Origin of the sequence: Streptomyces sp. NPDC059373, from assembly GCF_042751495.1 — a bacterium.
Classification (GTDB): domain Bacteria; phylum Actinomycetota; class Actinomycetes; order Streptomycetales; family Streptomycetaceae; genus Actinacidiphila.
In genome coordinates this window covers 1-42909 of sequence record NZ_JBHYXC010000053.1, presented here as the reverse complement: position 1 = coordinate 42909, position 42909 = coordinate 1, and the positions used below count along the sequence as shown (strand labels likewise).

Genomic DNA, 42909 nt, shown 5'->3' with positions numbered 1-42909 from the left:
GGCCTCCCCCGTGGAGGCCGGGCCGGCGGTGTCATGGGCGCTGCTGAATATCCGACGTCAACGAGCCTCCGCCCGGCCGTTGTTGAACCGTGACGCCCGGTCCTTGTGACACATCTTGACCGCTGATTTGTGAGCGCTAACAATGTCGTGCGCATCACAACCCTGTTAATCGGTGACCGGCACGAGGGAGACACGGCCATGGCACAGCCGCTTCACCGGGCCCCCACCATGGCCGATGTCGCCCGCCTCGCCGGCGTGTCCCACCAGACCGTCTCCCGCGTCCTGGGGGACCACCCCAACGTCCGCGACGAGACACGGGTCGGCGTCCTTCGCGCGATCGAGAAGCTGGGTTACCGCCGCAACTCCTCCGCCCGCGCACTGGCCACCCGTCGCACCCGCACCCTCGGGGTGATCGCCTGCGACACCACCCTCTTCGGACCGGCCAGCACCGTGTTCGCGCTCGAGGAGGCGGCGCGCGCCGAGGGGTACCTGGTCTCCACCGTCAGCCTGCGCGAACTGACCCCGGGAAACCTGTCCGAGGCCCTGGAACTGCTCAGCGAAGGCGGAGTCGAGGGGGTGGTCGTGATCGCCCCGCGCCGTTCGGCGGTCGGGGCCCTGGCCGAACTCCGCCATCCCTTCCCGGTGGTGACCGTGGCCGGCAGCCGCGATCCGGACTTTCCCTGCGTCGGCGTCGACCAGTACGCCGGCTCCCGGCTGGCGACCGAACATCTACTGGCCGCGGGCCACCGTACGGTCTGGCACGTCGCCGGTCCGGAGGACTGGCTGGAGGCCGAGGCGCGTACCGCCGGATGGCGGGCGGCACTCGAGACCGCGGGGGCGGAGATCCCTCCCCTGCTGTCCGGGGACTGGAGCCCGTTGTCGGGCTACCGGGCCGGCCAGGAGCTGGCCGGCTGGGCCGGCCGCGGTCTGACCGCGGTCTTCGTGGCCAACGACCAGATGGCGCTGGGGGTGTTGCGTGCCTTCCGCGAGGCGGGTCTGCGCACTCCCGACGACGTCGCGATGGTCGGCTTCGACGACATCCCGGAGTCGGAGTTCTTCGCTCCCCCGCTGACCACGGTCCGCCAGGACTTCCCGGCGGTGGGCAGACGCAGCATCGGCCTGCTGCTCGACCGGATCGAGGGCCGTGGCCCGGTGGGCGCGACCCGGCTCGTGATCGAACCCCAGCTCATCGTCCGCGGCAGCACCTCACCGCCGCACCCCTGAGTGCTAGCGCCTGCCTGTTAGCGCTAACAACCGATACGGGAACCTACTTGCGCCCTGGAGAACCGGCTCCCGTATAGCCGAAATCTCGAACAACAACCGACCGATTGAACAGCGCGTCCGTACCAGCTCAGTTCTTCGAAGGAGAAGACATGCTCAACAGACGTACCTTCCTCGCAGTCAGCGCCGCCACCGCAGCCGCGGGCGGCCTCGCTGCCTGCGCCAAGAAGAGCCCCTCGGCGACCTCCTCCAGCAGCGGCGGGAGCGGCAAGCAGATCACCCTCGGCTTCTCGCAGGTCGGTTCGGAGAGCGGCTGGCGCGCCGCCAACACCCAGTCGGTCAAGGACGCCGCCAAAGCGGCCGGGATCAACCTCAAGTTCTCCGACGCCCAGCAGAAGCAGGAGAACCAGATCTCGGCGATCCGCAGCTACATCGCCCAGAAGGTCGACGTCATCTCCTTCTCCCCGGTGGTCGTCACCGGCTGGGACGCCGTGCTCAAGGAGGCCAAGGCCGCGGGCATCCCGGTGATCCTCACCGACCGCTCCGTCGAGACCTCCGACTCCTCGCTGTACGTCACGCTGGTCGGCTCGGACTTCGAGGCCGAGGGCGAGCGCGCCGCGCACCTGCTGGAGAAGGTACTGGCCGACCACAAGGGTGCCGTCAAGATCGCACAGCTCGAGGGCACCACCGGTGCGGCCCCGGCGATCGAGCGGGCCAAGGGGTTCGCCAAGGTCATGAAGGCCAGTGACCCGTCCTGGAAGATCGTGGTCAGCCAGACCGGGGACTTCACCAGGGCCGGCGGCAAGCAGGTCATGGCTGCCTTCCTGCAGGCCCACTCCGACATCAACGTGCTGTTCGCCCACAACGACGACATGGCAATCGGCGCCATCCAGTCGATCCAGGCGGCGGGCAAGACCCCCGGCACCGACATCAAGATCGTGTCGATCGACGGTGTGCACGACGGCTTCGTCGCGATGTCCAAGGGCCAGATCAACGCGATCGCCGAGTGCAACCCACTGCTCGGCCCGCAGCTGATGGACGTCGTGAAGACGGTCCACGCCGGCAAGGCCTCCACCCTGTCGCGCTGGATCAAGACCAAGGAGGGCGACTTCACCCAGGACCAGGCTGCGGCCGCGCTCCCGACCCGCAAGTACTGACCACCCGGTTTACGGGAGCTCCCAGGCGCTGGGCGCTCCCGTACCGGCCGTGACGATTCCACGATTCCACCAAGGAGCGCTGCCATGGCAGAGCCGCGGCCCGTCCTGGAAATGACGGGCATCAGTAAGCAGTTCCCCGGCGTGCGGGCTCTGTCTGGCGTCGACTTCCGACTCTTCCCCGGCGAGATCCACGCCCTACTCGGCGAGAACGGCGCCGGGAAGTCCACCCTCATCAAGGTCCTGACGGGGGTTCACACCCTCGACGCCGGCACGGTCACCCTCGACGGCCGTCCGGTGCACATCGACAGCCCGCTGCAGGCCCAGCAGGCCGGCATCAGCACCGTCTACCAGGAGGTCAACCTCTGCCAGAACCTCTCGGTGGCGGAGAACATCCTCATCGGCCGCGAACCGCTGCGGGCCGGCCGGATCCAGTGGAAGCAGCTGCGCGCCAGGGCCGCCGAGCTGGTCACCCGGCTCGGGCTCGACCTTGACGTCTCCGCGCCGCTGGGCTCGTATCCGCTGGCGGTGCAGCAGTTGGTGGCGATCGTACGGGCCATCAGCATCGGCGACACCAAGGTGCTGATCCTGGACGAGCCGACCTCCAGCCTGGACCGCGACGAGGTCGCCGAGCTGTTCGCGCTGATGCGGCGGCTGAAGGAGGAGGGCGTGGCGATCCTGTTCGTCTCGCACTTCCTCGACCAGATCTACGAGGTCTGCGACCGGATGACCGTGCTGCGCAACGGCGCCCTGGTCGGCGAGCATCTCGTCGGCGACCTCGACCAGGTCGGGCTGGTCAAGCTGATGATCGGCAAGGACCTCGACCAGCTGGAGGAGCTGACCGAGCATCATCTGCGCCCCGCCGTCGGCGATCCGCTGCTGCGGGCCGAGAACCTGGGCCGGGCCGGCGGCATCGCCCCGTTCGACCTGGAGATCCACGCCGGCGAGGTCGTCGGGCTCGCCGGACTCCTCGGTTCCGGGCGCACCGAACTGGCCCGGCTGCTCTTCGGTGCCGACACCGCCGACGGCGGCACAGTCAGCCTCGGCGGCCGGCCGGCCGCCCTGCGGGCACCGAACGACGCGATCGGCAAGGGCGTCGCCTTCTGCTCGGAGAACCGCAGAACCGAAGGCCTGGTACCGGACCTGACGGTACGGGAGAACATCATCCTGGCCCTCCAGGCGGCCCGGGGCTGGACCCGTCCCATCCCGGCGGCGCAGCGCGACGAGCTGGTCGCCCGGTACATCGGAGTGCTGGACATCCGGCCGGTCGATCCCGAGGCCAAGGTCAGCACCCTCAGCGGCGGCAACCAGCAGAAGGTGCTGCTGGCCCGCTGGCTGATCACCCAGCCGAAGCTGCTGATCCTGGACGAGCCGACCCGCGGCATCGACATCGGGGCCAAGGCGGAGATCCAGAAGCTGGTGGTCTCGCTGTCCGAGGACGGCATGGCCCTGGTCTACATCTCCGCCGAGCTGGAGGAGGTGCTCCGGCTGAGTCACACCATCGGCGTGCTGCGCGACCGCCGGCTCGTCGCGCGGCTGACCAACGGCCCGGAGCTGACCGCCGGGCGGATCATGCAGACCATCGCGAGCGGAGAGCACCAGTGACCACCACATCCGCATGGCGTGCGGCGACCCAGCACCGGCTCTTCTGGCCGGTGGTGGTCCTGGTCGCACTGCTTCTGATCAACGTCCCCTTCACGCCCGGGTTCTTCGCGGTGCATCTGAAGGAGGGTCACCTCTACGGCAGCCTCGTCTCCATCGTGCTGTTCGGTTCCCCGCTCATCCTGGTGTCGATCGGTATGACCCTGGTGATCGCGACGGGCGGCATCGACCTGTCGGTGGGTGCGGTGGTGGCGATCGCCGGCGCGCTCGGCTGCCTGGTCGTCAGCAAGCAGGCCGACCAGAACAGCGTGTCGGGTGTCCTGCTCGGTTTCGCGCTGGCGCTGGCCGTCGCCCTGGTCTGCGGGGCGTGGAACGGGCTGCTGGTCGCCCGGCTGGGCATTCAGCCGATCATCGCCACGCTGATCCTCATGGTCGCCGGGCGCGGCATCGCCCAGCTCATCACGGGCGGCCAGATCATCACCGTCAACAGCGACCCGTACTCGCTGATCGGCGGCGGCTACTGGCTGACGCTGCCCTTCTCCATCTTCGTGGTGGTGCTGGTGGTGGCCCTCAGCATGGCGCTGACCCGCCGTACGGCCCTCGGGCTGCTGGTCGAGGCGGTCGGCGGCAATGCGGAGGCGAGCCGTCTGGTGGGCATCAGGTCCCGCCGTATCAAGATCATGGCGTATACGTTCTGTGCGCTGTGCGCCGGCATCGCGGGCCTGATGATCAGCTCGAACGTGTCGGCGGCGGACGGCAACAACGCCGGCCTGTGGATCGAACTCGACGCGATCCTGGCCGTGGTGATCGGCGGCACCTCGCTGACCGGCGGCCGCTTCCACCTCGGCGGCACCATCATCGGGGCGCTCATCATCCAGACCCTGACCACCACGATCTACACCATCGGCGTGCCGACCCAGACCAACCTGGTGTTCAAGGCGGTCGTCGTCATCATCGTCTGCCTGATGCAGTCCCCCGCCTTCCGGGCCAAGGTCTTCGGCGCGAGAGTCCGCCGGCGCGGCCCGGCACCGCAGGCCCCCGGCACGGCGGCCGACGCAGCGCCCCACGTGGAGGTATCGCAGTGAGCACCATCGACAACGGCCACACCGGCGGTCTCGGCGCCCGCCTGCTGCAGGACCGCCGGCTGCCCGTCCTGGTGACGGCCGGCCTGTTCGTCGCGATGTTCGGCTTCGGCGTCTACCGCTACCAGAGCTACGGATTCATCGACGGCCAGGTGTTCATGAACCTGTTCATCGACAACGGATACCTGCTGGTCGCCGCCGTCGGCGCCACCTTCGTGATCCTCACCGGCGGGATCGACCTCTCGGTCGGCTCGGTCATCGGCTTCACGACCATGCTGACCGCCTGGCTGGTCGAGAAAGAGCACGTGTCGGTGCTCATCGTGATCCCGGTCGCGCTGGGGGTCGGCGCGTTCGGCGGCTATCTGATGGGCTATGTGATCCACCACTTCGAGATCCAGCCGTTCATCGTGACCCTGGCGGGGCTCTTCCTCTTCCGGGGGCTGTGCCTGGTCATCAGCAAGGAGTCGATCTCCATCAACGACTCGCTCGTCGGCACGCTCGCCCAGACCCATGTGTCGCTGCCCGGCGGGTCCTTCCTCTCGATCGCCGCCGTCGTCTCGCTGGTCGTCCTCGCCGTCGCGTTCTACGTACTGCACTACACGCGCTTCGGCCGCCGGGTGTACGCCATCGGGGGGAACGAGCAGTCGGCACTGCTGATGGGTCTTCCGGTCGGCGGCACGAAGATCGCCGTCTACACGGTCAGCGGATTCTGCTCGGCGCTGTCCGGGCTGCTGTTCACCCTGTACATCCAGTCGGGTGACCCGCTGCACGCCGTCGGCCTGGAGCTCGACGCCATCGCGGCGGTGGTGATCGGCGGCACGCTGCTCACCGGCGGCTCCGGGTACGTGATCGGGACACTGTTCGGTGTTCTCGTGCTGGGCCTGATCAAAACGATCATCCAGTTCGAGGGCACGCTCAGCTCCTGGTGGACCAAGATCGCCACCGGGGTGCTGCTGTTCGCCTTCATCCTGATCCAGCGCACCATGACCGCCCGGCGCAAGACCTGAGGCCGGAGCGGTAAACCCCATGTGAAAGGGGTACTCGCTGTTTGTGCTGCGAACGGTAGGGGTGGAAGAAGAGCTGCTGCTGGTGGACGCGGGGAGTTTCACACCGCGCGCCGTGGCCGGAGCTGTGCTGGAAGGGGAGAAGGGCGGCGAGCTGGTAGCCGAGTTGCAACAGCAGCAACTGGAGATCAACACGCATCCCTGCGAGAGCCTCGAGCAGCTGCGCGGTGAGCTGCGCGCCTGGCGCGGGCGCGCGGCGGAGCTGGCCCGGGCACAGGGCGCGGAGGTGGCCGCGCTGGCCACCTCGCCGCTGCCGGTGTCGCCGCAGCTCACTCCGGGCGGCCGATACCGCCGGATGGCCGACCTGTTCGGGCTCACCGCACAGGAGCAGCTGACCTGCGGCTGCCACATCCACGTCGGGGTCACCTCGGACGAGGAGGGGGTGGCCGTCATCGACCGGATCAGGCCATGGCTGGCCCCGCTGCTCGCGCTGAGCACGAACTCGCCCCTCTGGCAGGGGCGGGACACCGGCTACGCCGGTTACCGCTACCAGGTCTTCGGCCGGTGGCCGACCGCCGGACCGCCCGAGCTCTTCGGCTCCGCCGCCGGCTACCGGCACGCGGTCGGCGCGATGCTGGGCACCGGCACGCTGCTCGACCAGGGCATGGTCTACTTCGACGTCCGCCTCTCGGTCACCTTCCCCACCGTCGAGGTGCGGGTCTGCGACGTGTGCCCCGACGCCGAGGACGCGGTACTGCTCGCCGCCCTCGTACGGGGCCTGGTCGAAACCGCCGCCCGCGACTGGTCCGCCGGCCACCCCGCCCCCGACGTCGGCGTCCATGTGCTGCGGCTCGCGGCCTGGCGCGCCTGCCGCTCCGGGCTCCAGGGCTCCCTGGTGCACCCGCTCACCCACCGGCCGGCGACCGCGCGCGAGGTGGTCGAGGCAGTCGTCGCCCACACCGCTGCCGCACTGGAGGAGGCCGGCGACCTCGACACCGTACGGGCCGGGGTCGAGCGGCTGCTCACCCGCGGCACGGGCGCCCGGTGGCAGCGGGAGGTGTACGCGGAGCGGGGCGCGGCGGCGGTCGTACGGGAAGCGGTGGAACGCACCCAGTCCTTCCAGGGCCTGTCCGGCCGATCTCCGTGGGACAGACCCTAGGCCCTGTCGTCAAAATGGCGCCGGCCGCCCGGAGGGCGGGTCCCGCGGCGTCTGGCGCGGTGCATCGCAAGGCGGAGATTCGCCCTCGTAGTGGGCTACTCGGGCGATTCGACAACGCAGCGAGGCGCCGTGCCAGGCGTCGCGGGACAGGCGGGATTTTGACGACAGGGTCTAGGAGCCGTGGCTGGGGGCACCTCCCAGCGTCCGGCTGGGGGAGCGTCGCCAGACCAGCATGATCCGGCCGACAGGGCCTGGGCGCCGGGGCGCCCTGACGCGGCTCTGCGATCATTGCGGCATGGCGTTCAACGAAGAGCTCGCGCGGGGTGTGCTCGCGGCGGCAGGATACCGGGCCGGTACCGCGAAGCTCATCGCCCTCGGCGAGAACGCGGTCTTCGAGCTGGACGGCGAGGTCGTCGCCAAGGTCGGCCGCGACGGGGAGCTGCTGGCGCGGGCCGAGCGCGAGGTGCGTACCGCCGTTTGGCTCGCCGGGCTGGGCATTCCGGCGGTGCGGGTGGCCGAGCCCGAGGCCCGGCTCGTCGCGGGGCACCCGGTGACGTACTGGCAGCGGCTGCCCGAGCCGGTCCGGGCTGCCGGGGCCGCCGACCTCGCCGGGCTCCTGCGGCTCGTCCACGCCCTGCCCGAGCCCGACTTCGCCCTCCCCCGGCGCGATCTGCTCGGCGGTGTCGAGCGGTGGCTCCGGCTGGCCGGCGACGCCATCGACCCGGCCGACGCGGCTTTCCTCCGCGACCGGCGCGACGGCTTCACCGCGGACGCGTCCGCGCTGACCCCGCACCTGCCCTCCGGGCCCATCCACGGTGACGCGCTGCCGCGCAACGTCCACGTCGGCCCGGACGGCCCCGTCCTGGTCGACCTCGAGACCTTCTCCGCGGACCTGCGGGAGCACGACCTCGTCGTCATGGCCCTCAGCCGCGACCGCTACGGCCTCGACCCGGCGGCCTACGACACCTTCACGGAGGCCTACGGCTGGGACGTGCGGGCCTGGGACGGCTGCGCGGTCCTGCGCGGCGCCCGCGAGACCGCCAGCTGCGCGTGGGTCGCCCAACACGCCCCCGCCAACCCCGCCGCCCTTGCCGAATTCCGCCGCCGCGTCACATCCCTGCGCGACGGTGACCCCACGGTGCGCTGGTACCCCTTCTGACGCCACGGGGCGGGTTTACTCCCCCCACCATGGGGCCAGCCCCCTGGACCCCCGAACGCCCTTATGGGGGTGCCCCCTCTGGGGGAATGTCCTCAAACGCCGGACAGGCTGAACTACACCGCCGGGGCCCGCAGGGGCCAGGCGGTGTCTATCTCGGGTGCGGGGGCGCCGCCTTGGCGGGCCAGGAACTTCTGGAAGCCGGCGGCCCAGTCGGCGTACCAGCCGATTTGGGAGCGGTGGAGTTCCCAGAGCTCGCCGTCGCCGGTTTCGGGGAAGCGCTCGGCCAGGGCGATGGCGACGCGGACGGCGGCGAGGGCGTCGGCGGCGGCTTCGTGGGCGTCGTCCAGGGTGACGCCGTAGAACTGGCAGGCAGCCTCGAGCGTGCGCTTGCCGCGGCGGTAGCGGTCGAGGGTGCGGTCGATGACGAGGGGGTCGACGACGGGGCCGACGTCGCCGTCGAGGCGGGCGTCGAGCGAGAGCAGGCTGTGACGGCGCAACTCGGCGGCGACGAGGCTGAGATCGAAGGGCGCGTTGTAGACGACGACGGGCACGCCGGCGGCCCAGTACGCGGCGAGCGCGTCGGCGATCTCGGCGACGGCCTCGACGGCGGGGCGGCCCTCGGCGGCGGCGCGGGCGGTGGTGATGCCGTGAACGGCGGTGGCCTCTTCGGGGATGGGGACGCCGGGGTCGACGAGCCACTCCCGGTGCCGGATGGGCTCCCCGTCCCTGACCTCCGTGACGGCGGCGGTGACGATGCGCGCCGTCAGTGGATCCGTCCCTGTCGTTTCGAGGTCGAAGCCGACCAGCAGTTCCCGGTGCCATCCCATTGGCGAGCGTCCCTTCCCGCGGTTCCCCCGTGTGCTCTGCCATCATCTCGTGAGCCACTGACAGTCAGGACACCGGCCGTGAGTCGGCCCAGACCCCCTCGAACTCCTCGCGGTAGACCTCGAAGAGGCCGGTCTGCCCGTCGGAGTCCTCGTCCTTGCTCTGTACGATCTCGCGCCGGCCACCGCGCAGGATCAGCACCGGCGCCTCCATGCCGCGGGCCTTGCGCAGGTACGACTGCACGACCGCCAGCCCGTCCGCGCCGTCCCCGTCGACCAGATAGGCCGTGAAGCGGGGGGTCTCGTCGAAGACCCGGATCTCGAAGGCCGCGGTGTCGCGCAGCCGCGCCCGGACCCGCCGCATGTGCATGATGTTCATCTCGACCGAGCGGCTCAACTCACCCCGTCCGACGCCCAGTTCGCGCTCCCGCCGGCGCACCGCGCTGCTGGCGGGGTTGAGGAAGAGCAGCCGCACCCGGCAGCCGGATTCGGCGAGCCGGACGAGCCGCCGGCCGGAGAAGTTCTGCACCAGCAGATTGAGACCTATGCCCACCGCGTCGAGGCGTCGCGCGCCCCCGAAGAGGTTCTCGGCCGGGAGCTGCCGTTGCAGGCGTACGCGGTCGGGGTAGACGCCGACGACATCGGCGTAGCGGTCGGCGACCAGCTCCTCGACGGCGTCCACCGGCAGCCGCTCGGAGGACGGGTAGCCGGGCCCGGAGCCGAGGATGTCGAGCAGTCGGGCGGCGGCCCGTTCGGCCTGGTCGAGGACGGTCCGGGACAGGGCACGGTTGCGGGAGACGACGTGCCGGGCCACCTCCAGCTCGTCCAGGGCCATTTCGAGTTCGCGGCGCTCGTCGAGGTAGGGCTCGAAGCACGGCCAGTGCTGGACGACGAGTTCCCGCAGCTGCGGGAGCGTGAGGAAGCTGAGGATGTTGTCGTCGGCGGGGTCGAGCAGGAAGCCCTTGCGGCGGCTGACCTCGCGTACGGCGGCGGCGCGCTGGACCCACTCGTGGCCGGCCGGGCCGGCCGCGGCGACCACCCACTCCTCGCCGTGGACGGGTTCGTAGATGGGGCGCAGTATCGCGTTGACGACGGCACGGAGCCGCTGCTCGACAAGATTGAGCCAGACGTATGCCCGCCCGGCGCGCCGGGCGCGTGTGCGCACCTCGGCCCAGGCGTCGGCGCCCCAGTCCAGTTCCGCTCCGATCTCCAACGGCAGTGCCAGGGACACCGATGCGGTGGTCCCGTCGTTGATGCCGCCGCCCTGGTCCCCCTGTTCACCGCCACCAGGGAGTACCAGACCTCCCGACATCACGACTGCACCCGCCTTCCGCCCCCGTCCACGATCAAGGAAGGGTACTGCGGGGCGGGAGGCGGTGCAGCCGTAACGACGCTACTTCACTACATGCTTACGCCACTCAGTGTCCCTGGCCGTTGTTGCCGGACAGGTCGTCAGGAGTCAGCGGGCTCATGGCGGTGACATCGCGGGGCACCAGCTGGAAGCCCTGCCAGTGGACCGGCATGGGGGTCTGGTCCTCGTCGCGCGGGATGTGGTGGAAGCCGACGTTGACCCACATCACGGGGTGCTTGAGACTCTCGCCGTTCACCCACTTGTCCACTGATGTTCCCCTGCCGGCGCAGGCCGGGTCGCTGTTGCCGCTCGCGAACTGTTCGCAGGCGCGGTACTGGGTGAAGTACACGTCCTTGGAGGTGTAGGCGTGGGCGTCGTAGTGGTCGGAGTGCTGCTGGACCAGCTCCCATGACCTGGCGTGCCGGTCGGCGTTCTTCCCGGCCGTGCTGACCACCCGCCACCAGCGGCGCAGCGCCGAGGTGCCGGCGAGCTCCTTGGTCACGTTCGTGCTGCTGGTCTTGAGGATCTCCGAACCGGTGCCCCGGCCGGCCTTCTTGGTGTCGAACTGCTGGACCTTGGCCTGGTTCGAGCCGTCCAGGTCGAAGTTCAGCCGCCAGAAGACCGAGTGGTAGTGGGCGGTGGAGTAGTCGCGGTTGCCCTTGCCGATCGGCCAGCCGGTGCCCGCGCCGCTGTAGTCGCCGGGCGAGAGGTCACCGGTGGCGCCGACCTTGGCGGTGATGGCGCCGTCGTCGGAGAAGTTCCACTGGGTGATGTACTCGTACCAGCCGAGCTGGGAGACGGAGAAGAGCACCAGGTCGTCGCCCTGCTTGGTGTACTTCTTCGGGTTCCCCGCGTTGTCGTAGATGTCGCTGCGGTAGGCGTAGCCGTGCGGCAGGACGTTGGTGCACAGCGCCTTGACGTTGCGTTGCTGCTGCGCGATGTACGCGGAGCTGATGGTGCCGCCGGGGCATTCGCTCGCGCCGATGTTGATGGCGGTGTTGCCGAAGCCGATGTCGGACAGGTCGTTGTACTCGGTCTGCCCGGAGTCGTACGGGACGTTGACCTGGGCGAGGGAGGCCGAGGCCAGCACCTTGATGGGCCGGGGCTCGTTCTTGGGCTGGTAGGCGATCTTCTCCAGCACCAGGCCCTTGGTGCCGCTCATGCGCCAGCACATGGTCCAGGTGGTGCCGTTGGGCAGCGTCTTCTTGACGGTGGAGGCGGTGCTGCCGCAGGGGGCGGCCGCCGCTGTCGTCGCGGTCGTCGCCGCGGGGGCGGCCGAGGCCGTCGAGCCCGCCGCTCCGGCGAGGAAAGCGGGTATGAGGAGGAGCGCCGTGGCCGTACCGAGGGCCCGACGCACAGTAGAGGTGCGCATGGTGCTGAGGTCTCCGCTCTGCTCTAGTGGCTGTGCTGCGCCGGAACGATCTGGCCCACGGTGCGGTCGCTGAGGTCGACGACCAGATTGGTCGCGTCGATCCACGGTCCGCCCTTCACCTGCGTGAACAGCCGTACGCACCGGTGCTTGCCGCACTTGGCGAGATCGGCGGGTCCGGACTGCTCCGCGGTGTTGTAGGCGATCCCGCGTAGTGTGAGCTGCGAGGACCTGGTGAGTTCGGTGCCCTTGGTGGCGGCCTTGAAGTCGGTCCGCAGGCCCTTGCCGAGCGGGTCGGCTATCAGCAGCTGGGCGGCCTGGTCGGTCTCGTCGGCCGAGGGCGGCGGCTGCATGCCGCTCGCGGTGTCGGTCTGCTCGACCTTGCCGGTGGTGAGGTTGACGGTCTTCTTGACGAGCTGGTCGTGCCCGTAGTCGTAGAAGAGCACCTCGACGCGGCGGGCGTCGTCGGCCTGCGGCTGGGCCGAGTCGGCGAGGTCGGTGTCGACGTACTCGGGGCCCCGGCCCCCGTCGACGGATTCGGCGCTGCGCAGCGCGTTGCGCGCGAGGGCGATGGACTTGGCCCGGTCGACCTCGGCCTTGGTCAGGGGCCCGCGTCCGGTCTTCTCCGCACCCTGTGGCGCCGCGTTCTCCGTGGCCGCCGTGGTCGGAGTCCCGGGCGTCCCGGACGCGGCGGCGTGGACCCCGCCGGTCCCGGAGTGGTCGTCGCCCGAGGCGCTGCGCGGCAGTGTGATCCCGATCATCACCGCCGTGGCGGCGACGGCTATGCCGCCACCTATGAGGGCGCGCCTGATGCCGCGCCCGGCCGTACCCTTGGTGCTGGTCTGCACCACGGGACGGCTTTCCCCCTGCTCTGTCACTTACGTCTCCCCTGTGTCGTACTGTCAGTCCTTACGACGTTGTCAGGAGCACACAGGTTGCTCACAGTTTTCGGATTCTTGGGTCAGCCAGGGGAATTGGGGCACTCGTACTGGGGAAGATCTTGGCGATTCCCTGCCATTGGACCAACTTGTGCGTGAAGATGCACCTTCGGCAAGGTTGCGGCCGGGGGTGCGGCCTACCGACGCCCGACCGGGAAGTGGAAGAGTCGACATCATGCAGGTCTGGCCGGGTCAGGCATACCCACTGGGCGCCACGTACGACGGCGCCGGGACCAATTTCGCCGTGTTCTCCGAAGTGGCGGACCGAATCGAGCTGTGTCTTCTGCACGACGACGGTTCGGAGACCGCCGTGGAGCTGCGCGAGGCGGACGCCTTCGTACGCCACGCCTACGTGCCCGGCATCATGCCCGGGCAGCGCTACGGATTCCGGATCCACGGCCCCCACGAGCCGACCCGGGGGCACCGCTGCAACTCGGCGAAGCTGCTGCTGGACCCGTACGCCAAGGCCATAAGCGGCTCCATCGACTGGGACGAGGCGGTGTACGGCTACCGCTTCGGCGAGCCGGAGAGCCGCAACGACATGGACTCGGCGCCGCACACCATGGCCTCGGTCGTGGTGAACCCGTATTTCGACTGGGCCGACGACCGCTCGCCGCGCATCGACTACCACCGCACCGTGCTCTACGAGGCCCATGTGAAGGGCCTCACCATGCTCCACCCCGACCTGCCCGAGGAGATCCGGGGCACGTACGCGGCCCTGGCGCACCCGGCGGTAATCTCGCACCTGGTGGAGCTGGGCGTCACGACCCTGGAGCTGATGCCGGTCCACCAGTTCGTGCACGACCACCGTCTGGTGGACACCGGCCTCAACAACTACTGGGGCTACAACACCATCGGCTTCTTCGCCCCGCACAATGCGTACGCGTCCATGGGGGACCGCGGCGAGCAGGTGCTCGAGTTCAAGACGGCGGTACGCGCCCTGCACCGGGCCGGCATCGAGGTGATCCTCGACGTGGTCTACAACCACACCGCCGAGGGCAGCCACCTGGGCCCGACCCTGTCCTTCCGGGGCATCGACAACGCGTCGTACTACCGGCTGGCCGACGACCCGCGCTACTACACGGACACCACCGGCACCGGGAACTCGCTGCTGATGCGCAGCCCCCACGTGCTCCAGATGATCATGGACTCGCTGCGCTACTGGGTCACCGAGATGCACGTCGACGGCTTCCGCTTCGACCTCGCGGCGACCCTGGCCCGGCAGTTCCACGAGGTCGACCGGCTGTCGTCCTTCTTCGACCTGGTGCAGCAGGACCCGGTGGTCAGCCAGGTCAAGCTGATCGCCGAGCCCTGGGATGTGGGCGAGGGCGGCTACCAGGTGGGCAACTTCCCGCCGCTGTGGACCGAGTGGAACGGCAAGTACCGCGACACCGTACGGGACATGTGGCGCGGCGAGAACGCGACCCTGGCGGAGTTCGGCTCCCGGCTGACCGGGTCCTCCGACCTGTACCAGGACGACGGGCGGCGGCCGCTGGCCTCCATCAACTTCGTGACCTGCCACGACGGCTTCACCCTCAACGACCTGGTCTCGTACAACGAGAAGCACAACGAGGCCAACGGCGAGAACAACCGCGACGGCGAGAGCCACAACCGCTCCTGGAACTGCGGCGCCGAGGGCGAGACGGCCGACGAGGACGTGCTCGCGCTGCGCGGCCGCCAGATGCGCAACTTCGTCGCCACCCTGATGCTGTCGCAGGGCGTGCCCATGCTCGCCCACGGCGACGAGTTCGGCCGCACCCAGCACGGCAACAACAACGCCTACTGCCAGGACAGCGAGCTCGCCTGGGTCCACTGGCCCAAGGAAGGCAACACCGACGCCGAACGCCTCCACGACTTCACCCGCCAGATGGTCTGGCTCCGCCGCGACCACCCCGTCTTCCGCCGCCGCCGCTTCTTCCACGGCCGCCCCGTCGAAGGCACCCACGACGAGCTCTCCGACATCGCCTGGTTCACCCCCGAAGGCGAGGAGATGGCCCAGCAGGACTGGCGCGACGCCCACGCCAAGTCCCTCGTCGTCTTCCTCAACGGCAGCGCGATCTCCGAGCCCGGCGATCGGGGCGAGCGCATCTACGACGACTCCTTCCTCCTCATGTTCAACGCCCAGGACGGCCCCCTCGAATTCGTCGTCCCCGTCAACCACGGCAAGGAATGGCAAGTCGTCGTCGACACGGAACGCCCCGACGGCGTCCCCCCAGGCACGGGCCAGAAGGTCACCCAGGGCGACCGCCTGCGCCTGGCCGACCGCAGCCTCGTGGTCCTTCAGCGCCCGGCGTAGGCCTCCGGCTCGATTCAGCCCGTCCGGCGCTTGAGGACCGGTGCAGGGCGGAGCCCTGGTTTCGGGAAGGGGCGGGGTGGGCGACAAACCGGCTCCGGTGTGATCAGCGCACCGCGTGACGGGGTAGGCAGTCCGTTATGACCGCCAACCCGGCCGTGCCGACCGTGCCCAGCGCCACGTACCGACTGCAGTTGCAGCCGGACTTCCCGTTCGCCGCCGCGGAGGCGGTCGCGCCGCGGTTGGCCGAGCTGGGGGTCTCCCATCTGCACCTCTCCCCCGTGCTGCAGGCGGTCCCGGGCTCCACGCACGGGTACGACGTCGTGGACCACACCCGGGTCCGCGACGAACTCGGCGGTGAGGACGGCCTGCGGGCGCTGTCGCGGACGGCGCGCGAGCACGGCCTCGGCCTGATCCTGGACGTCGTGCCCAACCACATGGCGGTGCCCGCGCCCGAGCACCTGGCGCGCCCGCTGTGGGAGGTGCTGCGCGACGGGCCCGACTCGCCGTACGCGCGCTGGTTCGACATCGACTGGGACGCGCAGGGCGGCCGCGTACTGCTCCCGGTCCTGGGCGGCCCGCTCGAGGACGTGCTCGGTGAGCTGGAGGTCCGGAAGGACACCCTGCGCTATTACGAGCACGCCTTCCCCGTCCGCCCCGGCACCGAGAAGCTGCCGCTTCGCGAACTGCTGGACGCCCAGTGGTACCGGCTCGCGCACTGGCGGACGGCCAGCAGCGAGATCAACTACCGGCGGTTCTTCACCATCTCCGAGCTGATCGGGGTCCGCGTCGAGGACGAGGAGGTCTTCGAGGCGACCCACGCCACCCTGCTGCGGCTGCTGCGCGAGGGCGTCGCCGACGGGCTGCGGATCGACCACCCGGACGGCCTCGCCGACCCGGCGGCGTATCTGACCCGGCTGCGCGAGGCGAGCGGCGGCCGGTGGACGGTCGTCGAGAAGATCCTCACCGGGGACGAGCCGCTACCCGCCGACTGGGCCTGCGCGGGCACGACCGGCTACGACGCCCTCGACCGGATCGACGGCCTGTTCACGGACCCCGACGGGGTACGCGCGATCACCCGCTTCTACGAGGAGTTCGGCGGCGCCCCCGCCGACGAGGGCGGACAGTGGGCCCCGACCGTCCACCGGGCCGCGTACCGGCTCGTCACGCACGACCTCGCCGCCGAGGTGGACCGCCTCGCCCGGGCCGCCGAGCGGGTCACCGGCGCCGAGGGGCCGCTGCTGCGCGCGGCGATCCGTGAGGTGCTCGTACGGATCCCGGTCTACCGCTCCTACGTCGTGCCGGGCGAGCCCGCGCCGCCGCAGGCCGTGGCCATGCTGGAGGCGGCCGCCGCCGGGGCCCGGGTGCCGGAGGCCGGAACGGTGGCCGAGCTGGCGCTGGGCCGGCTGGGGCGGGGGCCGGACCAGGACGACTTCGCGGTCCGCTTCGCCCAGGTGTCGTCCGCGCTGCGCGCCAAGTCGGTGGAGGACACCGCCTTCTACCGCTGGTACCCCCTCCTCTCCCTCAACGAGGTGGGCCGCGACCCCGCCCGCCCGGCCTGCGCACCCGAGGACTTCCACGCCTTCTGCGCCCGGCTGCAGCGCGACTGGCCCGACACCGGCACGGTCCTCACCACCCACGACACCAAGCGCAGCGCCGACGTACGCGCCCGCCTCACCGCCCTCTCCGAGCTGCCCGGTCCCTGGGCCGAGTGGCTGCGCGGCGTCTCGGCCCATATGCGCGAGTACTTCGGCCGCTCGGGTATCCCGGTCCCCGACCGGCAGGTGGAGTACCAGGCCTGGCAGTACGCCGTCGTCTTCTGCTCCGCCGCGGCGGCCGACGTCGTCGCCGGCACCCTGCTCAAGTCGGAGCGCGAGGCGGGTCTGCGCACCAGTTGGACCGAGCAGGATCCCGCGTACGAAGAACAACTGACCCGCTTCACCCGCGAGCTGATCTCCGGCCCGACCTCCTACGCCACCGCCGAGATCGCCCGGGCCCTCGAGGCCCCCGAACGCGCCAACCGCCTCGGCGCCACGCTCGTCCACCTCACCATGCCCGGCGTCCCCGACGTCTACCAGGGCGACGAGGACCGCCAGCTCCTCCTCGTCGACCCGGCCAACCGCGCCCCCTACGCCCCCGGCTCCGGCTCCGGCTCCGGCTCCGCCGAGCTGTCCGAGAAGGGGCTGCTCACCGCCACCGCGCTCCGGCTCCGCCGCGACCACCCCGACTGGTTCGGCAGGCTGTCCACGTACGAGCCGCTGTTCGCGGCCGGCCCGGCGGAAGCGCACTGCGTGGCCTTCCTCCGCTGCGGCCGGGCGCTCACCGTGGTCACCCGGCTCTCGCACCGCCTGGCCGAGGCCGGCGGCTGGCGCGGCACCCAACTGACCCTCCCGGACGGCAACTGGACCGACCTGCTGACCCACCGCACGTACTCGGGCAAGGTCCGCCTCGAAGAGCTGCTGCACCACAACCCCGTGGGGCTGCTCGTCCTGGGCTGACCCGCCCGGCCCGCCGTTTCCCTCCCCCACTCCGGCGGCGGGCCGGGCTACCGTGTCCCTATGATCGCCGAAATGCCCCGACTTGCCGGAGTTCATCACATCAAACTCCCCGTACGCGACCTGGCCCGCTCCGAGGCCTGGTACGGCCGGGTCCTCGGCTACCACCGCGTCGCCGAGTTCATCGAGAAGGGCACCCTCAAGGGCCTCGCCCTCGACCACCCGGCCGGCGGCCCCCACCTCGGCCTGCGGCTGGACCCGGCACGGGCCGAGGCTTCCGCAGGGTTCGACTACTTCGCCATCGGCGTGCCCGACGAGGCCGCGATCGAGGCACTGGCCGCCCGGCTGGACGACCTGGGCGAGCAGCACGGCGAGGTGATCCGGACCCGCATCGGCTGGATCCTGCCCCTGCTCCACGACCCGGACGGCCACGAGGTCCGCTTCTACACCATCACCGAGCACACCCCCCGCGACCCCGGCCACGTCATGCGGGTCGAGGACGGCCGCAACCTCATCGACTCGTCAGCCCGACGAACGCCGCCGACACACCGCTGAGTTCGACCCGGGAGAAGGCGGTGAGCGGCCCGGTCGACCACGCGGCGCTGCCCCGGGTCAACGGCGACGGAACGACGCAGCTCCTCGAGGTCACCTCACGTTCCGGGACTCCAGCCGGAAGCTCATCCGCCCAAAAGTGACCTGGTCCCCGGCCCGGACGACCGCCGAGCCGATCACCCGTCGTCCGTTGACGAACGTCCCGTTCATCGACCCGAGGTCGTGCAGCACCCAGCCGCGCGCCTCGAACCGCAGCTCCGCATGCATCCGCGAGGACGAACCGTCGCTCAGCCGGAGGCCGTTGGTGACATCCCGGCCGATCCGCAACGGATACGGCGCCGGCTCGGGCAGCACCAGCGGCGGCAGTTTCTCCGCCCGCCAGGCGGCCCGCAGCCGCACCTGGAAGGCCGAGAGCTCGCCGACGGCCCGCAGCAGCAGCTTGGACAACCGTCCGCCGCCGGTGGCCGGCAGGTCGGCGGTGAGGGCACGCAGTTCGCCGTGGTCGCGGGCGGCGAGAGCCAGGCCCATCCGGCGGACGAAGGTGTCGTGCGACAGCCGCCCCTCGATCGCGCCCTCCCGCAGGAGGCCGATGACCCGCTCGCGCTCGGCATCCGACAGCCGCGCGGGTGCCATCTCGAACTCGTACGACGTCACGCCGTGATTGTGACAGGCCCGAAGGGCGTTGTCCTCAGGGCGTGGAGAGGCCGGAACAAATACGTGGACGCGGCGGGAAGCGTGCGGTTATCGTCGGCCCAACGCCCTGGACCAGGAAGGAGGCGAGCGCGATGTACGCGACGACAACTGTGCGCTCCCGCCCCCTGAGATGGGCGTCCCACGTCTGACGAGGTGTCCGACCGGGAGCGCGTCACACTCTCCCGAAGGATTCTGGACACCCATGTCTGATCTGGTCATCCGCCCCCTCGAAGCGGGCGAGACACACCTCTTCAACTCCCTTTCCGACCCCGGCCTCGTCGGCCGTCCGCTGCTCGGCCACGCCTTCGCGCTCACCGACGAGGGCGGCGAGTACCGGCCCGAGTGGTCCTGGGTGGCGCTGCGCGAGGGCGCGGTCGTCGCGCGGGCCGCCTGGTGGGGTGCGCCGGGGGACGCCGAGCCGATGGCGCTCGACTGGCTGGACTTCACCGACGCCGACGCCGCCGTACAGCTGCTGCGCACCGCGCCGCTGAAGGCCGAGTACGACCTGTTGCTGCCACCGGGCTGGCGCGACCGCCCCGAGGTACGGGAGGTGGCGCAGGCGCGGATCGACACGGCGATCGTGGCCGGCATGGAGCCGCTGGTGGAGCGGTTCCGGTACGACTGGACGCCGGAGTGCGGGCTGCCGGAGCGGCCCGGGCGGCTGGAGTTCCGGCCCGAGCCGGACGACGCGGTGATCCTGGACGTGCTCAAGCGCATCGGGCACGGCAGCCTGGACGCCCACACCCGGCACACGACCGAGCAGAAGGGCGCCGACGCGGCGGCACGGGAGGAACTGGACATCCTGCTCTGGTTCCCGTCACCGCGTGCATGGTGGCGGCTGGCGTACACCCCGGACGGGCAGCCGGCCGGCATCCAGGTGCCGAGCCGCAACAGCGCGGGGCGCCACGTCATCGGCTTCATCGGCGTGCTGCCGGAGCAGCGCGGCCACGGTTACGCCTACGACCTGCTGGTGGAGTGCACGCACGACCTGGTCGGGTACGGCGCGGAGCGGATCGCCGCCGCGACGGACCAGGGCAACGCCCCGATGGCGGCGCATTTCGCCAAGGCGGGCTATCCGGTGACGCAGGAGCGGGTCAACCTCGTGTGATCCGACTCGTGTGATCCGACTCGTGTGATTCCCTGACGGCGGGCCCGGCGTACCGCAGCATGGTGACCATGCTCTTCGACGTGTGGGCGCCGGGCGCCGCTGATGTGGAGGTTCGGGTCGACGGTCGCGCGCACGACATGCAGCGCGATCCGGAGCGCGGCGGCTGGTGGGTCGCCGACGCACCGGCCGTCGCCGGCTCGCGCTACGCCTTCGTACTGGACGGGGGCGACCGGGCCCTGCCCGATCCGCGTTCGCGGCGCCAGCCAAACGGCCCGGACGGGCCGAGCGCGGTCGTGGACCACGGGAGCTTCGCGTGGCAGCGGGAGTGGCCCGGGAGGCCGCTGCCGGGGGCGGTGCTGTACGAGCTGCATGTCGGCACCTTCACCGTCGAGGGTACCTTCGACGCGGCGGTCGAACGGCTGCCGCACTTGGCCGGGTTGGGCATCACGCACATCGAGCTGATGCCGGTCTGTCCGTTCCCCGGCACCCACGGCTGGGGGTACGAGGGCGTGTCGCTGTGGGCGGTCCACGAGCCGTACGGCGGCCCCGACGGGCTGAAGCGCTTCGTGGACGCCGCCCACGCCCACGGGCTGGGGGTCGTGCTGGACGTCGTACACAACCACCTCGGGCCGTCCGGAAACTATCTGCCGGCCTTCGGGCCCTACTTCACCGACCGGCACCACACGCCCTGGGGCGACGCGGTCAACCTCGACGCGCCGGGCTCGGACGAGGTGCGGGCGTATCTCGTCGGCAGCGCCCTGGCCTGGCTGCGGGACTACCGGCTGGACGGGCTGCGGCTGGACGCGGTCCACGCGCTGGTCGACACCCGGGCGCTGCACTTCCTGGAGGAGCTGTCGACCGCCGTGGACGCACTGTCCGCCGCGCTCGGCCGGCCGCTGTTCCTGATCGCCGAGTCCGACCAGAACGACCCCCGCGGCACCACCCCGCGCGAGGCGGGCGGCCTCGGCCTGCACGCCCAGTGGAACGACGACTTCCACCACGCCCTGCACGCGAGCGTGACCGGCGAATCCTTCGGCTACTACGAGGACTTCGCGCGGGCCGGCGTCGCGGGCCTGGCCAAGGTGCTGAGCGACGTCTTCCTCCACGACGGTACGTATTCCGGCTTCCGGGGCCGCACGCACGGCCGCCCGGTGGACCGTACGGTCACCGCTGCGCACCGCTTCCTCGCGTACGCCCAGACCCACGACCAGATCGGCAACCGCGCGACCGGCGACCGGCTCGCGGCGGCGGTCACGCCCGGGCTGCTGGCGGCCGCCGCCGCGCTGGTGCTCACCTCGCCGTACACGCCGATGCTCTTCATGGGCGAGGAGTGGGGCGCGCGCACGCCCTGGCAGTTCTTCACCGACCACGACGACCCCGAGCTGGCGGCCGCCATCACCCGGGGGCGCCGCCGCGAGTTCGCCGCCCACGGCTGGGACGCCGAGGACATCCCCGACCCCCAGGACCCCGCCACCCGGCGCCGTTCCTGTCTGGACTGGGCCGAGCCGGCGCGCGAACCGCACGCGGCGCTGCTCGCCTGGTACCAGCAGCTGATCGCCCTGCGGCACGCCGAGCCCGAGCTGACCGACCCGGACCTGGAGGCCGTACGGGTGGACCACGGCAAGCAGACCCTCTGCCTGGGCCGGGGCCGCTTCCGGATCGCCGTGAACCTCTCCGCCGAGGAGGCGGTCGTCCCGCTGCACGGCCCCTGCGAGGTCGTCGCCGCCTGGACGCCCTGCCCGCCCCCGGACGCGTACGGACGGCTGCTGGTGCCCGGGCACTCGGTCGCCGTCGCTACGCTCGTCGTATGAGCGAGGTGAACGAGGTGAACGAGGTGACCGAAGCGCCCGAGGACGAGCCCCGTGCCGAATGCGTGCTGTGCCGCGAGCCCACCGAATACCCGCGGTCGCGGCCCGGCATCACGCTCTGCCCGCGCTGCGAATGGCAGGAGGCGCAGCGCACCGCCTGCTCCGGCTGAGTCCCGGGTCCGCTGGATCAGGTCTCCAGCAGCCGCTTGCGGCACTCCTCGACGTCGAAGTCGACCTTCGGATACTGCGGATCGATCTCCTCGAGGTGTTCGAGGAGCAGCCGGCCCACCGCCCAGTTGCGGTACCACTTGCGGTCGGCCGGGACGACGTACCAGGGCGCGGCGGGGGTGGAGCAGCGGGTCAGGGCGGCTTCGTACGCCTCCTGGTAGGCGGGCCAGAGCGCGCGGTCGTCGATGTCGGACGGGCTGAACTTCCAGTGTTTGCGGGGCTTGTCGAGGCGGGCGAGCAGCCGCTTGAGCTGCTCCTCGCGGCTGATGTGCAGGAAGACCTTGACGAGGGTGACCCCGTCCTCGGCGAGGCCGCGCTCGAAGGCGTTGATCTCGTTGTACCGCTGCATCCAGACGGCGGGCGGCACCAGCCCCCGGACCCGGGCGACCAGGACGTCCTCGTAGTGCGAGCGGTCGAAGATGCCGATCTCGCCGGGCTGCGGCAGCGACCGTTCGACCCGCCAGAGGAAGTGGTGGGCCTGCTCCTCCTCGGTCGGCGGCTTGAAGGACCGGTAGCGGCAGCCGGCCGGATTGAGGCCGCTCAGGACGTGCTTGACGGTGCCGCCCTTGCCCGAGGTGTCCATGCCCTGGAGCACGAGCAGCAGCCGGCGCCGGTCGCCCGTCGTGCTCTGCGCGAAGAGCCGGTCCTGCAGTTCGGCCAGCCGTGAGCCGGCGCCGGCCATCCCGGCCCTGGCGTGCACCTTGCCGGGCGGGCCGCCGGGCTTGGCCGAGGGGTCGTACGAGGAGAGGCCGACGGGTTCGCCGTCGGGCGGGACGCGCAGCAGCGAGCGCAGGTCGGTATCCCGCGGGCCGCCCTGCTTACGGGTCCCTTTCGCCACCTCGGATACCTCCGCCCTTCGCACGCTCGTACCGGATCGGGTCGGGTCGGGTCGGGTCGGGTCGATTCGACTCGGTTCGATCGTCCGCCGGATCGGCCGCAGCCGCCAGGGCAGACCGGCTGCGTCAGGCCGCGAGGCGGCCCGCGTCGCGGGCGAGGGCGGTGAGCCGGGAGATGGCCCGGAAGTACTTCTTGCGGTAGCCGCCGGCCAGCATCTCCTCGCTGAATATGCGGTCGAAGGGCTCGCCGGAGGCCATGACGGGCACCTCGCGGTCGTAGAGCCGGTCGGCGAGGACGACCAGGCGCAGGGCGGTGGCCTGGTCGGTGACGGGTTCGACGCCCCGCAGGAAGACCGCGTCGACGCCGTCGCAGAGCGCGCCGTAGCGGCTGGGGTGGACCCGGGCGAGGTGCTCCAGGAGGGCGTCGAAGTCGTCCAGCGAGGCACCCGGCGTGCGCTGGGCGAGGGCGGTGACCTGCTCGTCGGCGTACGGCGACGGGGCCTCGGGCAGACCGCGGTGGCGGTAGTCCTGGCCGTCGATGCGCAGGCTGCGGAAGCGGGCGGACAGGCCCTGGATCTCGCGCATGAAGTCGGTGGCGGCGAACCGGCCCTCGCCGAGCTTGCCGGGGAGGGTGTTGGAGGTGGCGGCGAGCTTCACGCCCGCGTCGGCGAGCTTGCCGAGCAGGGTGGAGACCAGCACCGTGTCCCCGGGATCGTCGAGCTCGAACTCGTCGATGCAGACCAGGCGGTGGCCGCTGAGGGCCTGCACGGCGTGCTGGAAGCCGAGGGCTCCGACGAGGTTCGTCAGCTCGACGAAGGTGCCGAAGGCCTTCTGCTCGCGCGGGGCGGGCGTGGCGTGCCAGAGGGAGGCGAGCAGGTGCGTCTTGCCGACGCCGTAGCCGCCGTCGAGGTACACCCCGCCGGGTCCGGCGGGCGCCGGGGCCTCGCGCCGGAACCACCGCTTCTTGGTGTCGGCGCTGCCCAGGGTCGCGGCGAAGCCTTCGAGGACTCGTACGGCCTCGGCCTGGCTGGGCTGCGCCGGGTCCGGGAGGTAGTTGTCGAAGCGTACGGAGTCGAAGCGCGGCGGCGGCACCATCTCGGCGACCATCCGGTCCGCCGGGACGTGCGGCTCGCGCTGGGACAGGGCTATGACACGGGCTTCGGCCACTCGGGCGTCGGCGGCAGCGGAGGACGACACAATCACCCAGCGTAGTGCCTCACCGCAGGCGTTCAGCGCGCGTGTGGCGCACTCCACGCGCGCGCACGGGCGTCGCGGAGGGGGTGACCCGGCTGATCCTTCCTTTGCCTGCCGGGCGCGGGTGCATGCCAGACTGCTGACATGTACCGCCTCTTCCCCGCCCCGGCCGGTGAGACCGCCCGTACGACCGTCAGTTCGTGGGACGACCTCGCGGATGCGTACGCCTATCCGGAACTGCCGCCGGGGAAGACCTGGCTGCGGGCCAACATGGTGTCCTCGCTCGACGGCGCGGCCCGGCACGACGGCCGGTCGCAGCCGCTCTCCTCCGACGCCGACATGCGGGTCTTCGGCACCCTGCGCGCCCTCGCCGATGCGGTGGTCGTCGGCGCCGAAACGGTTCGCCAGGAGGGCTACCGGCCGGCCCGGGTCCGCGAGGCCTTCCGGGCCCGCCGCGGCGCCGCGGGCCAGCCGCCGGTGCCGGCGATCGCCGTGGTCAGCGCGAGCCTCGACCTGGACTTCTCGGCGCCGCTGTTCACCGAGCCCACGGTGCCCACCCTCGTACTGACCGGCGCCGACGCCCCGGCCGACCGCGTCGGTGCCGCCGTGAAGTCCGGCGCCCAGGTCGTCGTGGCGGGCGACGGCACCGGCGCGGACCCGGCCCGGGCGGTGCGCGAGCTGGCCGCCCGGGGGCTCACCCGGCTGCTCACGGAGGGCGGCCCGAGGCTGCTCGCACAGTTCGCCGCGGCCGGCGCGCTGGACGAGCTCTGCCTGACGATCGCCCCCCTGGTCGCCGCGGGCGACGCCATGCGGATCATGAACGGCCCCGGGATCACGGAGCCGGAACGATTCAGTCCGATCTCGATCCTGGAGGAGGACGGCTTCCTGTTCACGCGCTACACGCGCGGCTGACATCCGGCGGAATAACCCGTTCCGCTTGCCGGTGTGAGGGAACACTTACACCGCGTGCATCCCGCGAGGAAACGTTAGAAAGAAGGACGTGTCCGTGTTCACGACCGTACTGATGATCGAGAAGCCGCTCGTGCCGGCCGACCTGGAGCTGGTCACCACCCTCCACGGCGACGAGCCCGTCTCCTTCGTCGTGCTCATGCAGCCCCGAGGCGACCAGGACCGGCTGCTGCGGGCCGTCGACGACGTAGCCCTGGGCGAACTCGACAAGGCCGTGCGCGAAGGGCAGCAGCCCGAGGGCGACGACGCGCTGCTCCCCGCTGAGCGGGCGCTCGCCCACTCCCTCAAGTCCCTGCGCGACTCCGGCAGCGAGGCGGTCGGCGAGGTCGTCGAGAGCCACCCCATCGAGCTGCTCAGGTCGGTGGTCGAGCAGACCCACGCCGACGAGGTCATCGTCCTCACCGCCCCGCACCTGGTCGAGGAGTTCTTCCACCGCGACTGGACCTCCCGCGCCCGGCACAAGGTGGGCGTGCCGGTGCTGAAGCTCTTCGCGCACAACCCGGACGACTGAGCTCCGGACCACTGAGCGCCGTGCGGCGCGATCCCCGGGCGTCCGGGTCGCGCCGCCGTCCGCGGTCGGACCGTGCGGCGCGAGGTGGAAGAATCAGGACCGCACACAAGCCGGCCAGCAAAACCCGGGAGACGCGCGTATGACCCCCACGATTCCCCCCGCCATGGACCGACCGCACTTCATCGGCATCGGCGGCGCCGGGATGTCGGGCATCGCCAAGATCCTCGCCCAGCGCGGCGCCCGGGTCGCCGGCAGCGACGCCAAGGACTCCGAGACCGCCGACGCCCTGCGCGCACTCGGCGCCACGGTGCACATCGGTCACGCCGCCGGGCACCTGGCCCCCGACGCCACCAGCGTGGTCGTCTCCAGCGCCATCCGGGCCGACAACCCCGAGCTGGCCGCCGCCGCGGAGCGCGGCATCCCGGTCGTCCACCGCTCCGACGCCCTCGCCGCGCTCATGACCGGCTTCCGCCCCATCGCCGTCGCCGGCACCCACGGCAAGACGACCACCACCTCGATGCTCGCCGTCGGCCTCGGCACCCTGGGCCTCGACCCCTCGTACGCCATCGGCGGCGACCTCGACGCCCCCGGCTCCAACGCCCACCACGGCGCGGGGCAGATCTTCGTCGCCGAGGCGGACGAAAGCGACCGCAGCTTCCAGAAGTACGACCCCGAGGTCGCCATCGTCCTCAACGTCGAGCTGGACCACCACGCCAACTACGCCTCGATGGACGAGATCTACGAGTCCTTCGAGACCTTCACCACCAAGATCCGCCCCGGCGGCACCCTCGTCGTCGGCGAGCACTCCGGCGCCCGCGAGCTGGCCGCCCGCGTCGCCGGCCGCGACGGTCGCGACGGTCGCGACGGCCTGAACATCGTCCGCGTCGGCGAGGACGAGGCAGCCGACGTACGCATCCTGAACATCACCGCGCGCGGCATGTCCAGCCAGGTCACCGTGCTCATGGACGGCGTCGAGCACACCTTCACCGTCTCCGTCCCCGGCCGCCACTACGCCCACAACGCCGTCGCCGCCCTCGCCGCCGGCGCCGCCCTGGGCATCGACCCCGGCGGCCTCGCCGAGGCTCTCGGCTCGTACACCGGCGTCAAGCGCCGCCTCCAGCTCAAGGGCACCGCCGCCGGCGTCCAGGTCATCGACTCGTACGCCCACCACCCCACCGAGATGACCGCCGACCTCCAGGCCCTGCGCGAAGCCGCCGGCGACAGCCGCGGCCGCATCATCGTGGTGTTCCAGCCCCACCTCTTCAGCCGCACCCAGGAGCTCGGCCTCGAAATGGGCCACGCCCTCGCCCTTGCCGACGCCTCCCTCGTCCTCGACATCTACCCCGCCCGCGAGGACCCCCTCCCCGGCGTCACCAGCGCCCTCATCGTCGACGCCGCCACCGCCAAGGGCGCCGATGTCACCCCCGAGCACGACAAAAACGCCGTCCCCGGCGTCATCGCCGGAATGGCCAAGCCCGGTGACCTTGTTCTCACCATGGGCGCGGGCGACGTCACGGACCTCGGTCCGCAGATCCTCGCCCGCCTGGAGAGCTGAGGAGCACGCACATGTCGTCGTACGAAGTCGAGAAGTCCGACCAGCAGTGGCGCGAGGAGCTGACCCCCCAGGAGTACGCCGTCCTGCGCGAGGCCGGCACCGAGCGCGCCTTCACCGGCGAATACACCGACACCAAGACCACCGGCGTCTACTCCTGCCGCGCCTGCGGCGCCGAACTCTTCCGCTCCGACACCAAGTTCGAGTCCCACTGCGGCTGGCCGTCCTTCTACGACCCCGCCGACTCCAAGGCCGTCGAACTCATCGAGGACCGCACCTACGGCATGGCCCGCACCGAGGTCCGCTGCGCCCGCTGCGGCTCCCACCTCGGCCACGTCTTCGAAGGCGAGGGCTACGGCACCCCCACCGACCAGCGCTACTGCATCAACAGCATCTCCCTGCGGCTCGCCCCCGACGAGGACTGAGCGAGGCCACCGCTCGGGGAGAGCCTGAAGCAGTACGCGGCCGTCAGCGGGACCAGACCCGTCGCACGGACTCAGGGGAGGTACGTCATGACCGCCGAGATGGTCGCCCCCGCGTGGATGCACGAGCAGATCACGGCGGAGCAGTACGAGTCCTGGTCCGAAGAGCAGTGCGCGGGCATCGAGATCGTGGACGGGATGGTCGTCGTGAGCCCCAGCGCGTCCAAGCGGAACAACCGCCTGGCCAGAATCCTGGCCAACGCGCTGGACGCCGCTGCCGGCCCGGAGTGGAACGCCGACTCGGACTTCGACGTCCGGCTCCACGACGTTCCTCTCACCAACCGCCGTCCGGACGTCGTCGTCTACCGCGCGGACACGATCGACATCACGCCGACCCGCCCCGAGCACGTGCTGCTGGTTGTCGAGGTCGTCTCGCCGGGCTCCGAGACCACCGACCGGATCGTGAAGGTGGACCAGTACGCCAGGGCCGGGATCGCCTTTTACTGGCGGATCGAACAGGCTGCCACCGGCATCCCGCTGGTGTACACCTACGTCCCCGACCCGGCGACCATGACATACCGGGACGGCGAGGTCTTCACCGGCGCCGTCAAGGTCTCGGCTCCCTTCCCGCTGGAGATCGACCTCGGCACGATGTGAGCAGGGCCGTCGGCGGACGTTCCGGCGCTTCCTTGTGTGGGGTGGCGGGGCGGGCGCCGTCGGGTCGTACTCGGCCTCGCCGGTGAGCGAGCGGTCTTCAACGACGCGCACACCGCGGCCGCGCCGAGCCGAACCGGGCCGTCGGGATCCGGCCGGTGAAGACGCGTTGTTACACGAGGGCGTACGCCGAACGGGGGATGGCGCTGGGGTGGCGCGCCATACGGGCCGCACCTGCACAAAGGCCCGAACGGGGGTTGCCACCGGGGTGCATGTAGCGGCCATCCGATTCCGCCGCTCCGGGACTCCCGTGGGTGCAACCTACAAAGGATCGTTACGGACATGTCCGCGTTTAGTAACGTGAACCGTTTCCTCCGGGCGTAGCGCCTCAGACCCGGACAGAGTGATGTTCCTCGGCACACATGCCGGAATTCGCATCATTTGCACATCTGGGTCATGGATGTGCGCCTGCATCCAGGAGGGGTCACTATGTCCCGTACCGCACAGCGTCTCGCCGCTTCCGTCCTCGCTTCCGGCGCCCTGTTGGCGGCAGCCGCCCTGCCGGCGGCAGGTGCCGATCACGACCACGGGCGGCACCTGCCCTACCGATCCGCTGTCGCCCTCGGCGCGATCCAGTACGAAAGCCCCGGCGGCGAAAACCGCTCCTTTCGCAGCCTGAACGCCGAGTGGGTCACCGTCACCAACACCAGTCGTCGGGCCGTCGACCTGAACGGCTGGACCCTGTCGAACTCCGACCACCGCGCCTACCGCTTCCACCACCTGCGGCTGCGCGGACACCAGTCAGTACGCGTCCACACCGGGATCGGCCGCGACACCCACCGTGACGTCTACCAGGGCCGCCACAACTACTTCTGGGGCAACTACTCCGACACCGCCACCCTGAGCAACGACCGCGGCCGCATCATCGACAGCAAGACCTGGGGCCGCCACGCCGGTGGAGACCACGGCAGCGGTCACGGCACCAACGGTCGTGACGTCGGCGGGCGCCACCACAGCTGACCCCACACGGGGGCCAAGCAGCCCCGAAGGAGACATGGTTCTCACCTCCCCGGCGTACCGAGCCCCCAGTGCTCGGTACGCCGCCTTCATGCCCAGCCGCATACCGCCGGGGGTGAAACCGTGCCGAAACCCGGGACGGATAGAGTGGAATTACGCAAGAGGCCGGCGATCACCGTCAGGCGATTTTCTCCAGTCCCTCCTCTATTCGTTGTGCGAACTCGTCCCATACGTTGCCGCATTCGAAAGCGAGAGAAGCGACCATGTCGCCCCAGTGCGACGGAACGCTCTCACCGAGCCTGTTCCAGTCCTCGACCTCGACGGCGTGGGCGTGGAGAAGCCTGAGGAGGAGACGGCCGGCCTCGCTTTGGCTGAGTTCGGGAACCGACCGGAGGCGCTGTATGCCTGCGCGCCGCTCCAGTTCGGCTTTCCGGGTTCTGCCCGGGCGCTTTCTGGGTTGCGGCCGGCGGCGTTCGTTCTCGGGCCCGGGCTTGGCCTGATTCTCCGAGCGCCGATGCGCTACGGGATCCTCTCCCCGGGTCATCTTGTTCCTGACGTCCCGTGCTGTCTCCGGTGAGATCCCAGCGCCCTTGGCAATCTGACGCAGAGACAATTCCGGGTTCTCCGCGATCATTTCGGCGGCGATTCTGCGCCCTTCGGCGGCGTTTATCGGACGAATACGCCCGTCACGGCCGATTCTCACGGCCCCCGGCGACGACTCTCCGCCGCTGTCCACCCTGATCTCCGCCACCGTCTTGGCACTGATTCCGGTGACCGAGGCGATGAAACGATCCGACCAGCTCGGATAGTATCTGACGATACGTTCGGCAGCGGATTTCCGATCGGCCAGGGACAGCGGCAGCCCGTGCTGCGAGTTGGCGCGCACGGCCATGACGAAAGCTTCGGATTCGTCGCCGTAGAAGAAGGTGGCGGCTATCCGCTCCTCACCCCGGAGCTTGGCCGCACTGAGCCGGTGCACGCCGTCGATGACGCGCATCGTCGGATAGTGGACGAGGATCGGCGGCAGCTCGGCCGACGATAAGGACAGTAACCGTACGTGTTCCGGATTCTCGCCGGAAAGCCTTGGCGAGCCCTTCACGGACAGTCCGGAAACCGGAATCATAGCCACCGGATTCTGTCCGCTGCGGAGCGACTGAGAAGTCACCCCGCTGCCCCCGTAGACGGTCATCTCTTGTGGATCAGCGGTCATGCCATGCCCCCAGTAAGACCGACGTCACCATCGGTGCTCATTTCACAAATCCTGTGAGACGACTGTGAACAGCTGTCGTATCAACAGGCCCCGAACCCCTCAATTATGCGACGAACGCGCGGTAAAGAAAGGTCTGAACCTCAACGTGAACATGTCCGGTCCTGGACGGAACCGTAAATACGCCCACGGAGATCGAGTCCGCCCCGCCGCGCCTTCCAACTGACCAAAGTCAGCACTTGGACAGACGGCGCGCCGATGCCCGGCGCCGCGGTTTCTGCTCCGCGGTGCCGGGCGACGGTCCGCCGGCGCTAGGTGGTGCGAAGAGCTTCGGTCGGCTGCATGCGGGCCGCGCGGAGCGCCGGAAGCAGACCGGCGATGGCGCCGATCGCGACAGCCGCGCCGAGTCCTCCTCCCCAGGCGAGTACGGGAACGACGGTGGCCCAGTGTTTGATGTGGGCGTAGACGGCGGTGGCGAAGACGCCCAGTGCCACCCCGACGGCGCCGCCGAGTGCGGCCAACAGAATCGCCTCCGCGAGGAACTGGAGCCGGATATTGCCCTTGGTGGCGCCCAGTGCGCGTCGCAGGCCGATCTCGGAGCGGCGTTCGAGGACGGAGATGACCATGGTGTTGGCGACTCCGATGCCACCGACGAGCAGGGCCACCGCCCCGAGCCCGAGGAACAGGCCGTTCAGCGCGGACTGGGTTGCGGCGCGTGCCTCGAGGGCGGCCGACGGCAGGCTCACACTGACCTGGTCGGGGTTCTCCGGGTTGGCCGTCGCGGCCAGCACCCCCTGGACGTCGGCGACCTGGTCGGTCTGGGCCCGTACATAGACCATGGACGGGTGGCCGTCGAAGTTCAGATACTTCTGCGCGGCCGGGTAGCCGACCAGCACCGAGGTGTCGATCTCGGGCGTCAGCGTCGCGGAGTTGAGGATCCCCGCGACGTAGAACCACTGCCCGCCGACCCAGATGCGCATTCCGGGGTGAACCTCGGCGATTCCCAGACGGCTGGCGGCGACCGAGCCGAGTACCGCGACCGGCTGTCGGGCGGTGGCGGCGTTGAGGTACTTGCCCTGGGCGACGGTCGTACGCACCGCGGCGGGCAGGTTCAGGCTCGCGGCCTTGACCGAGATGGCGTTGGTGTTGATGGCCGGGATGTAGGGGCTGCGATAGGCGTGGGCGTCGGTCTTGCCGGTGGTCTGTACCGTTTCGACCGGACCGATTCTGGCGATCATCGCCGGGGCGTCGACGGGGAGTTTGGCGTCCCCGCCGCCCAGGACCTGACCTGGGGTGACCGTCAGCAGGTTGGTTCCCAGCTTGTCGAGTTCGGCCAGCAGGCCGGCCTGGGACGAGGCGGACAACCCCATCACCGCGACCATCGCCGCGACGCCGATGGCGATGCCCAGTGCTGACAGTGCGGCCCGCATCCGCCGGGTGCGCAGCCCCACGCTGGCGGTCCGGGCCAGGTCGGCCGGATGCATCCGGCTCGGAGCCGGAGCCGTGGTGGTCATGGCAGATGCCTTTCGGTGAACAAAGGCTGCTCCGACGAACTCACGTCCGCGACGATGTGGCCGTCGAGGACCTCGATCCGGCGCGGCATTTGTGCGGCCAGTTCACGGTCATGGGTGATCACGACGATCGTCGTACCCTCGGCGTTGAGTTCCCTCAGCAGCTTGAAGATCGCCGCTCCGGTCACGCTGTCGAGGTTGCCGGTGGGCTCGTCGGCCAGCACGATCGCCGGATTCCCGGCCAGTGCCCGGGCGATCGCGACCCGCTGCCGTTCGCCTCCCGACAGCTCGGGCGGACGGTGCTCGGCCCGGTGGCCGAGCCCGACCCTGCCCAGTGCCACGGCCGCCGCCTTCATGCGCGCGCCGTGCCTTGCGCCCGAGTACAGCATCCCGTCGGCGACGTTCTCCAGCGCCGTGGAGTTCTGGGCCAGGAAGAACTGCTGGAACACGAAACCGATCCGGCTCGCCCGCAGACCTGCCAGGGCCCGGTCGGACATCTTGGCGACGTCGTCGCCGACGACCAGGACCCGCCCCGAAGTCGGCCGGTCCAGGCTGCCCATCACCTGGAGCAATGTCGACTTCCCTGAACCCGACGGGCCCACGATCGCCACCAGTTCGCCCCGGCGAATGGTGAAGCTGGCCTTGTCCAGCGCCACCACCGGAGACGCTCCGGGGTAGATCTTGGACACCCGCTCCAGTTGCAGGACCGGCTCAGCGGTGCGCCGGCCACCGGCCGCCGCTGCTTCCGCTGTTCCGGTCGTCGCCGCCGCTTCCGCTGTTTCCGTCGTCTCCGTGTCCGCGCCGGTCATGAGGACGGCACCACGATCTTCTGGCCGACCTTGAGGCCGTCACCGGTGACCTCGACCGTGCCCGCGCTGTCGTCGAACAACCCCGGCGTCACCTGGATCAGACGATGCGTGCCGGTGGCATTGACGACCTCGACCGCATACCCGCCGCCGGCCAGTGCCAGAAGCGAGTTCACCGGCACCGTCAGCACGTCCTTCACCGTGTCGGTCACGATGGACACCTGCACCGGCGACTGGTCGAGCTCCCCGGTCGCCTTCGGGTTCGACGGCTTGATCTGAACGTCGATGGTCGTGCCGTCCGCGGACTTGGTGGCCACCTTCCCGATCGACGAGACGACACCCTCGGTGGTCTTGCCGTTGGGCAGGGTGATGGTCACCTTGTCGCCGACCGCCACGTCGGACTGCTGACTCGCGCTCAACGCGACGGTGACCTGCCGGTCGGTCGAGGACGCCTCGAAGACCACTGATCCGGGCGCCGCCGCGGCACCGCGCATCGCGCTGACCTTGGTGACCCTGATCTCCTTGGCCGGCAGGAACACCGCCTGCCCGAGCGGAAGCTTGCCCGTCTTCTTCAGGCCCACATGGTCCTGCAGTTTCAGGAGGGCGTAGTAGGTCTGCCAGCCGAAGTAGTCCGAATCGGGGTCGATCCGGCTCTTGGTGGCGTATCCGAGAGAGACGAGCGCGGCGTTCAGCTGCCGGACGTCGGCACCCTTCATCCCCCGGGCCAGGTCCCGGTAGGCCGGCTCATCGGTACCCTGCAGAAAGATCACCGGCTTGCCGTCGACCCGGTAGAGGGCCTTGCCCTGATGAATCACCGTGCCCACGGCCGGCAGCTTCGTGACCGTGCCGCTGGCTCCGTTGATCACATCGTAGTGACCCGCGAATCCCAGGGTCCCGTTCTCCTGGGTCCGGGCGGACAGCGTTCCCTTGGACACCGCAGCCCGTCCGGTCACGACGGTGTTCTGGACCGACGCATCCTTCGTCTGGGCGCCGAACGGGTCGGTGGCGACAACCCCCGCGCCTGCCGCGATCAGGACCACCACGGCGACAGCGGCGGTCCGCCCGCGCCGTCCGTGACCGCCGGAACGTGGACGCTGCTCCTCCCCGTCCGGCTCGCTGACATCCGCGTCATCCGTAACGATCTGCACAGCGCTCACGATCCGCCCCCGGGCTGCTGAGGAGCCGCCACCTGGGCGTTCCGCGGCTGTTGTTTTTCGCAGACGGTCTCCGCCAGACAGAATCCGTTTGCGTTCCGACCGGCATCGCACCTGGCGGTGCTTTGCATATCGCCCTCCATTACTAGCTGAATTTCCGCATGGCACCCTTTCTACGGGAGCAGCGGTTTCACCAAGGTTTCGCTGGGCGGAGGCCCGGATCCGGACACCATCGTGCGGACGCGGCGCCCGCGTCGCACCTGGACGGTATGGTCGGATGCCTGGGACACCGCCGAATAGCCTGTGCTGCTAATGCGTTTTCCGGAAGGCACGGCGCCGGCGTGGTGGGGCGGTCCCGGACGCGACAGCCCGCCGATGAAACGTTGAGGAAACCGGGGGTAGAACACCCTGGCTCACGTTGTCAAGGTGTTCCTGTCAGAGAAGTGGTCATCGAGGGGGATTCGGGTGCGGGTACTCGTGGTGGAGGACGACGAGGAGATGGCGCAGACGGTGGCCGTCGGTCTGCGCCGGTCACAGATGGCCGTGGACGTGGCCTTCGACGGTCCGGGCGGGCTCGATCGCGCACTGTGCAACGACTACGACGTGATCGTGCTGGACCGGGATCTGCCCGGGATGCACGGCGACGACGTGTGCGCCGAGCTGATCGCGTCCGGGTGCCGTGGCAGGGTGCTGATGCTCACCGCCGCGGCGACGACAGAGGATCTCGTCGACGGACTCAGTCTGGGCGCCGACGACTACCTCCCCAAACCGTTCGACTTCCCGGTGCTGGTCGCACGGATCAGTGCGCTGGCCCGCCGGGCCCATCCGGCCGTGCCGCCGGTGGTCCGGCACGGCGATCTCGTGGTCGACACCGCGCGGCGCACGGCGAGCCGGGGCGACCGGCTGCTGGAGCTCGCGCCCAAGGAGTTCGGCGTCCTGGAGCTGCTCCTGACCTCCGGGGGCCGGGCCGTCTCCGCCGAAGAACTCCTCGAAAGGGTCTGGGACGAGGCTGCCGACCCGTTCACCAATGCCGTGAAGATCACGATCAGTCGGCTGCGCACCAAGCTCGGGGATCCGCCGATCATCGAGACCGTGGCCAAGCGCGGATACCGGATTTGAGGAATCACATGTCGGTGATCGCCAGGCTCAGGAGCCGTACAGCCCGTTCGCACCTGCCCCGCCGCACCGTCCGGGCGAAGATGACACTCCTGTACGGAGGCCTGTTCCTCATCTCCGGTGCCGCGCTGCTGGCGATCACCTTTGTTCTCGTGCAGCACGCCGTCGTCGGGGATCACCCCAAGAGCTCCGACTACAACTTCCTCCCCTCGCCGTCGAGCAGCGGCGGTATCAGGCCGCCCGACAACTCCCCGGGGCCGGCCGAGTCGCAGCAGCCCCAGGTGAGTGCCCTCGACACCATCTCGGCAGCGGCGCAGAAGGCCCTGGCCCGTCAGAGTGCCGCCGTCATGCACCAGTTGCTCGTCGACTCCGGGATCGCGCTCGCCGTCATGGCGGTTTTCTCGATAGTGCTGGGCTGGATCGTCGCCGGTCGCATCCTGCGCCCGCTGCGTACGATCACGGCGGCCGCACGGGACATCTCGGAGACCAGCCTGCACCAACGTCTGGCTCTCGACGGCCCCGGTGACGAGCTCAAGGAACTCGGCGACACCTTCGACGGCCTCCTGAGCAGACTCGAAGGCTCCTTCCAGACCCAGCGCCAGTTCGTTGCCAACGCCTCCCACGAACTGCGCACCCCCCTGGCCCGGCAGCGAGCTCTCGGCCAGGTCGCCCTGTCCGACCCCGAGGCGACGGTGGAGTCCCTGCGGGCGGCGCACGAACGGATCCTCGCCGCCGGCGCCCAGCAGGAGCGGCTCATCGAGGCACTCCTCACCCTGACCCGCAGCCATGCGGGCATCGAGGTCCGCAAGCCCTTCGACGTGGCGCGGCTCGCCCACGAGGTGGTCGACAGCCGCAGAGCCGAGGCGGACTTCCGGACGGTGAGGATCCGGCGGTCGATCTCCGTGGCTGTGGCGGCGGGCCACCGGCCCCTCGCCGAACGCCTCGTGGTCAACCTCGTGGACAACGCGCTCCGGCACAACATCCCGCAGGGCGAGGTGGAGGTCTCCACCGGGACCGTGGACGGTCACGCCGTCCTCACCGTCGCCAACACCGGTCCCGTGGTGCCGCCGGACGCCGTTGACCGGCTGTTCCAGCCCTTCCAACGGCTTCGTACCACCCGTACCGGCAGCCGCACTGAGGGACTCGGGCTCGGACTGTCCATCGTGCAGGCCATCGCGATCGCCCACGACGCCACCATCGCCGCCACCGCGAGGCCCGAGGGCGGTCTGACCATCAAGGTCACCTTCCCTGCCGGGAACAACCAGGCACCGGTGACGCGACGGCGGCCCGGGCAGACCGCCGCCGCACGGACCCGGTAGGACTCACCGCTCCGGGGCGGCGAAGAAGTCGATGATCGCGGAGTTCACCGCTGCGGGTTTTTCGAGATATCCGTAGTGACCGCACCCGGGGATCTCGATGTAGCCGGCGCCGGGAATGCTGTTCGCGACCTCACGCGACAACTGCGGTCGCACGGTCAGATCGTCCTGGAACCCGATGACCAGACAGGGGCAGCCGATCTCCCGGTAGGCCCGAAGCCGATCCGGAATCATCTGAAGGCTCAGCTGGCCACGGATCGTGGAGAGGTCGACGACCGACATCTCGAAGACGTCGAGCCAGTCCCTGAGCAGTTTCTCGTCGTTGAGTGTCTCCGGAGAAAGGCTCTGGACGGCCTGCACATAGGCCGCGTAACGGGGCGGCAGTTTCACCCCGCTGTCGCACAGGTCCAGTTCCGCGGCCGTCATGGCGGCGATCTGCGTGTCGGCTCTCCCGCTGCTCGCCATCAGCACAGCCTGCCGGACGAGTTCGGGCCTGGCGACGAGCAGTTCCTGAACGATGATCCCGCCCAGGGAGAAACCCACGACCCGGCAGGGCGCCGCGCCGAGATGCTCGATGAGGCCCGCCACATCCGCAACCATGTCGTCCAGGGTGAATCCCCCGGGGCATACGTCGGTCGGCGGTATTCCCCGGTTGTTGAACGTGATGACCCGGTAGCCGACGGACTTCAGTGCGGGGACCTGGTGCGTCCGCCACATCCGCCCCGGAGCCCCGGTGCCCATGACCAGCACGACCGGCTCTCCCGCGCCGTACTCGTCGTAGCTGAGATTGATTCCGTTGATCCGAGCGATCGGCATCGGCCGTCCCTTCGTCTGCAAGAACCGTTGGCATGTGGACCCGAAAAGCCGGGCCCGCCCGAGCACACTCGGACGGGCCCGGCCGTGATCACCCGGACAGGGCAAAGCTTGCCGGGAGGGGCACTAGTGGCCGGACCAGACGGGGTCGCGCTTCTCTGCGAACGCCTGGGCGCCCTCGACCGCGTCGCTGCTGCGCCGGCGGCGTTCCTCCCAGACGTAGTCGGCCGTGAAAGCCTGGTCGAGCGGCAGGTCGACGGACTTGAGTGCGGCTTCCTTGAGCGCCCGGACCGAGAGCGGGGCGCTCCTGACCAGGTCATCCGTCCAGTCCTCGACAGCAGCGTCCAGCCGGTCGACCGCGACGACCTCGTTGACCAGCCCGAACCGCAGAGCCGTGGCGGCGTCCATCCGCCGGCCGGTGAGCAGATATCCCATGGCGATCTTCTGGGGGAGCTGCCGTACGATCCGGAACGCGCCGCCCGCCCCGGGGATCAGCCCGAGCTTCACCTCGGGCAGCCCGAAGACAGCCTGGTCGGAGGCGATGATGAGGTCGCAGGCCAGGGCGAGTTCGAATCCGCCGCCCAAGGCGTAGCCGTGGACCCGGGCGACCACCGGTTTGGACAGGGTGAACCGGTCGGTGAGCCTGGGCCAGCCCGGTTGCCCCCGGCTGCCGAAGGTCGTCAGAGGTGTGCCCTCCTGGTCGAGGCGTGCCCGTTCCTTCAGGTCCTGCCCGACGGAGAAGGCCCGATGGCCCGCTCCGGTCAGCACCGCGACCCGTACCCGGTCGTCGGCCTCCACGTCGTCCCAGATCTCGGCGAGTTCCTCGTGCATGCGAAGGTCCATCGCGTTGAGCACTTCGGGACGGTCGAGGGTGACGTACGCGACGTGGTCCTTCTTCTGGTAGCGCACCCGGTCGTTTGCCAAGTTCCTCACCTCGTGTGAAGCCGCGGAGAACGAGGAACGCCGTACCGTACCGTCCTGGTTGGCGACGGGAGCGGTACGGCGCTCGGTCACGGACCGGTTATTGGGGTGCGCCGGACTGGACCTCCTTCTTCTGTCCGCCGGCGGCCTTCTCCATGATGGGCTGGCAGATCTTGTCGGCAGCCTTGAAAACCGAACCCTCCGGGTCAACGCCGAGGGTCTCGCCGTTGATGTCGATGCCGCCCTCGGCGTTGGGGTCGGGGAACTTGGGAACCCCGTTCTTGCGCATGCACTCGGAGTACTTCAGCGCAGCCGTACGCGACCCGGCGGGCGGGCTGGCGTTGCTGGCCGGGGGCAGCAGCGTCTTGCACGCCTTGTCGGCGGCCACGGCCTGCGACGACTTCATGTCGACCGTGTCCCCGTTGATGTCGAGATGGCCCTGGGCATTGGGGTCGGGGAAGTTGGTGACTCCGTGCTTCCGCATGCACTGGGCGTAGGCGAGCACGCTGGAGGCCCCGGAGGCGGTCGCCGAGGGCGACGACGAGCCCTTCGGCACGGTCGCGCCGGTGTTTTCACTGGAGTTGCCATCGGAACAAGCGGCCGCCAGCATCACGACGGCCGTCAACCCGACCATGGTTGTGGCCAGTCGCCGGGTTCGCCGCAGCCGACCGGAACTATTGCTGTCCAGGCCACCGTGACCAGAGGCACCTTGCATGTCAGTCTCCGTCTCTCGTGGACGTTCTTGTTGGCTTCTTCTGCGACCGGGCGCCTTCGTAACCGGGACGCTTGATCCGAGGCTAGGGATCAGGGGGTTTCGGCGAGGTATCACCAAGGCTGGTGCTCAAGCCTCGCCAAAATGACGCGGGCGATCTCCGCGAGCGGTTCCGCCTTTAGCATCTGGCGGTGGTAGCAATCAACGGAGTGGGTCTCCACCGGGCCTTGGACATAGGGCCGCCATGCTCCCGGAGCGGCCTGAGCCGGCAGGAGTTCCGGGCGTCCGAGCGTCGCCACGAAAAGGACGATGTCGCCGTCGAAAAGGCCAGGGGTGAAGCCCCGCAGGAGACGCACGTTGTTGTCGGAGACCTTCTGGACGGCCATCAGCGTCTCGCTGATCTGTGTCTCGTTGAGCTGACCCATCAGAGTCGCCGCGGCAGCGGCGTTGAAGGCGTCGCCACCGGTGAGCAGCATCGGCTGGTCTCCCGGTCGGAGCTCGCCGAATCCGGCGAATTCCGCGTTCGCGTTCACGTCCGCGTCCGCGTTCGCGTTCACGTCCGGGTTCACGTCCGCGTTCGCCTTCGTTATCTCGGGATTGGGATATCCGTCCAGAATGGCCAGCGTGGCCACTGTGTCGCCATCCTGCTGAAGACGGTTCGCGACAGCGTGGGCGACGACGCCGCCAAAAGACCATCCGAGCAGGTGATAGGGCCCGCTCGGCTGTACGGAGCGGATTTGCTCGGCGTAGTCGGCCGCCATTTCCTCGATGCTTTCCGGCAATATGTCGGTTCCGGTGAGGCCGCGTGCCTGCAAGCCGTAAATCGGGTACTCGGCCGACAGGTGGTTCACCAGGCCCGCGTAGTGCCAGCTGAGGCCCTCGCCGGAATGCAGGCAGAACAGCGGTGGCCGGTCTCCGCCGGTCCGCAGCGGCAGGATCATGTCGTAGTCGCCCGTGACCTCGGTGTCCTTGTTGAGCACCGCGGCAACAGCGGCGACCGTCGGCCCGGCGAACAGCTCACGGATGTTGATCTCCGTGTCGAGCGCCGTCCGGATCCGGGCGATCAGCCGCATCGCCAGGAGTGAGTCACCGCCCAGATCGAAGAAGGACTCCTCCGCGCCGATCCGGTCCAGGCCCAGGATCTCGGCGAACAGCCCGCAGAGGACCGCTTCCGTCGGTGTCTGCGGATCCCGGCCGGTCCCGGGGCCGCCGAGGTCCGGGGCGGGCAGAGCCGCCCGGTCCAGCTTCCCGTTCACCGTGACGGGCAGGGTCTCCAGCAGGACCACGGCGGCCGGCACCATGTAGTCGGGCAGCGCACTCGCGGCGTACTCCCGCAGGGTGTTCCCGTCCAGGCCGGGGCCGGCCGGGACGACGTAGGCCACCAGCCGCTTCGTCCCGGGCTGGTCCTCCCGTACGATCACCGCGACCTGGCCGACGCCTTCATGCCCGGCCAGTACGGACTGCACCTCCCCCGGCTCGATCCGGAACCCGCGGATCTTCACCTGGTCGTCGGCCCGGCCCGCGAACAGCAGCTCGCCCTCCGGCGACCAGCGCGCGAGGTCACCGGTCCGGTACATCCGCTCCCCGGAGCCGGGGAACGGGCAGGCGACGAACCGCTCCGCCGTCAGGCCCGCCCGTCCGGCGTAACTCCGGGCCAGCCCCGCGCCCGCGACGTACAGCTCTCCGATCACGCCCGGGGAGAGCGGATGCAGGAAATCGTCCAGCACAAAGGTCTTGCTGTTGTCCATCGGTCGGCCGATCGGCACGTTCGACGGAACGGTGTCGGCGGCGGTGTACGGGATCTGGGTGGTGAAGGCCGTCGTCTCGGTCGGCCCGTACGTCGTACGGACCACCAAGCCGGGATGGGCCTCCAGCAGCGTGCGGATCGCCGATGCCGACACCACGTCGCCACCGGTGGACACCTCGCGCACCCCGGCGAAAATCTGCGGAGACTCCTCGGCCAGAAGGCTGAACAGCCCGGCGGTGGCATGCACGTTGGTGACCCCGTACTCGGCGATGAGCCGGCCGCGTTCGGCGGGGCCGAGGTCGTGCGGGGGCATGACGACCAGTCGGCCACCGTGCGCCAGGGTCACCCAGATCTCGTACGTCGAGGCGTCGAACGCGTGGTTGGCCTGCACCAGGACCCGTTCGACGACATCCTCGCGCCAGCTCCGGTCCTCGGCGAAGCTCATCACGTTCCGGTGGGTCACCGCGACACCCTTGGGCATACCGGTCGACCCGGAGGTGTACATCACGTACGCCAGGTGACCGGGGCGCAGTGCCGCCGACCGGTCCGCGTCGCGCGGCGCGGTCGCCGGGCACAGCGCCATCCCGACGACAGCCTCCTCCCACAGCACGTGCTCGGCCTCGGGCGGCAGAACGCCCCGGGTGGCCCTGGTGGCCACCACCAGCGTGGGCTCCACGTCGGCCAGCATGGATCCGATGCGCTCGACCGGATGGTCCGGGTCGACCGGCACGTACGCCGCGCCCGCCTTCACCACCCCCAGAAGCACCACCAGCAGGTCGGCCGACCGTTCCATCACCACGGCGACCCGGTCGTCAGGTCCTGCCCCCCGGCCGATCAGCCAGTGCGCGACCCGGTTGGCCAGGGCGTCCAGCTCCGCGTACGTCAGCGTGACGTCGTGGGCGGCGATCGCGATCGCGTCGGGGGTCCGTTCGACCTGACGCTCGAACAGCTCCGGCAGCGTGGTGGCGGGCACCGGGCGTGCCGTGTCGTTCCACTCCTGGATGACCTTCCGCTGCTCGTCGGGGTCGATGATGTCGAGCCTGCCGAGTCGCAACCGCTGATCAGCGGCGACCTGTTCCAGCACCTTGACCAGACGGTCGGACAGGGCTTGGGCGGTGCTCTCGTCGAACAGGTCGGTGGCGTACTGGACCGTGCCGCCGATGCCGTCCGGCGAACCGGTCTCGTCGCGGAACTCGCCCAGCGTGACCGACAGGTCGAAGCGAGCCGAGACGTCACGGTCCGGATTCAGCTGCTCCACCTGAAGGCCGGGCAGGTCCCACGAGTCCTGGGCCGGACCGGCGGAGTGCAGGGCCAGCATGATCTGTACGAGCGGCTGCCGGGCGAGCGACCGGACGGGGGCGAGGTCGTCCACGAGCCGTTCGAACGGCAGATCCTGGTGGGCGTAGGCCGCCAGATCCGCGTCACGGACCCGAGCGAGCAGTTCCTCGAACGTGGGATCACCGCTGACATCGGTCCGCAGCACGAGGGTGTTGATGAAGAACCCGGCCAGGTCCTCCACGGCGCTGTCGGCGCGGCCGGCGACCGCCGTGCCGACGGGGATGTCGGTGCCTGCGCCGAGCCGGGCCAGCAGCATCGCCAGTGCCGCCTGCACGACCATGAACATGGTCGCCGAGCCCTGACGCGCCACCTCGGCCAGGGCGGCGTGCGCCTCCGCGTCGAGCCGGAGCGGAACGGCTCCGCCCCGGAAGGACGGGACCGCGGGCCGGGTCCGGTCCGCCGGGAGCGTCAACTCCTCGGGCAGACCGGCCAGGGCCTCCCGCCAGTAGCCCAGTTGCGCGCTGATCAGGCTGTCGGGATCGTCCAGCTCGCCGAGAACCTCACGCTGCCAGAGCGCGTAGTCGGCGTACTGCACGGGCAGCGGCGACCAGTCCGGCTGGGAGCCGGTGTGCCGGGCCTTGTAGGCCGTCTGCAGGTCCCGCTCGAGGATGCCCATCGACCAGCCGTCCACGGCGATGTGGTGCGCGACCAACATCAGCACGTGTTCCGTGCTCGAAACGGTCAACAGCTCGGTCCGCCACGGCAGATCGCGGCCCAGGTCGAAGCCCTTGCCCGCCACCTCCGCCATGGTGTCGTGCAGGTCCGCACGGGCGACGTCCCGGACGATGAGGGCCGGACGGCCTTCGCGGATCTCCTGCCGCGGGCTGCCGTCCGTGGCGGGGAAGACGGTACGCAGCGTCTCGTGCCGGTCGGCGACGTCACCGAGAGCCCCCTCCAGCGCCGCGATGTCCAACTCTCCGGTCAGTCCGAGCGCCAGCGGCACGTTGTACGCCGCGCCCGCGCCCGCCTCTTGCATCCGGTTGAGGAACCACATCCTCTGCTGGCCGAATGACAGCGGCAACACCTCAGGCCGCTCCCGCACCACCACACCGGCCCGGACCACACCCCGCCCG

General features: G+C 70.1%; 36 protein-coding genes. 21 read left to right on the top strand and 15 right to left on the bottom strand.

Annotation, left to right across the window (positions count from 1 at the left end; all coding sequences use genetic code 11):
- Window positions 1-198 precede the first annotated feature (198 nt).
- From ACFXJ5_RS37215 to ACFXJ5_RS37185, 7 genes are all read left to right on the top strand, one after another.
- Entirely contained in the window at window positions 199-1224 is a 1026-nt protein-coding gene (locus ACFXJ5_RS37215; RefSeq protein ID WP_384641603.1) for a LacI family DNA-binding transcriptional regulator, read from the top strand.
- A 149-nt stretch (window positions 1225-1373) separates the two neighbouring features.
- Window positions 1374-2378, top strand: coding sequence for an ABC transporter substrate-binding protein (locus ACFXJ5_RS37210; protein WP_384641600.1), 1005 nt, complete (start codon window positions 1374-1376; stop codon window positions 2376-2378).
- Window positions 2379-2462: 84 nt separating this feature from the next.
- Entirely contained in the window at window positions 2463-3980 is a 1518-nt protein-coding gene (locus ACFXJ5_RS37205) for a sugar ABC transporter ATP-binding protein (protein ID WP_384641597.1), read from the top strand.
- Window positions 3977-5062, top strand: coding sequence for an ABC transporter permease (locus ACFXJ5_RS37200; protein ID WP_384641594.1), 1086 nt, complete (start codon window positions 3977-3979; stop codon window positions 5060-5062). The genes ACFXJ5_RS37205 and ACFXJ5_RS37200 overlap by 4 nt, the downstream gene beginning before the upstream one ends.
- A complete protein-coding gene (yjfF, locus tag ACFXJ5_RS37195; RefSeq protein ID WP_384641591.1) occupies window positions 5059-6066 on the top strand; it encodes a galactofuranose ABC transporter, permease protein YjfF in 1008 nt (335 codons plus the stop codon). The genes ACFXJ5_RS37200 and yjfF overlap by 4 nt, the downstream gene beginning before the upstream one ends.
- 43 nt (window positions 6067-6109) lie before the next feature.
- A complete protein-coding gene (locus ACFXJ5_RS37190; RefSeq protein ID WP_384641588.1) occupies window positions 6110-7222 on the top strand; it encodes a glutamate--cysteine ligase in 1113 nt (370 codons plus the stop codon).
- 295 nt (window positions 7223-7517) lie between these two features.
- Window positions 7518-8381: a phosphotransferase gene (locus ACFXJ5_RS37185; protein ID WP_384641585.1), complete on the top strand. Its 864-nt coding sequence runs from the start codon at window positions 7518-7520 to the stop codon at window positions 8379-8381.
- A 113-nt stretch (window positions 8382-8494) separates the two neighbouring features.
- Here ACFXJ5_RS37185 and ACFXJ5_RS37180 read toward each other — a convergent pair whose 3' ends face one another.
- The 4 genes from ACFXJ5_RS37180 to ACFXJ5_RS37165 form a co-directional block, all read right to left on the bottom strand.
- Window positions 8495-9208 (bottom strand): exonuclease domain-containing protein, encoded by a 714-nt coding sequence (locus tag ACFXJ5_RS37180; RefSeq protein ID WP_384641582.1) that lies wholly within the window; start codon window positions 9206-9208, stop codon window positions 8495-8497.
- A 64-nt stretch (window positions 9209-9272) separates the two neighbouring features.
- Window positions 9273-10517, bottom strand: coding sequence for an SAV2148 family HEPN domain-containing protein (locus ACFXJ5_RS37175; RefSeq protein ID WP_384641579.1), 1245 nt, complete (start codon window positions 10515-10517; stop codon window positions 9273-9275).
- A gap of 106 nt (window positions 10518-10623) precedes the next feature.
- Window positions 10624-11928, bottom strand: coding sequence for a copper amine oxidase (locus tag ACFXJ5_RS37170; protein WP_384641576.1), 1305 nt, complete (start codon window positions 11926-11928; stop codon window positions 10624-10626).
- A gap of 23 nt (window positions 11929-11951) precedes the next feature.
- Window positions 11952-12803 (bottom strand): Tat pathway signal sequence domain protein, encoded by an 852-nt coding sequence (locus ACFXJ5_RS37165; protein ID WP_384641573.1) that lies wholly within the window; start codon window positions 12801-12803, stop codon window positions 11952-11954.
- A 235-nt stretch (window positions 12804-13038) separates the two neighbouring features.
- On the opposite strand from ACFXJ5_RS37165, the gene glgX reads away from it, so the two are divergent.
- From glgX to ACFXJ5_RS37150, 3 genes are all read left to right on the top strand, one after another.
- On the top strand, window positions 13039-15159 hold the full coding sequence (glgX, locus tag ACFXJ5_RS37160; RefSeq protein ID WP_384641570.1) for a glycogen debranching protein GlgX: 2121 nt from the start codon (window positions 13039-13041) through the stop codon (window positions 15157-15159).
- 137 nt (window positions 15160-15296) lie between these two features.
- Window positions 15297-17654, top strand: a complete 2358-nt coding sequence (gene treY, locus ACFXJ5_RS37155) for a malto-oligosyltrehalose synthase (protein ID WP_384641567.1) — start codon at window positions 15297-15299, stop codon at window positions 17652-17654.
- 72 nt (window positions 17655-17726) lie between these two features.
- Window positions 17727-18206, top strand: a complete 480-nt coding sequence (locus ACFXJ5_RS37150) for a VOC family protein (RefSeq protein ID WP_384641564.1) — start codon at window positions 17727-17729, stop codon at window positions 18204-18206.
- 90 nt (window positions 18207-18296) lie between these two features.
- Here ACFXJ5_RS37150 and ACFXJ5_RS37145 read toward each other — a convergent pair whose 3' ends face one another.
- On the bottom strand, window positions 18297-18836 hold the full coding sequence (locus tag ACFXJ5_RS37145; protein ID WP_384641606.1) for a DUF1707 domain-containing protein: 540 nt from the start codon (window positions 18834-18836) through the stop codon (window positions 18297-18299).
- Between the two features lie 262 nt (window positions 18837-19098).
- On the opposite strand from ACFXJ5_RS37145, the gene ACFXJ5_RS37140 reads away from it, so the two are divergent.
- The 3 genes from ACFXJ5_RS37140 (at window position 19099) to ACFXJ5_RS37130 (ending at window position 21982) form a co-directional block, all read left to right on the top strand.
- On the top strand, window positions 19099-20004 hold the full coding sequence (locus ACFXJ5_RS37140) for a GNAT family N-acetyltransferase (RefSeq protein ID WP_384641561.1): 906 nt from the start codon (window positions 19099-19101) through the stop codon (window positions 20002-20004).
- Between the two features lie 68 nt (window positions 20005-20072).
- On the top strand, window positions 20073-21815 hold the full coding sequence (treZ, locus tag ACFXJ5_RS37135; protein ID WP_384641558.1) for a malto-oligosyltrehalose trehalohydrolase: 1743 nt from the start codon (window positions 20073-20075) through the stop codon (window positions 21813-21815).
- On the top strand, window positions 21812-21982 hold the full coding sequence (locus ACFXJ5_RS37130; protein ID WP_384641555.1) for a hypothetical protein: 171 nt from the start codon (window positions 21812-21814) through the stop codon (window positions 21980-21982). The genes treZ and ACFXJ5_RS37130 overlap by 4 nt, the downstream gene beginning before the upstream one ends.
- 17 nt (window positions 21983-21999) lie before the next feature.
- On the opposite strand, the gene ACFXJ5_RS37125 is transcribed toward ACFXJ5_RS37130, so the two are convergent.
- The gene (locus ACFXJ5_RS37125) at window positions 22000-22878 is read right to left on the bottom strand and encodes a polyphosphate kinase 2 family protein (protein WP_384641553.1); all 879 of its coding nucleotides are present in this window, start codon (window positions 22876-22878) and stop codon (window positions 22000-22002) included.
- Window positions 22879-23002: 124 nt separating this feature from the next.
- Window positions 23003-24073 carry a cell division protein ZapE gene (gene zapE / locus ACFXJ5_RS37120; RefSeq protein ID WP_384641550.1) on the bottom strand — a complete coding sequence of 357 codons (1071 nt, stop codon included), beginning with the start codon at window positions 24071-24073 and terminating at the stop codon, window positions 23003-23005.
- A gap of 141 nt (window positions 24074-24214) precedes the next feature.
- On the opposite strand from zapE, the gene ACFXJ5_RS37115 reads away from it, so the two are divergent.
- The 6 genes from ACFXJ5_RS37115 to ACFXJ5_RS37090 all read left to right on the top strand — a co-directional run bounded on the left by ACFXJ5_RS37115 (window position 24215) and on the right by ACFXJ5_RS37090 (window position 29198).
- Window positions 24215-24982 (top strand): pyrimidine reductase family protein, encoded by a 768-nt coding sequence (locus tag ACFXJ5_RS37115; protein WP_384641547.1) that lies wholly within the window; start codon window positions 24215-24217, stop codon window positions 24980-24982.
- A gap of 94 nt (window positions 24983-25076) precedes the next feature.
- On the top strand, window positions 25077-25550 hold the full coding sequence (locus ACFXJ5_RS37110) for an indole-3-glycerol phosphate synthase (RefSeq protein ID WP_384641545.1): 474 nt from the start codon (window positions 25077-25079) through the stop codon (window positions 25548-25550).
- A 139-nt stretch (window positions 25551-25689) separates the two neighbouring features.
- Complete coding sequence (murC, locus tag ACFXJ5_RS37105; protein ID WP_384641542.1) at window positions 25690-27105, top strand: UDP-N-acetylmuramate--L-alanine ligase; 1416 nt, start codon at window positions 25690-25692, stop codon at window positions 27103-27105.
- Between the two features lie 11 nt (window positions 27106-27116).
- A complete protein-coding gene (gene msrB, locus ACFXJ5_RS37100) occupies window positions 27117-27527 on the top strand; it encodes a peptide-methionine (R)-S-oxide reductase MsrB (RefSeq protein WP_384641539.1) in 411 nt (136 codons plus the stop codon).
- Between the two features lie 87 nt (window positions 27528-27614).
- Entirely contained in the window at window positions 27615-28181 is a 567-nt protein-coding gene (locus ACFXJ5_RS37095; RefSeq protein WP_384641536.1) for a Uma2 family endonuclease, read from the top strand.
- Window positions 28182-28667: 486 nt separating this feature from the next.
- Window positions 28668-29198: a lamin tail domain-containing protein gene (locus ACFXJ5_RS37090; RefSeq protein ID WP_384641533.1), complete on the top strand. Its 531-nt coding sequence runs from the start codon at window positions 28668-28670 to the stop codon at window positions 29196-29198.
- Window positions 29199-29373: 175 nt separating this feature from the next.
- Here ACFXJ5_RS37090 and ACFXJ5_RS37085 read toward each other — a convergent pair whose 3' ends face one another.
- The 4 genes from ACFXJ5_RS37085 to ACFXJ5_RS37070 form a co-directional block, all read right to left on the bottom strand.
- Window positions 29374-30405, bottom strand: coding sequence for a ParB N-terminal domain-containing protein (locus ACFXJ5_RS37085; RefSeq protein WP_384641530.1), 1032 nt, complete (start codon window positions 30403-30405; stop codon window positions 29374-29376).
- Window positions 30406-30713: 308 nt separating this feature from the next.
- Window positions 30714-31916, bottom strand: a complete 1203-nt coding sequence (locus tag ACFXJ5_RS37080; RefSeq protein WP_384641528.1) for an ABC transporter permease — start codon at window positions 31914-31916, stop codon at window positions 30714-30716.
- A complete protein-coding gene (locus ACFXJ5_RS37075) occupies window positions 31913-32722 on the bottom strand; it encodes an ABC transporter ATP-binding protein (protein ID WP_384641525.1) in 810 nt (269 codons plus the stop codon). The genes ACFXJ5_RS37080 and ACFXJ5_RS37075 overlap by 4 nt, the downstream gene beginning before the upstream one ends.
- On the bottom strand, window positions 32719-33876 hold the full coding sequence (locus ACFXJ5_RS37070) for a peptidoglycan-binding protein (protein WP_384641523.1): 1158 nt from the start codon (window positions 33874-33876) through the stop codon (window positions 32719-32721). The genes ACFXJ5_RS37075 and ACFXJ5_RS37070 overlap by 4 nt, the downstream gene beginning before the upstream one ends.
- Before the next feature lie 462 nt (window positions 33877-34338).
- Between ACFXJ5_RS37070 and ACFXJ5_RS37065 the strand changes: the two genes are divergently transcribed.
- Window positions 34339-34992: a response regulator transcription factor gene (locus ACFXJ5_RS37065; protein ID WP_384641519.1), complete on the top strand. Its 654-nt coding sequence runs from the start codon at window positions 34339-34341 to the stop codon at window positions 34990-34992.
- An 80-nt stretch (window positions 34993-35072) separates the two neighbouring features.
- A complete protein-coding gene (locus tag ACFXJ5_RS37060; protein ID WP_384641516.1) occupies window positions 35073-36308 on the top strand; it encodes a sensor histidine kinase in 1236 nt (411 codons plus the stop codon).
- A 3-nt stretch (window positions 36309-36311) separates the two neighbouring features.
- Here the strand turns inward: ACFXJ5_RS37060 and ACFXJ5_RS37055 are convergent, their stop codons facing one another.
- The 4 genes from ACFXJ5_RS37055 to ACFXJ5_RS37040 all read right to left on the bottom strand — a co-directional run bounded on the left by ACFXJ5_RS37055 (window position 36312) and on the right by ACFXJ5_RS37040 (window position 42860).
- Window positions 36312-37121: an alpha/beta fold hydrolase gene (locus tag ACFXJ5_RS37055; RefSeq protein ID WP_384641513.1), complete on the bottom strand. Its 810-nt coding sequence runs from the start codon at window positions 37119-37121 to the stop codon at window positions 36312-36314.
- 123 nt (window positions 37122-37244) lie between these two features.
- Window positions 37245-38042, bottom strand: coding sequence for an enoyl-CoA-hydratase DpgD (gene dpgD / locus ACFXJ5_RS37050; RefSeq protein ID WP_384641510.1), 798 nt, complete (start codon window positions 38040-38042; stop codon window positions 37245-37247).
- Between the two features lie 97 nt (window positions 38043-38139).
- Window positions 38140-38664, bottom strand: a complete 525-nt coding sequence (locus ACFXJ5_RS37045; RefSeq protein WP_384641508.1) for a hypothetical protein — start codon at window positions 38662-38664, stop codon at window positions 38140-38142.
- 200 nt (window positions 38665-38864) lie between these two features.
- On the bottom strand, window positions 38865-42860 hold the full coding sequence (locus ACFXJ5_RS37040) for an amino acid adenylation domain-containing protein (RefSeq protein ID WP_384641505.1): 3996 nt from the start codon (window positions 42858-42860) through the stop codon (window positions 38865-38867).
- Window positions 42861-42909 lie beyond the last annotated feature (49 nt).

Bases quoted from the DNA above. Each gene is read 5' to 3' on its own strand.
- ACFXJ5_RS37215 (WP_384641603.1), top strand. From the start codon at position 199: ATGGCACAGCCGCTTCACCGGGCCCCCACCATGGCCGATGTCGCCCGC.
- ACFXJ5_RS37210 (WP_384641600.1), top strand. From the start codon at position 1,374: ATGCTCAACAGACGTACCTTCCTCGCAGTCAGCGCCGCCACCGCAGCC.
- ACFXJ5_RS37205 (WP_384641597.1), top strand. From the start codon at position 2,463: ATGGCAGAGCCGCGGCCCGTCCTGGAAATGACGGGCATCAGTAAGCAG.
- ACFXJ5_RS37185 (WP_384641585.1), top strand. From the start codon at position 7,518: ATGGCGTTCAACGAAGAGCTCGCGCGGGGTGTGCTCGCGGCGGCAGGA.
- ACFXJ5_RS37180 (WP_384641582.1), bottom strand. From the start codon at position 9,208: ATGGGATGGCACCGGGAACTGCTGGTCGGCTTCGACCTCGAAACGACA.
- ACFXJ5_RS37175 (WP_384641579.1), bottom strand. From the start codon at position 10,517: ATGTCGGGAGGTCTGGTACTCCCTGGTGGCGGTGAACAGGGGGACCAG.
- ACFXJ5_RS37170 (WP_384641576.1), bottom strand. From the start codon at position 11,928: ATGCGCACCTCTACTGTGCGTCGGGCCCTCGGTACGGCCACGGCGCTC.
- glgX (WP_384641570.1), top strand. From the start codon at position 13,039: ATGCAGGTCTGGCCGGGTCAGGCATACCCACTGGGCGCCACGTACGAC.
- treY (WP_384641567.1), top strand. From the start codon at position 15,297: ATGACCGCCAACCCGGCCGTGCCGACCGTGCCCAGCGCCACGTACCGA.
- ACFXJ5_RS37150 (WP_384641564.1), top strand. From the start codon at position 17,727: ATGCCCCGACTTGCCGGAGTTCATCACATCAAACTCCCCGTACGCGAC.
- ACFXJ5_RS37145 (WP_384641606.1), bottom strand. From the start codon at position 18,836: ATGGCACCCGCGCGGCTGTCGGATGCCGAGCGCGAGCGGGTCATCGGC.
- ACFXJ5_RS37140 (WP_384641561.1), top strand. From the start codon at position 19,099: ATGTCTGATCTGGTCATCCGCCCCCTCGAAGCGGGCGAGACACACCTC.
- treZ (WP_384641558.1), top strand. From the start codon at position 20,073: ATGCTCTTCGACGTGTGGGCGCCGGGCGCCGCTGATGTGGAGGTTCGG.
- ACFXJ5_RS37130 (WP_384641555.1), top strand. From the start codon at position 21,812: ATGAGCGAGGTGAACGAGGTGAACGAGGTGACCGAAGCGCCCGAGGAC.
- ACFXJ5_RS37115 (WP_384641547.1), top strand. From the start codon at position 24,215: ATGTACCGCCTCTTCCCCGCCCCGGCCGGTGAGACCGCCCGTACGACC.
- murC (WP_384641542.1), top strand. From the start codon at position 25,690: ATGACCCCCACGATTCCCCCCGCCATGGACCGACCGCACTTCATCGGC.
- msrB (WP_384641539.1), top strand. From the start codon at position 27,117: ATGTCGTCGTACGAAGTCGAGAAGTCCGACCAGCAGTGGCGCGAGGAG.
- ACFXJ5_RS37095 (WP_384641536.1), top strand. From the start codon at position 27,615: ATGACCGCCGAGATGGTCGCCCCCGCGTGGATGCACGAGCAGATCACG.
- ACFXJ5_RS37090 (WP_384641533.1), top strand. From the start codon at position 28,668: ATGTCCCGTACCGCACAGCGTCTCGCCGCTTCCGTCCTCGCTTCCGGC.
- ACFXJ5_RS37085 (WP_384641530.1), bottom strand. From the start codon at position 30,405: ATGACCGCTGATCCACAAGAGATGACCGTCTACGGGGGCAGCGGGGTG.
- ACFXJ5_RS37080 (WP_384641528.1), bottom strand. From the start codon at position 31,916: ATGACCACCACGGCTCCGGCTCCGAGCCGGATGCATCCGGCCGACCTG.
- ACFXJ5_RS37075 (WP_384641525.1), bottom strand. From the start codon at position 32,722: ATGACCGGCGCGGACACGGAGACGACGGAAACAGCGGAAGCGGCGGCG.
- ACFXJ5_RS37060 (WP_384641516.1), top strand. From the start codon at position 35,073: ATGACACTCCTGTACGGAGGCCTGTTCCTCATCTCCGGTGCCGCGCTG.
- ACFXJ5_RS37055 (WP_384641513.1), bottom strand. From the start codon at position 37,121: ATGCCGATCGCTCGGATCAACGGAATCAATCTCAGCTACGACGAGTAC.